This window comes from Trueperaceae bacterium (assembly GCA_036381035.1).
GTDB lineage: Bacteria > Deinococcota > Deinococci > Deinococcales > Trueperaceae > DASRWD01.
In genome coordinates this window covers 1-47,517 of sequence record DASVDQ010000005.1, presented here as the reverse complement: position 1 = coordinate 47,517, position 47,517 = coordinate 1, and the positions used below count along the sequence as shown (strand labels likewise).

Annotated in this window: 39 protein-coding genes, 1 tRNA gene and 2 rRNA genes; 27 read left to right on the top strand and 15 right to left on the bottom strand. The window is 71.3% G+C overall.

Going from position 1 to position 47,517, the window contains the following annotated elements; all coding sequences use genetic code 11:
* The 5 genes from VF202_00685 to VF202_00665 form a co-directional block, all read left to right on the top strand.
* Nucleotides 1-652 (top strand): MFS transporter (locus VF202_00685; protein ID HEX7038608.1); only part of this gene is annotated, 652 nt, incomplete at its 5' end.
* Nucleotides 653-790: 138 nt separating this feature from the next.
* Nucleotides 791-2,236: a lyase family protein gene (locus VF202_00680; GenBank protein HEX7038607.1), complete on the top strand. Its 1,446-nt coding sequence runs from the start codon at nucleotides 791-793 to the stop codon at nucleotides 2,234-2,236.
* 2 nt (nucleotides 2,237-2,238) lie between these two features.
* Nucleotides 2,239-3,483: an extracellular solute-binding protein gene (locus VF202_00675; protein HEX7038606.1), complete on the top strand. Its 1,245-nt coding sequence runs from the start codon at nucleotides 2,239-2,241 to the stop codon at nucleotides 3,481-3,483.
* Between the two features lie 102 nt (nucleotides 3,484-3,585).
* Nucleotides 3,586-4,551 carry a sugar ABC transporter permease gene (locus tag VF202_00670; protein HEX7038605.1) on the top strand — a complete coding sequence of 322 codons (966 nt, stop codon included), beginning with the start codon at nucleotides 3,586-3,588 and terminating at the stop codon, nucleotides 4,549-4,551.
* Nucleotides 4,551-5,429, top strand: coding sequence for a carbohydrate ABC transporter permease (locus VF202_00665; protein HEX7038604.1), 879 nt, complete (start codon nucleotides 4,551-4,553; stop codon nucleotides 5,427-5,429). The genes VF202_00670 and VF202_00665 overlap by 1 nt, the downstream gene beginning before the upstream one ends.
* Here VF202_00665 and VF202_00660 read toward each other — a convergent pair.
* Nucleotides 5,410-6,051: a 5-formyltetrahydrofolate cyclo-ligase gene (locus VF202_00660; GenBank protein HEX7038603.1), complete on the bottom strand. Its 642-nt coding sequence runs from the start codon at nucleotides 6,049-6,051 to the stop codon at nucleotides 5,410-5,412. The genes VF202_00665 and VF202_00660 overlap by 20 nt on opposite strands.
* 51 nt (nucleotides 6,052-6,102) lie before the next feature.
* Between VF202_00660 and VF202_00655 the strand changes: the two genes are divergently transcribed.
* Nucleotides 6,103-6,558, top strand: coding sequence for an OsmC family protein (locus tag VF202_00655; protein HEX7038602.1), 456 nt, complete (start codon nucleotides 6,103-6,105; stop codon nucleotides 6,556-6,558).
* 108 nt (nucleotides 6,559-6,666) lie between these two features.
* On the opposite strand, the gene VF202_00650 is transcribed toward VF202_00655, so the two are convergent.
* Both VF202_00650 and VF202_00645 read right to left on the bottom strand, forming a co-directional pair.
* Nucleotides 6,667-6,918 carry a hypothetical protein gene (locus VF202_00650; protein ID HEX7038601.1) on the bottom strand — a complete coding sequence of 84 codons (252 nt, stop codon included), beginning with the start codon at nucleotides 6,916-6,918 and terminating at the stop codon, nucleotides 6,667-6,669.
* Entirely contained in the window at nucleotides 6,919-7,317 is a 399-nt protein-coding gene (locus tag VF202_00645) for a methylglyoxal synthase (GenBank protein HEX7038600.1), read from the bottom strand. It lies immediately after the preceding gene.
* Nucleotides 7,318-7,390: 73 nt separating this feature from the next.
* Between VF202_00645 and VF202_00640 the strand changes: the two genes are divergently transcribed.
* The 5 genes from VF202_00640 (at nucleotide 7,391) to VF202_00620 (ending at nucleotide 14,758) form a co-directional block, all read left to right on the top strand.
* Nucleotides 7,391-8,944, top strand: coding sequence for a potassium/proton antiporter (locus VF202_00640; GenBank protein ID HEX7038599.1), 1,554 nt, complete (start codon nucleotides 7,391-7,393; stop codon nucleotides 8,942-8,944).
* 251 nt (nucleotides 8,945-9,195) lie between these two features.
* Nucleotides 9,196-12,697 (top strand): 23S ribosomal RNA (locus VF202_00635).
* A gap of 72 nt (nucleotides 12,698-12,769) precedes the next feature.
* Nucleotides 12,770-12,886 (top strand): 5S ribosomal RNA (gene rrf / locus VF202_00630).
* Nucleotides 12,887-12,941: 55 nt separating this feature from the next.
* A tRNA-Gly gene (locus VF202_00625) sits at nucleotides 12,942-13,017 on the top strand.
* Between the two features lie 340 nt (nucleotides 13,018-13,357).
* Nucleotides 13,358-14,758, top strand: a complete 1,401-nt coding sequence (locus tag VF202_00620) for a hypothetical protein (protein ID HEX7038598.1) — start codon at nucleotides 13,358-13,360, stop codon at nucleotides 14,756-14,758.
* 56 nt (nucleotides 14,759-14,814) lie between these two features.
* On the opposite strand, the gene VF202_00615 is transcribed toward VF202_00620, so the two are convergent.
* Nucleotides 14,815-15,042 (bottom strand): hypothetical protein, encoded by a 228-nt coding sequence (locus VF202_00615; GenBank protein ID HEX7038597.1) that lies wholly within the window; start codon nucleotides 15,040-15,042, stop codon nucleotides 14,815-14,817.
* A gap of 305 nt (nucleotides 15,043-15,347) precedes the next feature.
* On the opposite strand from VF202_00615, the gene VF202_00610 reads away from it, so the two are divergent.
* The 8 genes from VF202_00610 to VF202_00575 all read left to right on the top strand — a co-directional run bounded on the left by VF202_00610 (nucleotide 15,348) and on the right by VF202_00575 (nucleotide 26,119).
* Nucleotides 15,348-18,641, top strand: a complete 3,294-nt coding sequence (locus VF202_00610) for an AAA family ATPase (GenBank protein HEX7038596.1) — start codon at nucleotides 15,348-15,350, stop codon at nucleotides 18,639-18,641.
* Entirely contained in the window at nucleotides 18,638-20,302 is a 1,665-nt protein-coding gene (locus VF202_00605) for an FAD-dependent oxidoreductase (protein ID HEX7038595.1), read from the top strand. The genes VF202_00610 and VF202_00605 overlap by 4 nt, the downstream gene beginning before the upstream one ends.
* The gene (locus tag VF202_00600; protein ID HEX7038594.1) at nucleotides 20,299-21,834 is read left to right on the top strand and encodes an ATP-binding protein; all 1,536 of its coding nucleotides are present in this window, start codon (nucleotides 20,299-20,301) and stop codon (nucleotides 21,832-21,834) included. The genes VF202_00605 and VF202_00600 overlap by 4 nt, the downstream gene beginning before the upstream one ends.
* An 8-nt stretch (nucleotides 21,835-21,842) precedes the next feature.
* Entirely contained in the window at nucleotides 21,843-22,907 is a 1,065-nt protein-coding gene (locus tag VF202_00595) for an ABC transporter substrate-binding protein (GenBank protein HEX7038593.1), read from the top strand.
* Nucleotides 22,908-22,910: 3 nt separating this feature from the next.
* On the top strand, nucleotides 22,911-23,789 hold the full coding sequence (locus VF202_00590; protein HEX7038592.1) for an ABC transporter permease subunit: 879 nt from the start codon (nucleotides 22,911-22,913) through the stop codon (nucleotides 23,787-23,789).
* Between the two features lie 170 nt (nucleotides 23,790-23,959).
* Nucleotides 23,960-24,898, top strand: coding sequence for a protein-methionine-sulfoxide reductase catalytic subunit MsrP (msrP, locus tag VF202_00585; GenBank protein HEX7038591.1), 939 nt, complete (start codon nucleotides 23,960-23,962; stop codon nucleotides 24,896-24,898).
* Nucleotides 24,898-25,548: a protein-methionine-sulfoxide reductase heme-binding subunit MsrQ gene (locus VF202_00580; GenBank protein ID HEX7038590.1), complete on the top strand. Its 651-nt coding sequence runs from the start codon at nucleotides 24,898-24,900 to the stop codon at nucleotides 25,546-25,548. Before msrP ends, VF202_00580 begins: the two co-directional genes overlap by 1 nt.
* Before the next feature lie 10 nt (nucleotides 25,549-25,558).
* Nucleotides 25,559-26,119 (top strand): NUDIX domain-containing protein, encoded by a 561-nt coding sequence (locus VF202_00575; protein HEX7038589.1) that lies wholly within the window; start codon nucleotides 25,559-25,561, stop codon nucleotides 26,117-26,119.
* Nucleotides 26,120-26,130: 11 nt separating this feature from the next.
* On the opposite strand, the gene VF202_00570 is transcribed toward VF202_00575, so the two are convergent.
* Entirely contained in the window at nucleotides 26,131-27,966 is a 1,836-nt protein-coding gene (locus VF202_00570; GenBank protein HEX7038588.1) for a lytic transglycosylase domain-containing protein, read from the bottom strand.
* A gap of 233 nt (nucleotides 27,967-28,199) precedes the next feature.
* On the opposite strand from VF202_00570, the gene VF202_00565 reads away from it, so the two are divergent.
* The 3 genes from VF202_00565 to VF202_00555 are packed head-to-tail and all read left to right on the top strand — an operon-like array spanning nucleotide 28,200 to nucleotide 31,616.
* Nucleotides 28,200-28,673 carry a GreA/GreB family elongation factor gene (locus tag VF202_00565; GenBank protein HEX7038587.1) on the top strand — a complete coding sequence of 158 codons (474 nt, stop codon included), beginning with the start codon at nucleotides 28,200-28,202 and terminating at the stop codon, nucleotides 28,671-28,673.
* Nucleotides 28,674-28,707: 34 nt separating this feature from the next.
* A complete protein-coding gene (gene lysS / locus VF202_00560; GenBank protein HEX7038586.1) occupies nucleotides 28,708-30,198 on the top strand; it encodes a lysine--tRNA ligase in 1,491 nt (496 codons plus the stop codon).
* Nucleotides 30,195-31,616 carry a glycoside hydrolase family 13 protein gene (locus tag VF202_00555; GenBank protein ID HEX7038585.1) on the top strand — a complete coding sequence of 474 codons (1,422 nt, stop codon included), beginning with the start codon at nucleotides 30,195-30,197 and terminating at the stop codon, nucleotides 31,614-31,616. The genes lysS and VF202_00555 overlap by 4 nt, the downstream gene beginning before the upstream one ends.
* Before the next feature lie 64 nt (nucleotides 31,617-31,680).
* On the opposite strand, the gene VF202_00550 is transcribed toward VF202_00555, so the two are convergent.
* The 6 genes from VF202_00550 to VF202_00525 form a co-directional block, all read right to left on the bottom strand.
* Nucleotides 31,681-32,958 carry a trehalase family glycosidase gene (locus VF202_00550; protein HEX7038584.1) on the bottom strand — a complete coding sequence of 426 codons (1,278 nt, stop codon included), beginning with the start codon at nucleotides 32,956-32,958 and terminating at the stop codon, nucleotides 31,681-31,683.
* Nucleotides 32,955-33,995 (bottom strand): ABC transporter ATP-binding protein, encoded by a 1,041-nt coding sequence (locus tag VF202_00545; GenBank protein ID HEX7038583.1) that lies wholly within the window; start codon nucleotides 33,993-33,995, stop codon nucleotides 32,955-32,957. Before VF202_00545 ends, VF202_00550 begins: the two co-directional genes overlap by 4 nt.
* Before the next feature lie 7 nt (nucleotides 33,996-34,002).
* Complete coding sequence (locus VF202_00540) at nucleotides 34,003-34,872, bottom strand: carbohydrate ABC transporter permease (protein ID HEX7038582.1); 870 nt, start codon at nucleotides 34,870-34,872, stop codon at nucleotides 34,003-34,005.
* A complete protein-coding gene (locus VF202_00535; protein ID HEX7038581.1) occupies nucleotides 34,869-35,714 on the bottom strand; it encodes a sugar ABC transporter permease in 846 nt (281 codons plus the stop codon). Before VF202_00535 ends, VF202_00540 begins: the two co-directional genes overlap by 4 nt.
* 91 nt (nucleotides 35,715-35,805) lie before the next feature.
* Nucleotides 35,806-37,074 carry an ABC transporter substrate-binding protein gene (locus tag VF202_00530; protein HEX7038580.1) on the bottom strand — a complete coding sequence of 423 codons (1,269 nt, stop codon included), beginning with the start codon at nucleotides 37,072-37,074 and terminating at the stop codon, nucleotides 35,806-35,808.
* 19 nt (nucleotides 37,075-37,093) lie between these two features.
* Entirely contained in the window at nucleotides 37,094-38,143 is a 1,050-nt protein-coding gene (locus VF202_00525) for a LacI family DNA-binding transcriptional regulator (GenBank protein HEX7038579.1), read from the bottom strand.
* 221 nt (nucleotides 38,144-38,364) lie between these two features.
* Here VF202_00525 and VF202_00520 point away from each other — a divergent pair, with 221 nt between their 5' ends.
* The 4 genes from VF202_00520 to VF202_00505 are packed head-to-tail and all read left to right on the top strand — an operon-like array spanning nucleotide 38,365 to nucleotide 42,291.
* Nucleotides 38,365-38,538, top strand: a complete 174-nt coding sequence (locus VF202_00520; GenBank protein HEX7038578.1) for a hypothetical protein — start codon at nucleotides 38,365-38,367, stop codon at nucleotides 38,536-38,538.
* A 20-nt stretch (nucleotides 38,539-38,558) separates the two neighbouring features.
* Nucleotides 38,559-39,602: a zinc-binding dehydrogenase gene (locus tag VF202_00515; protein ID HEX7038577.1), complete on the top strand. Its 1,044-nt coding sequence runs from the start codon at nucleotides 38,559-38,561 to the stop codon at nucleotides 39,600-39,602.
* Nucleotides 39,599-40,579, top strand: a complete 981-nt coding sequence (locus tag VF202_00510; protein HEX7038576.1) for a Gfo/Idh/MocA family oxidoreductase — start codon at nucleotides 39,599-39,601, stop codon at nucleotides 40,577-40,579. Before VF202_00515 ends, VF202_00510 begins: the two co-directional genes overlap by 4 nt.
* The gene (locus tag VF202_00505) at nucleotides 40,576-42,291 is read left to right on the top strand and encodes a glycoside hydrolase family 36 protein (protein HEX7038575.1); all 1,716 of its coding nucleotides are present in this window, start codon (nucleotides 40,576-40,578) and stop codon (nucleotides 42,289-42,291) included. The genes VF202_00510 and VF202_00505 overlap by 4 nt, the downstream gene beginning before the upstream one ends.
* Nucleotides 42,292-42,308: 17 nt before the next feature.
* Here VF202_00505 and VF202_00500 read toward each other — a convergent pair whose 3' ends face one another.
* Nucleotides 42,309-43,376 carry a glucose-1-phosphate thymidylyltransferase gene (locus VF202_00500; GenBank protein HEX7038574.1) on the bottom strand — a complete coding sequence of 356 codons (1,068 nt, stop codon included), beginning with the start codon at nucleotides 43,374-43,376 and terminating at the stop codon, nucleotides 42,309-42,311.
* Between the two features lie 153 nt (nucleotides 43,377-43,529).
* Here VF202_00500 and VF202_00495 point away from each other — a divergent pair, with 153 nt between their 5' ends.
* A complete protein-coding gene (locus VF202_00495; GenBank protein ID HEX7038573.1) occupies nucleotides 43,530-43,880 on the top strand; it encodes a hypothetical protein in 351 nt (116 codons plus the stop codon).
* Between the two features lie 135 nt (nucleotides 43,881-44,015).
* Here VF202_00495 and VF202_00490 read toward each other — a convergent pair whose 3' ends face one another.
* The 3 genes from VF202_00490 to VF202_00480 form a co-directional block, all read right to left on the bottom strand.
* Nucleotides 44,016-44,513 (bottom strand): hypothetical protein, encoded by a 498-nt coding sequence (locus VF202_00490; protein ID HEX7038572.1) that lies wholly within the window; start codon nucleotides 44,511-44,513, stop codon nucleotides 44,016-44,018.
* A gap of 689 nt (nucleotides 44,514-45,202) precedes the next feature.
* A complete protein-coding gene (aguB, locus tag VF202_00485) occupies nucleotides 45,203-46,075 on the bottom strand; it encodes an N-carbamoylputrescine amidase (GenBank protein ID HEX7038571.1) in 873 nt (290 codons plus the stop codon).
* A complete protein-coding gene (locus tag VF202_00480) occupies nucleotides 46,072-47,211 on the bottom strand; it encodes an agmatine deiminase family protein (protein ID HEX7038570.1) in 1,140 nt (379 codons plus the stop codon). Before VF202_00480 ends, aguB begins: the two co-directional genes overlap by 4 nt.
* Between the last annotated feature and the right edge of the window lie 306 nt (nucleotides 47,212-47,517).

Genomic DNA, 47,517 nt, shown 5'->3' with positions numbered 1-47,517 from the left:
CTTCCGGCGCTTCCTCCGCTTCGCGGTCTACTGGCAGTTCGTCGTCATGCTCTCGAACCCCTTCACGACGGCCTACTTCCTGGAGAGCCTGGAGATGTCGTTCACGCAGGTCGCCGTCTACACGTCGCTGACCGCCGCCGCCTCGCTGTTCACGAGCAGCCGCTGGGGACGCATCGCCGACAGGGTGGGCAACAAGGCGATGCTCGGCATCGGCACCTTCCTCCACGGCGCCCTGCTGCCGACGAACTGGATCCTGGCGGGCATCCACGGGGACCTGACCTACGTGTGGATCGCCGCCCTCTCCGACGCCGTCGCGTTCGGCGCGGTCGGGCTCGCCCTGTTCAACCTGGCCCTGGTCACGGCGCCCAAGGTGGGGCGCGTCTCGTTCATCGCCTCCTACTCGGTGATCACCGGCCTGGCCGGGTTCGCCGGCGGGTCGCTCTCCGGTCCCCTGCTCGGCGTGTTCCAGTCGCTCGACTACGCGGTGGCGGGCTGGAACGGCTTCCACACGCTCTTCGCCGTGTCGGGGATCGGCCGGATGTTCGCCTGGGTGCTGCTGCGCGGCGTGAGCGAGCCCAACGCCTGGCGCACGCGCGACGTCCTGCGCCGCGCCGGCACCGTGTGGAAGGGCAGCGCCCTGCCCTGGCGCTAGCGTTGAGGCCGCGTTAGCCTCGCAGCTACCCGGCGACGACAGGCGCGGACCCCCGCCGGGTATCGTGCCCTCGCACCGGACGTCGTCCGGCCGCCGCCCGCGCGCGCCAGGGCGCGGCCACCGAGGGGACCTAGCTGCATGACGTGGCATCCGGCTTACCGCGGGCAGGTTCTCGCCCTCGACTACCGGTTCGCGGGCGAGCACCTGCTGCACCACTTCATCGACGCGATGACGGCCCACCTCGACGCCGTCCTGGCGCTGCCGGCGCACGCCGCGCCGGCGGTGCGGGAGCGGGGCGCCGCGCTGCGGGCGGGGCTGGTCGCGCTGCACGAGGAGCCGGTGCCGGTGCAGGCCGATGACGTCCCCGACCTCTACTTCGCGCTGCAGCGCGTGCTCGAGGCCCGCTACGGCGACGCCGTCGGCCTCATCCGGCTGGGGCTGAGCCGCAACGACCTCGACATGACCGTCTACAAGATGCACGGGCGCGAGCTGCTGCTCGACGTCGGCCTGCGGCTCGCGGAGGTCAGGCGGCTGCTGCTCGACAGGGCGCGCTCGCACCTCGACACGGTCCTCATCGCCCAGACCCACCACCGGCCCGGCCAGCCCACCACGGTCGCGCACTACCTCTCGGCCGTCGAGGACATGCTGGCGCGCGACTCCGAGCGCGCCCTGCAGGCGTACGCGCGCATGAACCGCTGCCCCCTGGGCGCGGCGGCGCTGGCGGGCACGTCGCACCCCATCGACAGGGCGTCGACGGCCGCCGCGCTCGGCTTCGACGGGCCCGTCACCAACACCTACGACGCCGTCGCCTCCTCGGACTGGGAGGTCGACCTCGCGATGGTCGCGACCTCGCTGGCGCTCGACCTCGGCCGCTTCGTCAACGACCTCCTGTCGTGGGCGGCCGCCGACCACTACCGGCTCGCCGACGACCTCGTGCAGGGCTCGTCGATCATGCCCCAGAAGCGCAACCCCGTGGCGCTCGAGCACGCCCGCACGCGCCTCTCGCGCGCGCTGGGCTCTGCCGGCATGGTCACCTACTCGAGCCACAACATCCCCTTCACCGACCTCAACGACTTCGGCCCGGACATCCAGGGCGGGCTCGTGACCCTGCACCGCCAGCTCGGCGGGGCGCTGGAGCTCGTCGCGGCCTGCCTCTCCGGCGGCGACTTCGATCGCGGACGGCTCGCGCAGGCGGCCGCCGCCACCGACACGACCGCCACGGAGCTCGCCGACGTGCTCGCTCGCGACGCCGGCCTCGGCTTCCCGGCCGCGCACCGCGTGGTCGCGGACCTGGTCGGGCGCCTGGCCGCCGAGGGGCGTCCGCTCTCCGCCGCCACGCCGGACGACCTCGTCGCGGTCGGGGGACCGCGGCTCGAGTCCGCGGCGCTGGCGCAGGCCGTCGACCCGGCCGCGTTCGTGGCCCGGCGCGCCGGCGTGGGCATGCCGGCGCCGGCGGCGATGTCAGGAAGGCTCGTTCGGGCCGAGGAGCGCTTGGGTGGCGACCTCCGAGCCCTGCGGGAACGCAAGGACGCGCTGGCGGCCGCCAGGGCGCGGTTGCGTGAGATCGGAAAGGAGCAGGTCTAGAGATGAAGAGGATCCTACTGGCGCTGGTAGCGCTGCTCCTCGCCGCCGCGGCGAGCGCGCAGACCACGATCACCTACTGGCAGTACGACTTCGCCGTCCGGGTCGAGGCCATGAACCGCCTCATCGAGATGTTCGAGGCCGAGAACCCCGACATCCACGTGGTCCAAGAGACGTTCCCCTACGACGGCTACCAGCAGCAGGTCGCGGCCTCGCTGCCGGCCGGCCAGGGCGCCGACGTCGTGCAGCTCTTCTACGGCTGGCTGCCCACCTGGCAGCGCGCCGGCTACGTCGTCCCGCTGCCCGAGGAGTACTTCGACTACGCCGCGCTCGACGAGGAGTTCGCCCCGCTCGTCCAGGCCGCCAAGGTCGACGGCGTCTGGTACGGCCTGCCGACCGCCGTGCGCAGCCTCGCGCTGTTCTACAACCTCGACAAGCTGCAGGCCGCCGGCTTCGACGGACCGCCCGAGACCTGGGACGAGTTCATCGAGATGGCCAAGGCCCTCACCGTGCGGCAGGGCTCCCGCTTCGTGGAGGTCGGCTACGGCTTCGCTCCGGGCGGCCAGGACCACCACCTCGTGCGCGAGGTCCTCGTGCGCCAGTTCGGCGGGCAGCCGTACTCGGACGACAACACCGAGGTCACCTACGACAGCGAGGCCGGCGTCCAGGCCCTCGCGTTCTACACGAGCTGGGTGACCGAGCACGAGTTCGCCGTGCCGGAGTTCGTGCCGGGCAACAACGGCTACCGCGACGGCTTCCGCCAGCTCCAGAACATCGCGATGATCATCGACGGCAGCTTCGCGATCGGCGACGTGCAGAAGGTCGATTTCAACTGGGGCGTCGCCGAGCTGCCGACGTTCGACAACGGCGTCAGGTCGAACTTCGCCTCGTTCTTCATGAACGGCATCACGCCGAACGCCGCCGACGACCCGGCCAAGCTCGAGGCCGCCTCCCGCTTCCTCCAGTTCGTCACCAGCGAGGAGGCCATGAGGATCTGGCTCGAGGTGACCGGCGAGCTGCCGGCGCGCCGCAGCCTGATCTCGGACCCCGAGCTCGCCGCCGACCCCGTCTACGGGCCGTTCGTGCGCGCGCTCGACTACGCGCACGCCACGATCTTCTACGACGAGACCGGCCAGCGCGACACCCTGGTCGACGCGATCAACGCGGTCGTGCTGGAGGGCGTCGACCCCGCCACCGCGATCCAGGAGGCCGCCGCCGCCGAGCAGGCGCTCATCGACTCGCTGAGGTAGCGCGCCCCCGCCTCGGTCGCTCATCCGCAGGCCCCGCGCCCACCGGTGCGGGGCCTGCCGTTCCCCGGAGGCCGGCGGCCGTTCTAGGCTGCGTCCAAGCTCATGGCCCTCGAACGCGAACGACCACGCCGCCGGCTGCGGCTCAGCACCAGGGAGGCCCTCTGGGCCTACGCCTTCCTGCTCGTCCCGCTGGCGTTCTTCCTCTACCTGCGCCTGTGGCCGGCGCTGCAGTCGTTCCGCCTGTCGTTCTTCACCTGGCACGTCGACCCGGACCAGCGAACGTTCGTCGGCCTGCGCTACTACCAGCAGATGGCCGCCGAGATCGCGGCGCGCGGCGACCTCTACAAGGCGCTCCGCAACATGCTGAGGTACTCGCTGATCATCGTGCCGGGCCAGGTGGCCCTCGGCCTCTTCTTCGCCGTCCTGCTCGACTCGGTGAAGCGCTTCCGGTCCGTGTTCCGCGCCGTCTACTTCGCCCCGTACGTCACGCCCGCTGCGGCCGTCGCCTGGGTCTGGGGCTGGATGTACTCGGTGAACTTCGGGGTCATCAACAACCTGCTCTACGGCTGGAGCGAGTTCGTCACGCGCATCGGCCTGCCGTTCCTCGCCATCGACCCGCAGCCGTTCCTCACGAGCCCGCAGCAGGCGCTGCCAGCCGTGGCGGCCGTGGTGATCTGGCAGCAGCTCGGCTTCCAGGTCGTGATCTTCCTCGCCGGCCTGCAGGGCGTGCCCCGCGAGGTGCACGAGGCCGCGGCCATCGACGGCGCCAACGCCTGGCAGCGGTTCTGGCACGTCACGTTCCCGCTCCTGAACCCCGTGCTTGTCTTCTCGCTGATCATCTCGACGATCGTGACGCTGCAGCTCTTCGACCAGGTCGTGAACATCAACTTCACCGACCAGGGCGGGCCGCTCGGCAGCACCCTGACGATCGCCCTGTACATGTACCAGCAGGCGTTCCAGAAGTTCCAGATCGGCTACGCGGCGGCCGTCACCGTGCTTCTCTTCGTCATCATCATGGTCGTCACGCTCCTCCAGCTCCGCATCACCCAGCGGCGGGTGGAGTACTGATGGCCGTCGTCGACGCCGCCAGGACGGCCCCGACCGTCGCCGGCGTGTCCGCGGCGCGGCGCCGGCGCCCGAGCGTCGGGCGCGTTGTCGCCTACGTACTGCTCACGCTGGGCGGCGTCGTCATGGCGTTCCCGTTCGTCTGGATGCTGCTGTCTTCGTTCAAGCCCCTGCAGGAGATCTTCCGCTTCGACTTCCTGCCGCGCACCTGGACGCTCGCGAACTACGCCGAGGTGCTGCTGGACACGCAGTTCCCGCGCTGGTTCCTCAACAGCCTCATCGTCGCGGCGATCTCGACGACGTCGGTCCTGTTCTTCTGCTCGCTCGTGGGCTACACGCTCACGCGCCTGCGCTTCCCCGGACGCAACGCGATCTTCCTGCTGATCCTCTCGACGCTGATGATCCCCACCGAGATGCTGGTGATCCCCTGGTACGTGATGTCCACGCAGTTCGGCTGGGTGAACACCTACTGGGGCATCGCCTTCCCCGGGCTGATCCCGGCGTTCGGCGTCTTCCTCATGCGCCAGTTCTTCTCGACGCTGCCGCGCGACCTCTTCGACGCCGGCCGGGTGGACGGCGTCAGCGAGTTCGGCCTGTTCTGGCGCATCGGCCTGCCGCTGGTGGGCCCGGGCCTCGCGGCCCTCGGCATCTTCAACTTCGTCGGCAACTGGAACGCGTTCCTGTGGCCGCTCATCATCGCGAAGTCGCCGAGCATGAGGACGATCCCCGTGGGCGTGGCGTTCTTCTCGGGCGAGGCGGGCACGGCCTGGAACCTGATCATGGCCTCTTCGGCGCTGGCGGTGATCCCCGTCCTCGTCGTGTTCTTCGTCTTCCAGCGCCAGATCATCGAGGGCGTCGTGCTCACCGGGGTGAAGGGGTGAGGGGCCGCCCGCCGGCCGCGCCTCCGGCCACCGACCGCAGACCGGACTCCGTGACGAGGTGCGTGACCCTGGCGTCGTGCTCCTCGGCCGGCAGCGCCGGCACCACCAGCGCCTCCGGCGCGACGCCCACGGCGGCCGCGTCGGGACGCAAACGCGGCAGCAGGCGGTCGTAGTAGCCCCGGCCGTAGCCGAGGCGTTGGCCGCGCTCGTCGAAGGCCAGGCCGGGGACGAGCACCACGTCGAGGTCCTCTGGCGGCACCTCGGGCGCCGCGGCGGGCGGCTCCGGCTGGCCGAAGCGGTGGCGCTCGGGCACGTCGTCCTCCTTGAGCTCGTGGAGGGTCATGACCCCGTCGGGCCCGACGCGGGGCGCGGCGACGAGCTTGCCGCCCGCCCACGCCGCGGCGATCACGTCGGCGAGGTCGACCTCGGCGCCGAAGGACAGGTAGACGCCCAGGCAGCGCGCGTCCCGGAACCGCTCCCAGGCGAGCAGGTGCCGGGAGACGGCGGCGTCGACGAGGCCGCCCGAGGCGCCGCGCACGGCGGCCCGCGCCTCCCTGGCCCAGTCTCGCCAGGCGCCCTTGTCCCATCCGGCCCGCCAGTCGGGCACCATCGCGCTTCCCAAGTGGTTCTCCCGGGCGAGTCTACGGTCGGAGGGCGAGGGTAGGCTGGCCGCATGGCCAAGACGCTGACCACCACCCTCTACGGCCTCGGAGGGCTGCGCTTCATGGGCGAGACGCCCGACGGCCAGCGGGTGATGATCGACAACGAGAAGGTCGCGCGCACCGGCATGAGCCCCATGCAGCTCGTCCTCAACGCCGTGGGCGCCTGCGCGGCGATGGACGTGAGCCACATGCTCGCGAAGCGGCGGCTGCAGGTGCGGAGCTACACGGTGGAGCTGGTCGGCGAACGCGTCGACGACGTGCCCTCGCCGTTCACGAAGATCAGGGCTCGCCACGTGCTCGACGCCCCCGGGCTGACCCGCGAGCAGGCCGAGCGGCTCGTCGACCTGGCGACGAACAAGTACTGCTCGGTGGGCGCGAGCCTGAAGGCCGAGCTGGAGTTCGAGGTCGTCCTGCTGCACGACGAGAAGGCCGCCGCGCCGGCGGCCAGCCCCGAGCCGGCCGGCTGAGCCCCGCCCTCACGCGCGCTCGGGGACGCGCTGCGACCCGAGCTTACGGGCGCGGCGCCCTGAGCGACGCCGGAACTGCCTGCCGAGCCGCCTGCCCCGGGCGTCCCCTCAGGCCTGCAGGGGGCCGGGCGCGCCGCGGGGGTTGGGCCCGTCGGCGCCGCTCTGGGCCGCGGCGAAGCCGGTCTGCAGGCCCATGAGGTAGCCGAGCTTCAGCATGAACAGCAGGGTCTCGGTGTCGCCCTTCCGCGCGAGCTCGTCGACGTACTCGTGCGTGCCATCGGGGAGCGCCACGGCGTCGATGTGCTCCTGGTAGCGCCCCTTCATCTCGCGGAGGAACGCCTCGATCATCTGCTTGCTCACCTACTTCGCCTCCTCCAGGCGCTCCTCGAGCAGCGCCACGACGGCCTGGGCGGTGCCGAGGTTCGTCGCCAACGGCACCTGGTGGACGTCGCAGATGCGCAGGAGCGCCGAGACGTCCGGTTCGTGCGGCTGGGCGGTGAGGGGGTCGCGGAAGAAGATCACGGCCTCCACCTCGCCCTGGGCGACGCGCGCGCCCACCTGGAGGTCGCCGCCGTCCGGTCCCGACAGGAGCCGCTCGACCTCGAGCGGCGTCTTCTCGTTGAGCACCTTGCCCGTCGTGCCGGTCGCGATCAGCCTGTAGCGCGACAAGACCTCGGCGTGGTCGCGGGCGAACATGGCGAGGTCGAGCTTCATGCGGTCGTGGGCGATGAGCGCGACGGTCCTGCCGCCTGACTCCATGGGCTAAAGCGTAACGGTTCGCGGGCCCCGAGCGGCGTCGGGGCGCTGCCGGGGCCGCTGCTAGAATCGCGTTGTGGACGTAGGCATCGCGGTCTTCTGCCTGCTGGCGATAGCGGCCATCGCCAGCACCCGCTTCTCGGCGAGGTTCGGGGTGCCTGCCCTCGTCCTGTTCGTGGCCCTGGGCGTCTTCGCCGGCAGCAGCGGACCGCTGGGCATCGACTTCTCCGACTACGCGCTCGCCTACGACATCGGCCTCATCGCGCTGGCCGTGATCCTCTTCTCCGGCGGGATCGAGACGAAGCTGCGGCTGTTCCAGGTCGCGATCGTGCCCTCTGGCATGCTCGCCACGGTGGGCACGCTCATCAACATGGCCGTCATCGGCCTCGCGGCCTCGTGGCTGACGCAGCTCGACCTGCGGACCAGCCTGCTGCTCGGCGCCGTGCTGGCCTCCACCGACGCCGCCGCGATCTTCTCGTCGATAAGGGGGCGCGGCCTGCCCTCGCGCCTGCGCGGGATCGTCGAGACCGAGTCGGGCACCAACGACCCGCTGGCGCTGCTCATGACCCTGGCCTTCGCCCAGACGATCACGACGGGTGAGTTCGACGTGCCAGGGCTCGTCGTCAGGGTCGTCACCCAGCTGGCCATGGGCGCGGTGGCCGGCATCGTGCTGGCGCGCCTGCTGGTGTGGCTGATCAACCACCTGCGGCTCGAGGCCTACGGGCTCTACCCGATACTCGCGCTCTCCGGCGGCCTGCTCATCTACGCCCTCACCAACATCGTGGGCGGCAACGGCTTCCTCGCCGCCTACTGCGCCGGCCTCGTCGTGGGCAACGCCAGGCTGGCCCACAGGCACTCGATCGCCACCTTCACCGAGGCTCTGGCCTGGGGCAGCCAGATCCTCATGTTCATGGTGCTGGGCCTGCTCGTCTTCCCGGAGCGGCTGCTGCCGGCCCTCGGGGTCTCGCTGGCCGTGACGGCCGTCGTGCTCTTCGCCGCGCGGCCGCTGGCGGTGTTCGGCACGCTGGGCCTGCTGCGCGGCCTGTCGCTGGGGCGCTACACGTTCTCCGTCGCCGAGCGCACGATGCTCTCCTGGGCGGGCCTCAAGGGGGCGGTGCCCATCATCCTGGCGATCATCCCGCTGCGCTTCGGCGTGCCCGGCGCCGAGTTCATCTTCAACGTCGTCTTCGTCGTCGTGATCGTCGGCACGGTGATCCAGGGCTTCACCCTCGGCCCGCTCGCGCAGCGCCTGGGCCTGGCCGTCGAGGAGCCGCCGCGCAGCCCGCTGCGCCTCGAGCTCGGGGGCGACGCGCCCATCGGGGCGACGGTCACGGACGTGTTCATAGCTGAGGACAGCCGGGCCGTCGGCGCCCGCATCGCGGACCTCGAGCTGCCCGGCGACGTCGTGATCGCGGCCGTCCTGCGCGAGGGCCAGCTCGTGACGCCGCGCGGGAGCACCGTCTTCCGGGCGGGGGACCACGTGTACCTGATCTCCGACCACCCCGACGCCCCCACGCCCCCGGCCTTCCTGCCCCGGCGCCTGGCGACCAGGGAGACGCCCGAGGACGAGGCCGCCGAGGTGGGCGTCGCGCCCGCCCAGGAGGGCGGAGCGTCCGTATCCCAGGCTTGACACGGCCAAGCGCGAAGGTGTACTCTTTTCTTTGCCGCTCAAAAAGCGGCGAGATCTTTGACAGGCGAATAGAAGGCAAGAGCATCAGCGCTCGATCGCGAGTTCGTCCCGTCTGGGACGGCACGATCGAGGACGCGATGGGGTAAGGCATTACCCAACCGAGTCGAAGAGCGAGCGGCCTGCGGGCCGCGAGCCAGGAAGACTCGCGTCGCGTGTCTGCTCTACATTCAACCCATCCAACCAAAGAAGTGGGTCAAGTTACTAAGGGCACACGGTGGATGCCTTGGCAGCCGAACCGATGAAGGACGTGGCTACCTGCGATAAGCCTCGGGGAGCTGGAAGCAAGCTTTGATCCGGGGATCTCCGAATGGGGAAACCCAGTGGGGCGAACCCCCACTACCCACAGCTGAATACATAGGCTGTGAGGAGGGAACCCAGGGAACTGAAACATCTAAGTACCTGGAGGAAAAGAAAGAAAACTCGATTCCCCCAGTAGCGGCGAGCGAAAAGGGAACAGCCCAAACCGGTCCCTACGGGGACCGGGGTTGTAGGACCGGCAACGTGGACTCGAGCGTCTAGTCGAAGCGCACTGGAAAGGCGCGCCAGAGACGGTGACAGCCCGGTAGACGAAAGGCGCGGAAGCCTAGCCGGCACCTGAGTAGCGCGAGTCACGTGGAACCTCGCGTGAATCCACGGGGACCACCCCGTAAGGCTAAATATTCCGGCTGACCGATAGTGAACCAGTACCGTGAGGGAAAGGTGAAAAGCACCCCGTGAGGGGAGTGAAATAGTACCTGAAACCGTGTGCTTACAAGCAGTCACAGCCCTATGCCCGTCTTCGGACGGGAACGGGTGGTGGCGTGCCTCTTGAAGCATGATCCTGCGACTTACTGGCAGTGCCGAGTTTAAGCCGTTAGGCGGAGGCGCAGCGAAAGCGAGTCTGAACAGGGCGTTCAGGCGCTGTCAGTAGACCCGAAACCGGATGAGCTTGCCATGGCCAGGCTGAAGCTTCCGTAAAAGGGAGTGGAGGGCCGAACCCGTTGAGGTTGAAAACTCTTGGGATGAGCTGTGGTAAGGAGTGAAAAGCTAACCGAATCCGGAGATAGCTGGTTCTCCCCGAAATAGCTTTAGGGCTAGCCTCGGGGGTTTACCAGCGGCTGTAAAGCACTGATTGGGCTAGGGGGCTCACCAGCTTACCAAACCCTGTCAAACTCTGAAGGCTGCTGGTCCATACCCCGGGAGTCAGTCTACGGGAGCTAACTTTCGTGGACGAGAGGGAAACAACCCAGAGCGCCAGTTAAGGTCCCCAAGTTGTAGCTAAGTGGTTAAGGATGTGGAGACGCTAAGACAGCTAGGAGGTTGGCTTAGAAGCAGCCATCCCTTTAAAGAGTGCGTAACAGCTCACTAGTCGAGTGTCTCTGCGCCGAAGATGATCGGGGCTAAGCTACACACCGAAACTGCGTCAGCGCAGCTTGGCTGCGCTGGGTAGGGGAGCGTTCCGTATGCCGTCGAAGCGGTACCGCAAGGAGCCGTCGAGGTATCGGAAGTGCGAATGCAGGAATGAGTAACGATAAGAAGGGTGAGAATCCCTTCCGCCGAAAGCCCAAGGTTTCCTGAGCAAGGGTCGTCCTCTCAGGGTTAGGCGGGACCTAAGGCGAGGCCGAAAGGCGTAGTCGATGGACAGCAGGTCAATATTCCTGCCCCGCCGTCGTGGAGTGATGGGGTGACGCATTAGGATAGGCCATCCGGAGCTACGGCTATGCCCGGCGGCGTGCGAAGCCTGGAGGGACAGGAAAACCCGCCCTCCGCGTAGGTGACGTACGTCGGGAAGGCCCTACGGGGCTGATAACTGGTCGAATCCATGGTGCCAAGAAAAACCTCTAAACGTCGAAGCGACGGCGCCCGTACCAAAACCGACACAGGTGGGCGAGTGTAAGAGCACTAAGGCGCGCGAGAGAACCCTGGTTAAGGAACTCTGCAAATTGGCCCCGTAACTTCGGGAGAAGGGGTCCCGCGTGTAGGGTTGATCATCCGATCTGCCCGAGGCGGGCACAGTAAACCGGCTCTAGCGACTGTTTACCACAACCACAGCACTCTGCTAACCCGCATAGGGGATGTATAGGGTGTGACACCTGCCCGGTGCTGGAAGGTCAACGGGAGGCGTGCAAGCGCCGAACTGAAGCCCCAGTGAACGGCGGCCGTAACTATAAGTTGACCGTTGTAGTTACGCAAAAAAACTCAGCCATATGCTGGAAACTCCGAGTATCCTCCACTACTCGTCTGGCTTCGCCAGGCAGTGAAAATGTGTGAGGTGCGGACAATCAGCAGGAAAGGCTCCTATGCGCAAGCGTAGGAGAATCCCCAGAGACCACACGCTGAGCTCGCACGAAGCAACCGAAAGCCGCCGCTTCGAAGCGAGATGATATGGTCCGATCTCCATGGCGACATGGAGGGCCGAGAGGCCAGCCGGCAGTAGCCGGCCAACATAGAGAACGGTCCTAAGGTAGGAATAGCTGCCCTCCTCGTCAGCAATGGCGAGGGTTGCATTCGGCTATATGCTGGAAACCCTGAGTATCCACCGGTACTCGCCCGAAAGGGCAGTGAAAATCCGCGTGGTGCAGGCAATCAGCAGGGAAGTCCGCTGCTCGCCAGAGCATGACCCCTCAGAGACCACACGCCGAACATCCACAAAGCTGGATGAAGATATGGTCCCATCTGCATGGCGACATGCAGGGACGGAGGACAAGGCCTCAGTCCACCCAGGAAGTCTGGGCAAGATCGATAAGCGAAATTCCTTGTCAGGTAAGTTCTGACCTGCACGAATGGTGTAACGACTGGAGCGCTGTCTCAACCAGGGACTCGGTGAAATTGAACTGGCCGTATAGATGCGGCCTACCCGCAGCAGGACGAAAAGACCCCGTGGAGCTTTACTACAGCTTGATGCTGACGTTTGGACTGGTCTGTGTAGGATAGGTGGGAGACTGTGAAGCCGGGCCGCTAGGCTCGGTGGAGTCACCGGTGAAATACCACCCTGACTGGTTCGACCGTCTAACCTGCGCCCGTCATCCGGGTGGGGGACAGCGTTAGGTGGGTAGTTTGACTGGGGCGGTCGCCTCCCAAAGAGTAACGGAGGCGCGCAAAGGTTCCCTCAGCACGGTCGGAAATCGTGCGTAGAGCGCAAGAGTATAAGGGAGCTTGACTGCGAGACGTACATGTCGAGCAGGGACGAAAGTCGGCTCTAGTGAACCGGTGGTACCTCGTGGAAGGGCCATCGATCAACGGATAAAAGTTACCCCGGGGATAACAGGCTGATACCGCCCGAGCGTTCACAGCGGCGGCGGTGTTTGGCACCTCGATGTCGGCTCGTCATATCCTGGGGCTGAAGAAGGTCCCAAGGGTCCGGCTGTTCGCCGGTTAAAATGGCACGCGAGCTGGGTTCAGAACGTCGTGAGACAGTTCGGTCTCTATCCGCTGTGGGCGTAGGAAAGCTGAGGAGAGCTGCTCCTAGTACGAGAGGACCGGAGTGGACGCACCTCTAGTTTCTTAGTTGTCGACCAACGGCACATGCTAAGTAGCTACGTGCGGAACGGATAAGCGCTGAAAGCATCTAAGCGCGAAGCCGACTCCAAGATGAGCTTTCCCATCCCCTCGTGGGAGTAAGACCCCCGGAAGACCACCGGGTTGATAGGCTGGGAGTGTAAGCGCGGTGACGCGTTCAGCTGACCAGTACTAATCGGTCGAGGACTTGACCACTTCTCGGACTCATCCCGAGAGCAGACGCTGCTGCTGACTGCCTTCTATTCCCGCCTGTCACAATCTTTCCCTCTTCGTGCTCGTAGCGGCGTGGACCCACCCGATCCCATTCCGAACTCGGAAGTTAAGCACGCCAGCGCCGATGGTAGTTGGGGGGCGACCCCCTGCGAGAGTAGGTCAGTGCGAGGAGGTTTATCTTTATCAGGCGCGGCCTGGGCCCCAGGCCCTGCCGCGCCTGCTGCTAGCGGGAGTAGCTCAGCTGGTAGAGCACTACCTTGCCAAGGTAGATGTCGCGAGTTCGAGTCTCGTCTCCCGCTCCACTTCCGGGGCCCCGCCGAGCGCGGGGCCCCGCGTCGTATGGGTCCCGACCATGCCGGCGGGGACCCGCGGGGGCGCGTGTGCTCGCCTCGGCCCGCTGCGGCGTCGCGGCCAGCCGGCCGCGGCTCGTGCCTCGCGACGGAGCCCTCGGTTCATGGACCCGCCCGGCCGAACGTACGGCGGTACTACTCTCTGCCCATGCATGCTCGGGCCCGGGGGCGTCCGTCTCCGGCGCTGTGGGCGTCGCCGCGTCGGCCGCGGCGGCGGTGGGCGCCGCGTACCGGGGCGCGAAGCGGCGCGCCGCGGACAGCGGCGCCGCTGAGCACGACGCTGCTGAGCGCCGTGCTGGTGTCCGCCGCGCCGCTGCTGGCCCTGGCCGCGCCGCTGCTCGGCGGCTGGGCCGCGGCGGGGGCGCCAGGTGGTCCCGCGGGCGGCGCGCCGGCGCCCGCCGGACGCGACACGTCGGGGCTGATCGCCTTCGTGAACGACGAGGGCCAGGTCGCCGTCGTGGACCCCGCCACCCTCGAGGTCACGGCCTACGGCGCGGGCCCCAGGCAGGCGATCTTCCCGGCCTGGTCGAGCGACGGCACGAAGGTCGCGGCGGTCGTGGCCGCGCTGGGCGGTTCGTGGGTCGAGGTCGTCGACGTCAGCCGCGGCGGCGACCCCGTGGTCGTGCTCTCGGCGCCGGACCGCAACCCGATCTACCTCAACTGGTCGCCAGACGACAGGTACCTGGCCGTGCTCTCGAGCACGCCCGGCGAGGACCTGGCCCTGGACATCGTCGACGTGGCGCGGGCGCTCGCGGGCGACCGCGAGGCGGCGCGGACCGCGCTGGAGCAGGGGCAGCCGTTCTACTGGGTGTGGTCCCCGACCGGGCGCTCGGTGCTGGTGCACCGCGACGTGCTGCGGGAGAGCGCGCTGGTGGGGATGAGCCCCATCGACTCGTTCGCCGTGGCGTCGCCGCTGCCGGCGCCGGGCGCCTTCCAGTCGCCCGCCATCTCCGACTCGGGGCGGTACGTCGCGTACGCCAGGCACGATCTCGGCGGCGACCGCGTCGTCGTCCTCGCCAACCCGGAGCGCGGGCCCGCCGGCGCCCCCGTCGCCGAGCTGGCCCACGAGGGGCTGGTGGCGTTCGCGTGGCGGCCGGGGCACGACCACCTGAGCGTCCAGGGGGCCACGACCCCCGGCTACTTCGCCGGGCCGGTGGTGCTGATCGAGGTGCCGGACGGCGAGGCGCGCGTCCTCAGCTCCGACGTGGTGGTCGGCTCGTTCTGGTCGCCCGACGGACGCTGGCTGGCGACGCTGAGCCTCGAGGAGGACGGCGGTGGCGGCCGGGTCGCCGACGCGCCGGCCGGCTCGGTCCCCGGCGCGCCGCCGGGCCTGACGTCCGCCGCGCCGAGCGGCGGGCTCGCCACCGCGTACGCGAGCGAGGCCGCCGCCGCCCCGGGCGGCCTCGCCCACGTCCAGGCGCGGGTGCCGCTGCTGACCGTGAAGTTCGTCGACGCTGAAGCCGGCGACGTGGTCAACGCGGGTGAGTTCCTGCTGTCGCGGGCGTTCCTGACCCAGTACCTGCCGTTCTTCGACCAGTACTCGCGCTCCCACAGCCTGTGGTCGCCGGACTCGAGCGCGCTGGTGCTGCCCGTCGTCGGGCCGGAGGGCCGCGTCGAGCTCGTCGCCGTACGCGTCGACGGCGGCTCCTCCGAGGTCGTCGCGGGCGACATGCCGGCGTGGAACCTGCGCTAGCCGGCGGCTCGTCAGCGCCGGCCGTGGCGCCGGGCGCCGCCTGCGGGCCCGGTCGGCTACACCCTCCGCGTAGACGCCCCCACCCCCACCAGCACGAGGCCGGCGACCACGGCCACCCCCGCCGCGATGTCGGGGATCGGCACCGAGCGCTGCTGCTCGGCCTCCACCTCGACAGGTCCGACGTCGAGCACCGTCCGCTCCTCCGTGAAGGTGATGCGGGGGACGACGAAGCCGGCTATGCCGAGTATCACCAGGATCACGCCAATGGTCACGAGGCTGCGCATGCGAGGACCTCCGGTGGCGGCGCAGCGGCGCGGGCGCCCGCGGCCCTCGCCCGGCTCCCCCGCGTCACGCTCGTCGCGTCGGCGCAGGGTAGGGCCGGGCCCGATGGCCTGAGTGAGGGACCGATGTGCGCGGGTCAGGGCGCTTCCGGGAGCGCGGATTGTAAGCTGCAGCCCATTGACGGTGGGGCAGCGGACCTACTCTCAGTTGCTCGACTAACGCTGCGGGGCACCCTGCCTCGGTGGGGGCGGCGCGATCCGGCGGACCGCGCCGGGGCAGAGGCGGGCCCAGGGACGGGAGGCCGGCCATGAACTGTCCAGTCTGCGGGCATGCGAACGCCGAGGGCTCGCGCTTCTGCTCGAACTGCGGCACGCGCCTCCAGGAGGTCCCGGCGGCCGAGGGCGAGCGGAAGCTCGTGAGCGTCCTGTTCGCCGACGTCGCCGGGTCGACCGAGCTGACCCAGCGACTCGGGGCAGAGGGTTGGGCCGAGGTGATGAACGGGGCGTTCTCGGTGATGAACGAGGCCGTCGCCTACTACGGCGGCACCGTCGGCCGGCTCATGGGCGACGGCATCCTCGCCTTCTTCGGCGTCCCCAGCGCGCACGAGGACGACCCCGAGCGCGCGGTCCTGGCGGCGCTGCGGATCCGCGACGCGGCCGCAGAGTACGGCGAGAGCGTGCTCGGCCGCCTGGGCGGCGGGGACGCCGCCGACGCGCGCCCCTTCGCCGTCAGGGTCGGCGTGAGCACGGGCCAGTCGGTGCTCACGACGGTCGGCGACGACGTCAGGGCCGAGTTCACGGCGATGGGCGAGACGGCGAACCTGGCGGCGCGCCTCCAGGCGATGGCGGAGCCGGGCACCGTCCTCATCGCGCACGACACCTTCGAGCTCGTGCGGCACGCGTTCGAGACCGTGCCGCTGGGGGCCCGCCCCGTCAAGGGCCTGCGCGACCCCGTGAAGGTCTACGAGGTCGTCGACCCCATCCCCGGCGGCGCGCGCCGCCGGGGCATCGAGGGCCTCGTGGCGCCGATCGTCGGCCGCGACAGGGAGCTGGGCGAGCTGAGGGACCGCGTGTCGCGCCTGGCCCGGGGCGAGGGGAGCTTCGTCACCGTGGTCGGCGAGGCCGGGCTGGGCAAGTCCCGGCTGGTGGCGGAGCTGCGCGCTCGCGCGCACCGCGACCTGCGGCGCGGCGGGGGCGACCTCGCCTGGTACGAGGGCCGCGCGCTCTCCTACGCGCAGGCCGTGCCGTACTTCCCGCTGCGGGGCGCGATCCTCGCGACCCTGGGCGCGTCGCAGTCCGATCCGCCCGACGTGGTGCGGGAGCGCCTGTCCGCCGTGGCGGGCGCCGGCGACTGGGACGGGCGCAGGCACGAGCCCTACCTGCAGCTCCTGATGGCCGTGGAGGACGACCAGGCGGCGGCGGCCACCGCCGGCCTCGACGGCGGCGTGCTCGAGAGCCGCATCACCGGGGCCGTGGCCGCCCTGCTCGGGCGCCTGGCCTCGCGCCCCACGGTGCTGGTCTTCGAGGACCTGCACTGGGCCGACCCCGCCACGGTCGAGGCCCTGACCGAGCTCGCCGGCCTGACCCGCGAGCTGCCCCTGCTGACGATCGCCCTGATGCGCCCGGACCGGGGCGCCCCCAGCCGCTCCCTGCCCGGCGCCGTGGCCGAGCAGCTGGGCGAGCGCGCGCTGCGCCTCGACCTCGCCCCGCTCGACGGACGGCACTCGCGCGACCTCCTCGTGCAGCTGCTGGGCGGCGGCGAGCTGCCCGCCCCGCTCGAGAGGGTCCTGGAGCGCTCCGACGGCAACCCGTTCTACCTCGAGGAGGTCCTGAGGTCGCTCATCGACTCCGGCCACCTCGTCAAGCAGGCCGAGCGCTGGGTCGTCACCGGCGACCTCTCGGAGGTCGACATACCCGAGACGCTCTTCGGCGTGCTCAGCGCCCGCATCGACCGCCTGCCGGAGCAGACGCGGCGCGTGGCCCAGACCGCGGCGGTGATAGGCCGCAGCTTCGAGCGGCGCGTCCTCGGCACGGTCCTGATGCAGGACTCGATCCCCTGGCGCGTGGGGGACGTGAGCCCCCACCTCATGACGCTCACCGACGAGGAGCTGGTGCGCGAGCTCCAGCCCGACGAGGAGTACGCCTTCAAGCACGTCCTCACGCAGGAGGCCGCCTACGACAGGCTCCTGACCAAGCGGCGCATCGAGCTCCACCGCCTCGTCGCCAAGGTGCTGGAGCGGCTCCACGAGGGACGCATCGACGAGGTGGCGGCCGCGCTGGCCAGCCACTACGAGCGCGCCGAGGAGTGGGTCGCGTTCGCCGAGCACGCCGGACGCGCCGCCGACCGCGCGAGGCGGCTCAACGCCCTCGACCAGGCCGTCGACCTCAACCAGCGCGCCCTCGCCGCCCTCGAGCGCGTGGCGCCGCAGGCCAGGGACGAGGCCTGGCGCAGGGCGTTGGCCAAGACCCTGATCGCGCTCACCGACACCGAGCTGCTGCTCCGGCGGCACGAGGACCCCGAGCTGCGCTGGGGCATGGCCGAGCGCTCGCGCCGCGCCGTGGAGCTGGCCAGGGAGCTGGGCGAGGAGAGGATGCTCGTCAAGGCCCTGGTGCTGCACGCGAACGTGTTCATCCTCTCGGGCCACCCCACGCAGGGCTTCGACGTGCTCACCGAGGCGCAGGACCTGGCCGCACGGCTCGGCGACGACCACCTCTTCCTCCTGCCGTTCTGGGCCTCCACCGAGCTGCTCGTCGGCGACGACCCCGAGACCGCCGCGCGGCGGTTCGGGGAGGTAGCGGAGCTTGCCCGTGCCGTGGGCGACAAGGCCGTGATGTCGCACGCGCTGGGCTCGCAGGCCCTCGCCCTCGCCCGGCTGGGGCGCTTCGACGAGGCCTACGCGATCCTCCCCAAGGCGCTGGCGGCGGCGTACGCCTCCGGCTCCACGATCAAGGAGGCCGACGTCGCGATGCTCGTGGGCAACGCCCTGAGGGAGATGGGGGACCTGGAGACCGCGATGAGGTTCATCGTCTACGGACGCGACAAGGCCCTCGGCATCCAAGGGCGCGAGTGCGCGGCCAACGGCCTGTGGCTCTCCGGCCTCGGCGAGATGACGCGCCGCCAGCTACAGGTGGCGCTCGAGGACTTCGACAGGGCGCTGAAGGTCGCCGTCGGCACCGCGTGGGAGCCGCACCTCTACGGCGTCGAGGCCTCGCGCGCCGCCTGCCGCTTCCAGGCCGGCGACGTGGGCGCCGTGCCCGACCTCGAGTCGCAGGTCGAGCGCGCCGAGTCGATGCGCGACGCCTTCGGACGCTGGACCGCTGCCCACATGCTGGCCGAGGCGCTGGCCGAGCTCGGGCGCCACGAGGAGGCGCTCCCCCACCTCGAGGGAGCTCTCGCCTGGTACCGGGACCGCGGCATGCGCCCGTACGCGGCCCGCGCGCTGCGCGACCTCGCGCGCGTGAAGCGGGCGCTGGGCCGCGACGCCGAGGCCGCCAGGGCCGAGGACGAGGCGGCGAGCGTGGAGGCCGAGATCCCGTCGGGCCCGTTCGACCTCTCGGTACTCGGCGAGCCGGGGAGGCTGCCGGAGGCGGTAGCCGGGTGAGCGCAGCGGGCTCCGCGTCCAAGCCCCTCATCGTGGCCGTCGACGACGACCCGGCCGTGCTGGCGGCCGTGTCGCGCGACCTGCGCCGCCACTACGGCGAGTCGTACCGCGTCGTGCGCGCCGACTCCGGCCAGCGGGCCCTCGAGCTCGTGCAGGAGGCCAAGCTGCGGGGCGACGCGGTCGCGCTCTTCCTCGTCGACCAGCGCATGCCGCGCATGAGCGGGCTCGAGTTCCTGTCCCAGGCCCGCGAGCTCTACCCCGACGCGCGGCGCGTGCTGCTCACCGCCTACGCCGACACCGAGGCCTCGATAAGGGCGATCAACGAGACGAAGCTGCACTACTACCTGATGAAGCCCTGGGACCCACCCGAGGAGCGCCTCTACCCGGTCCTCGACGACCTGCTCGACGACTGGCGGGCTCGGTGGCAGCCCGCGTTCAGCGGCGTGACGGTCGTGGGACACGCCTTCGCGCCCTCGACGCACGCCCTCAAGGACTTCCTCACGCGCAACCTCGTGCCCTACCGCTGGCTCGACGTCGAGCTCTCGGCCGAGGCCGAGCCGCTCCTCAAGGCCGCGGGGGCGGGACCCGCCGACCTGCCCGTCGTCGTCCTCCCGGACGGCGCGGCGCTGCTGGCGCCGGGGCTGGCCGAGGTGGCGTCGCGCGTCGGGCTCAAGCAGCGCCCCGAGCTGAGGAGCTACGACCTCGTGATCGTGGGCGCGGGCCCGGCCGGCCTGGCGGCGGCCGTCTACGGGGCGTCAGAGGGCCTGTCGACCCTGCTCGTCGAGGCCGAGGCGCCGGGCGGTCAGGCGGGGCTCTCGTCGGCCATCGAGAACTACCTCGGCTTCCCCTCCGGCCTCTCCGGCGCCGACCTGGCGCGGCGGGCCGTCACCCAGGCCCGGCGCTTCGGGGCCGAGATCCTCAACCCCGTACGCGCCACGGGCCTGCGGTTCGAGGACCCGTACCGCATCGTCACGCTCTCCGACGGCGGCGAGGTGGGCGCCAGGGCCGTGCTGGTCGCGACGGGCGTCGCCTACCGGCGCCTCGACGCGCCCGGCGCCGACGAGCTCGCTGGCGCCGGCGTCTACTACGGTGCCGCCGTCACCGAGGCGATGTCCGTGAACGGCCGCCGCGCGTTCGTCGTGGGGGCCGGCAACTCGGCCGGCCAGGCGGCGATGTACCTCTCGCGCTTCGCGGAGGAGGTGGTGATGATCGTGCGCGGCAGCGGGCTCGGCGCCAGCATGTCCAGCTACCTGATCGCGCAGCTCCAGGCCAACGAGCGCGTGACCGTGCGGTGCCGCACCGTGGTGGCGCGCCTCGACGGTCAGGGGCGCCTGGAGCGCGTCGTGCTGAGGGACCTCGATTCGGGGCGCGAGGCCGACGAGGAGGCGGCGGCCGTGTTCGTGTTCATCGGCGCCACGCCGCACACCGAGTGGCTGCCCGCCGAGGTAGCCCGCGACCCGCAGGGCTACGTGCTCGCCGGCGAGGACCTGGGGACCTCGGGCGGGCCGGGCGGGCGCGAGCGCGGCTGGCTCGAGACGAGCGTGCCCGGCGTGTTCGTCGCCGGCGACGTCAGGTACCGGTCCGTGAAGCGCATCGCGTCGGCCGTGGGCGAGGGTGCGATGGCCGTGCAGGCGGTCCACCGCTACCTCGCGGGGCCATGAGCACGCAGCGCGGCGGCGCGGCGCGTGGCGGGGGCGGCGACGCCGCCTCGGAGGACGCCGTGGGCCCAGGTGCCCGGTCGAAGCACCCGATGGGCAGCGACGAGGCCACGCGCCGCGACTACCTGAGGCGCGTGCCGCTGTTCGCCGCCCTCGACGACGACCACCTCGGCGACCTGCTGGCGAGGGCCGACGAGATCGAGGTCCCCGCCGGCCACGTCCTGTTCCGCGAGGGCGACGAGGGCGACAACCTCTACGTGGTGCTCACGGGCGAGCTCGTGATCTCGAAGCGCGTCAGGGAGGTCGACGACCCGATCGCCTACCGCGGTCCGGGCGAGGTCGTGGGCGAGATGGCGTTGGTGAACGGCAGGCCGCGCACCGCGACCGTCAGGGCCGACGTCGACTCGCGCCTGCTGCGCCTCGGCCAGAAGGCCTTCAGGGACCTGCTCGGCAGCTCGCCGGAGGCCGCCGCGGCGATCGTCGGCTGCATGGCCACCCGCATCGAGGAGGACCAGGCGAACCGCGCGCGCGAGGAGCGGCTCGTGGCCCTCGGCACGATGGCGGCCGGCCTCGCCCACGAGCTGAACAACCCGGCGTCGGCGCTGGCGCGGGCCACCGCCTCGCTGGCCGCCGCCCACGAGGCGCGCGACGCGGCGGCCGTGGACCTGTTCGCGCGCGACCTGGGCCCCGGCGAGCGCGAGGCCGTGCTCCGCCTCGGCGCGCTGGCGAAGGAGCGCGCCGCGAGCGCGCCGCACGGGCCGGGCCACCTGCCCGACCCCGCCGACGAGGACGAGCTCAGCGACCACCTGGAGGCGCTGGGGCTCGAGGCGCCGTGGGAGGCCGCGCCCGCCTTGCTGCAGGCCGGCTGGACGCTTCCCGCCCTCGACGAGGTGCTGGCCGAGTTCGCGCCGCCCGACCGCGCCGCGGCCGCGCGCTGGCTCGCCGCCGACGCCGTCGCGCGCGGCCTCCTGGCCGAGATCGACCTGGCCGCCAAGGCCATCGTCGAGCAGGTGCGGGCCGTGAAGGTCTCGAGCCACATGGACAGGGCCGCCTTCGACGTCATCGACGTGCACGAGGGCCTGGAGAGCGCCCTCGTGATGGTCAAGCGCAAGCTGGGCCCCGGCGTGACGGTCGTGCGCGACTACGGCGCGGACCTGCCGCGCATCGAGGCGTACCCCGGCGAGTTGAACCAGGTGTGGACGAACCTCATCGACAACGCCCTCGACGCCATGGGGGGCGCGGGCACGCTGACCCTGCGCACGCGGTCGGGCGAGGGCCAGGTCACCGTGGAGGTCGGGGACACCGGACCGGGGATCCCGCCCGACGTGATGCCGCGCCTGTTCCAGCCCTACTTCACGACCAAGGGCGTCGGCGAGGGCACAGGACTCGGACTGCCGCTCGCGCGCAAGACCGTCGAGCAGAGGCACGGCGGGCGCATCACCGTGAGGTCGCGGCCGGGCGCTACCGTGTTCAGGGTCACGTTGCCCACCGTCCACCGTCGGCACGAGCCGGAGAGGAGCGCGGAGGGCGCCTAGGGAGGTCCATGCCGAGGCTCCAGCGACTCCTCTTCCCCCTTCTCGCCGCCTGCCTGCTCGCCGCCGCCTCGGGGCCGGCGGACGCCCAGGAGCGGGCGCCCGACTGCGGCGGCCTGGGCCGCCCCATCGTCTTCGGCGACCTCGACTGGGAGAGCGCCCAGGTGGCGAACTGGGTCGCCAGGCTCGTGCTCGAGGCCGGGTTCGGCTGCGAGACCGACGCGATCCCCGGGACCGTCGTGCCCATCTACCAGGGCGCCGTGCGCGGCGACGTCGACGTGATCATGGAGGTGTGGACCGACAACGTCCCCGCCCTGTGGACCGAGGCCGTGGCCGCCGGGGTCGTCGAGGAGGTGGGCATAGCCTTCGAGGACGCGGTGCAGGGCTGGTTCGTGCCCCGCTACCTCGTCGAGGGCGACCCGGACAGGGGCATCGAGGCCGCGGCGCCGGGGCTGCGCAGCGTCTTCGACCTCGAGGAGTACAAGGAGCTCTTCCGCGACCCGGAGGAGCCGGACAAGGGCCGCTTCTACAACTGCGTGATCGGCTGGCAGTGCGAGCTCGTGAACACGGTGAAGCTGCACGCCTACGGCCTCGACGACTCGTTCACGAACTTCCGCTCCGGCACCGGCGTGGCGCTGGCCGCCGAGCTCGAGGGCGCCTACCGGCGCGGCGAACCGTGGGTCGGCTACTACTGGGGCCCCACCTGGGTGCTGGGCGAGCTCGACCTCTACATGCTCGAGGAGCCCCCTTACGACCCCGAGTGCTGGGCCGAGTTCACCGCCCTCGTCGACGCGCCGCAGCGCGCGACGCGGGCCTGCGCCTACCCCGCGTCGCGGGCCGTCGTGGCGCTCGGCTCGCGCTTCAAGGACGAGGCGCCGGAGGGCGTGAGGAGGTTCCTCACCGCCTACCACGGCAGCAGCGCCATGCTCTCGCGCGCCCTCGCCCACATGCACGCCACGGGCGCCGAGCCGCAGGAGGCGGCCAGGCGCTTCCTCGCCACGGAGCCCGAGGTCTGGAGGTCCTGGCTCGACCCGGAGGCCGCCGCGAGGGTCGAGGCGGCGTTCGGCTCGGACTGAGCCGTGGCTAGCCTGGGGCCGTCGTTCCCCAGCGGTTGGCGCGTGCCGCTGCGGGACTGGGCGAACGCCGTCGTGGACCGCCTCGTCACCGACTACTCGGCGACGTTCGCAGGCGTCTCCGACGCCCTGCTCTACCTGCTCGGCGCCCTCGAGCGCGGGCTCCTCGCGCTGCCGTGGTGGCTCGTCACGCTCCTCCTCTCGCTCCTCGTCTGGAACGCGACGCGCCGAGCCCTCGCCGGCGCGCTCGTCGCGGCGAGCCTCGTGCTGGTCGGGTCGTTCGGCCTGTGGCCAGAGACCGTCACGACGCTGGCGCTGATGGCGCTGGCCACGGCGCTGTGCGTCCTCGTGGGCGTGCCGCTCGGCGTGCTCATGAGCCGCAGCGCCCGCTTCAAGGCCGTGCTGCGTCCGGTCCTGGACCTCATGCAGACGCTGCCCAGCTTCGTCTACCTCGTGCCCGTCGTCATGTTCTTCGGCCTCGGCAACGTCTCGGCGCTGTTCGCGACGTTCGTCTACGCCGTGCCGCCCGTGATCCGCCTCACCGACCTCGGGCTGAGGTCGGTCGACAGGTCCCTCGTCGAGGCGGCCGAGACCGCCGGCGCCAGCGAGGCCCAGGTGCTGCGCTACGTGCGCCTGCCGCTGGCCCTGCCCACGGTGGCGGCCGGCGTGAACCAGACGATCATGCTGGCGCTGTCGATGGTCGTGCTGACCTCGATGATCGGGGCGCGCGGCCTCGGCCAGGTGGTGCTGCGCGGGCTGCAGCGCGGCGACGTCGGCCTCGGGCTGGAGGCCGGTCTGGCGATCGTGCTGCTCGCCGTCGTCATGGACCGCGTCACGTCCGGCTACGCCAGGCGCTGGGACGACGGCGCCGAGGAGCGGGGCTAGGTCGGGGCGCGGGCTCGGGGCGGGCCGGACCGCCGTCGCGGGGGGAAGGGGAACACTCGAGCGGGACCGCGGCGCCGCGGGCGCGACAGGGCCCTGCGTCACCGCTCACCGGACGGCGGGCGCCCTCCCGCACTACACTGCTCACTACTCTCGCCCCGAGGAGGTCGGTCGTGTCGGTGCTGAACCGCCTGCTGCAGGTGCCCGAAGAAGAGATCACGCCGGAGGAGCTCTACGTGAGCCGCCGGACGTTCATGAGGGCCGCCGCGGCGCTCGCGGTCGGCACCGCGGCGAGCGCCGCGCTGGGGCAGGGGGCGGGCGACGCCGTCGACGAGCTGATGGGCCTCGGCGACACCGACGAGAGGATCACGGACTACGAGGCCATCACGACCTACAACAACTTCTACGAGTTCGGCTACGACAAGTCGGACCCGTCGCGCCTCAGCGGCGACTTCGTCACCGAGCCGTGGTCCATCACCGTCGAGGGCCTGGCCGAGAACACCGGCACGTTCCCCCTCGAGGAGATCGTCTCGCAGTTCGAGATCGAGAGGCGCGTCTACCGCTTCCGCTGCGTCGAGGGCTGGTCGATGGTGATCCCCTACAACGGCTTCATGCTGCGCGACCTCATCGAGCTGCTGGTCCCGAAGCCGGAGGCCAGGTTCGTGTCGTTCGAGGCCGTCTACAGGCCCGAGCAGATGCCCGGGCAGCGGCGGAACCTCCTGCCGTGGCCCTACGTGGAGGGCCTGCGGCTCGACGAGGCGATGAACCCGCTCACCCTCCTCGCGACCGGCATCTACGACAAGCCGCTGAAGAACGCGAACGGGGCGCCGATACGCCTGGTCGTGCCCTGGAAGTACGGCTTCAAGAGCATCAAGTCGATCGTGAAGATCGGCTTCGTCGCCGAGCAGCCGCCGAACACGTGGAACGTCTACGCCCCCCACGAGTACGGCTTCTACGCGAACGTCAACCCCGACGTCGACCACCCGCGCTGGAGCCAGGCCACCGAGCGCCGCATCGGCGAGTTCCGCCGGCGCCCCACCCTGATGTTCAACGGCTACGGCGAGCTGGTGGCCGACATGTACGAGGGCATGGACCTGGTGCGCAACTTCTGATGCCTGCCGTCGCCGCCGCCCCGCGGGCCGGCGCGCAGGACAAGGCCAGGCGGAAGCGCTGGCAGCGGGCCAGTCACCTGGCGCTGTGGGCGCTCACGCTGACGCCGGCGGCGGTCACGCTGGTCGACGCCCTCACCTGGAACCTCGGGGTCGACCCCATCGAGACGCTCACGCACCGCACGGGCTGGTGGGCGATCCTGCACCTCGTCCTCTCCCTGGCCGTGACGCCGCTGCGGCGCCTCACCGGCTGGCACTGGCTGATCAGGTACCGACGGCAGCTCGGCCTGGGCGCGTTCGTCTACGCCTCGCTGCACCTGGGCGTCTACGCCTTCCTCGACCTCGGCCTCGACTTCTCGATCCTCGCCGAGGACGTGCTCGAGCGCCCGTTCATGACCATCGGCTTCGCGGCTTGGCTGATCCTCCTGGCGCTGGCCATCACCTCCACGAGGGGCTGGATCGTGCGCCTGGGCCGTCGCTGGGCGCTGCTCCACCGGCTCGTCTACGTCGCCGCCGGCCTCGTCTCGCTCCACTTCGTGTGGGGCCGCAAGACCGTCCAGCCCGAGCCGCTCCTGTTCGCGGGCGCGTTCGCGGTGCTGCTGGGCGCGCGCGCCGTCTACGTCCTGCGGCGCCGGCGCGCGCGGGCGTCGTAACCTCGCGGGCATGGCCGAAGGTCTCGAGGTAAGGCTGTCTGGTGCGCCGGACGGACGCGGGCTGCGGGTCGGCGCGGTGCCAGACGAGGCCGCGCTGCGCGAGTTCTCGGCCTCCGCGGCACGGGACGGCAGGCGCCTCGTCGTGGGCGCGATCGTCACCGACGGCGCCGGACGCGTCTTCGTGCAGCGCCGCACGCGGAGCCGCGAGCTGTTCCCCGGCGCCTGGGACATGGTGGGCGGCCACGCCGAGCCGGGCGAGGACGCGCTGGGCGCCCTGCGCCGCGAGGTGCGCGAGGAGACGGGCTGGGAGCTCGCCGCGCTGGGCCCCGTCGTCGAGCTCATCGACTGGGAGGCGGGCGGCGTGCTCCGCCGCGAGGTCGACGTGCTCGTGACCGTGGCGGGCGACCTGGCCGGGCCGGCGCTCGAGGAGGGCAAGCACGACGACTGGCGCTGGCTGGGCCGCGGGGAGACCGCCCTGCTGGGCGAGGGACGCGCGCCGCAGGACGTGTGGCTGCGAGAGGTCGTCGAGCGCGCGTTCGACCTCATCGCGGAGACCGGGTTCGGTAGCTAGGCGCCGGGGGCTCAGTCGGTGTCGGCGACGGCGCCGGTGGCGAGGGCCGGGTAGAGCGTGCGGTAGACGGCGAGGTTCTCGTAGACGCGCTGCAGGTACTCGCGGGTCTCGCCGCGGTCGATCTCGCGGTAGAACTCCGCCTTGTCGCCGGCCACGTAGTCGGCGGTGAAGACCCGGCGCACGTAGCCCTGTCCGCCGTTGTACGACGCGATGGCCAGCTCCACGTCGCCGTCCCAGTAGTCGAGCAGCCACCCCAGGTAGGTGGCGCCGTAACGGATGTTCGCCTCCACGTCGAACGGGTCTCCCGGCGCCTCCTCGCGCAGCTCGGCGATCCAGCCCCAGGTCGAGGGGATCACCTGCATCAGGCCCTGCGCGTTCGCGACGGACACGGCGACCTCGCTGAACGCCGACTCCTGACGCATCACGGCCCAGATCAGCGCCGGCTCGACGCCGGACTCCGCGGCGGCGGCGAGCACGGTCTCCGGCCAGGCCGGCGGGTAGGCCAGGCGCCAGACCCGCAGGTCGCCGACGCCGGCCGCCAGCAGCTCGCGCGCCGCCCGCGCGCTCTGGCGGTACTCGTCCAGGCCCTGCAGCGCCTCGGCCAGGTCGAGGACGGCGGCCACGTCGCCGGCCGCCTCGGCCTCCCGCAGCGCGAAGAGGAGCTCGCCGACAGCCGCCTCGCGGTCGTGCACGGCCATCAGGGCGAAGGCCAGGTCGAGGGCCTCCGCGGCGGCGCTGGGCTCGCCCGCCAGGGCCATGTCGCCGCCGACCGGCACCGCGTCCGCGGCCGGGTCGGGCACCGCGGGCGGGTCGCCGAGCACGAGCGCGAAGAACGAGCCGTAGGGCAGGAGGTCGCGCGCGCGGGAGCGGGCCTGCGCGTCGCCCAGGCGCTCGGCGAGCACGTAGGCGCGGAAGGCCGCGTCGTCGGCGTAGGAGCTGGAGCCGGCGGCCAGCCCGAGGTAGATGGGCAGGGCCTCGGCGTAGCGGTCGCGGGCCTCGAGGATGCCCGTGGCCAGCCACATGGCGTCGGCGCGGCCGCTGGCGACGAGCAGCTCGACGGCGCGGGCGACGTCGCCGGCGCGGTTGGCCAGGAGCCCCAGGCCGTAGAGGTCGCCGCGGGCCTGGAAGGCGGCGCGCGCCTCGTCGTCGCGTCCCAGGTAGAAGAGACACCAGGCCTCGCCAGAGCGGGCGGCGTCCTCGCCCGGCTCCTCGGCCAGCCAGCGTCGGTAGGCCTCCAGCGCCTCCTCGTAGCGCCCCAGGGCCCGCAGCGACGGCGCCTCTATCGACGGCGCCGACAGACCGGCGAGCGTCTCCAGCGCCCTGGTGTGCATGCCGGCGCGCTGGAACGCCGCCGCCAGACGGTAGCGGTCGGGAGCGGTGCGCTCCGCGCCCTCGATCGCCCTGCCCATGGGCAGGGCGGCGGCGTAGGCGGCGAACGCGGCCGCGCCGTCGCCGGCCTCCTCCCACAGCTCGCCGAGCTCGAGGTGCAGCGCGCGCTCCTCGGCGCGCCGCAGGGGGTCCTGGACCCTCAGCTCGAGCGCGCGCTCCAGCGCCGTGGCCCGGACCGCCGCCGGCGCCTCCTCGGCGCGCGCGAGCTCCAGGGCGGCCAGGTACGAGCTGAACGCGTCCCCGTCGAAGGCGAGCTCCTGGAGCCTGGTGAGGTCGCGGTCCGCGCTGGCCTCGCGCAGCGCCAGGTAGGGCGCGAGGCGCGGGTCCTCGAGCGGGTTGAGGACGGTGGGGACGAGCATGGGGTCGCCGGGGCGCGCGTCGCCCTGGCCGTACAGCGCGGCGGCCGCGGCCAGCGCGCAGGTGACGAGGGTGAGGAGGGCCGCGGCGCGGAACGTCATCGAGGCGAGTGTAGATCGGCGCGCGGGCTGCCTGGTGAGCAAGAATGCCCATCCAGCCGCGCGGTTCTCCGGTCGGCAGGACGGCCGGCGGTGCCCGGCTCGTCGCATGGCTGCGCCGACGCGAGGGCGCCTTGAGGTATCATCTGGCTCACAGTTGGGGTAACGCACGGCTTGTCCCCCCAGGGGGGCAAGCCGCTTCCTAACGGGGCCGAGAAGAACTCCGGAGGTGCCACATGGCGATGAGAGTGCGCGTCACTCAAGAGGGATACGAGCGCCTGCAGGCGCTGCTGAAGCAGGAGCGGGAGCGGCTGGAGGAGGCCACGCGCATCCTCCAGGAGCTGACCGGCTCGTCGGACGACTACGACGACTCCGGCCTGGAGGACGCCAAGACCGAGAAGGCCAGGATCGAGCAGCGCATAGACGACCTCGAGGACCAGCTAGGCCGGGCCGTGATCATCGAGGACCAGGCGTCCGACGTAGTCGACCTTGGCTCGGTCGTGAAGCTGGCCGAGGCTGGCAAGAAGCAGGAGGAGTTCTCCGTCCAGCTCGTCTCGCCCGTGGAGGCCGGCGTGCTCGACGGCGACATACCGAAGGTCTCCGACGAGTCGCCGCTGGGCAAGGCGCTCAAGGGCCGCGGCGTCGGCGACGAGTTCGAGGTCGTGATCGGCGAGAAGGTCGCTCGCTACGTGGTCAAGGAGATCGCGTGAGCCACACCGCGCCAGGCGGCTAAGCTGGCGCGTCATGGACGACCCGACGGACCAACGCGACCAGCGCCTGCGCAACCTGCGGGCGCTGGTCGAGCGCGGCATCGAGCCGTACGCCTACTCGTTCCACCGCACGCACACGGCCGCCGAGCTGCGCGCCGCGCACCCGTCGCTGCAGCCGGGCGAGCGCGTCGACGGCCCCGAGGTGACCGTCGCCGGGCGCGTGATGCTCATGCGGATGCTCGGCAAGCTGACGTTCGCGACCCTGCAGGACCAGAGCGGCCGCGTGCAGGTCTCCTTCGAGAAGGCGAAGCTCGAGCAGTACAACGCGCTCAAGAAGCTCGACCTCGGCGACTGGCTCGAGGTCACGGGCCGGGTCTACGCCACGAAGACGGGCGAGCTCACCGTCGACGCCGGCTCCTTCAGGCTGTTGGCCAAGGCCCTCAGGCCCCTGCCGAGCAAGCACCACGGGCTCCAGGACAAGGAGGCGCGCTACCGGCAGCGCTACCTCGACACGATCATGAACCCGGAGTCGCGGCGGGCGTTCGAGCTGCGCGCGCACGCGATCTCGTACATCAGGCGCTACCTCGACGAGAGGGGCTTCATCGAGGTCGAGACGCCGGTGCTGCAGGCCCAGCCGGGCGGCGCCGAGGCGCGCCCGTTCGTGACCCACCACAACGCGCTGGGCCACGACTTCTACCTGCGCATCTCGCTGGAGCTCTACCTCAAGCGGCTGATCGTGGGCGGCTTCGAGGCCGTCTACGAGATCGGCAGGAACTTCCGCAACGAGGGCATCAGCTTCAAGCACAACCCCGAGTACACGATGCTCGAGCTCTACTGGGCAGGACGCGACTACCTGGACATCCTGGAGCTCGTCGAGGACCTCTACTCGAGCCTCGTGCGCGACCTCACGGGCAGCACGAAGCTCGTCTACCAGGGCAAGGAGCTCGACTTCACGCCGCCCTGGCCGCGCGTCGACTACACGGGCGAGCTCGCCAGGCGCGCCGGCATCGACTTCGACGTCCTCGACGAGGAGCGCCTGCGCGCCTGGGTGCGCGAGCGCTTCCCCGAGCCGGGCGCCGGCGGCGAGCCGCCGCTGGGCGAGCGTCCGCTGAGCCAGGTCTACGCCAAGCTCTACGACCACTACGTCGAGCCGCACCTCGTGGGGCCGGCGTTCGTCATGGACCACCCCGAGGTGATAAGCCCGCTGGCGAAGCGCCACCGCTCGCGTCCCGGCCTCGTGGAGCGGTTCGAGCCCGTCGCCGTGGGCATGGAGCTGGGCAACGCGTTCAGCGAGCTCAACGACCCGCTCGACCAGCGACGCCGCTTCGAGCTCCAGGAGCAGCTGCGGGCGGCCGGCGACGAGGAGGCGCAGCGCCTCGACGAGGAGTTCCTGGCGGCGCTCGAGTACGGCATGCCGCCCACGGGCGGCCTCGGCCTCGGCATCGACAGGCTGGCGATGCTGCTCTCCGACCAGCCCAGCATCAGGGACGTGATCCTCTTCCCGCTGCTGCGCCCGCTGTCGTGACCCCCACCGTCCCCGACTGGGTCAAGGACGCGGTCTTCTACCAGGTCTTCCCCGACCGCTTCGCCAGGTCGGAGCGGTCGCCCAAGCCCGCCAACGTCCAGCCCTGGGGCGCGCCCACCGACCTGCACGGCTACCAGGGCGGCGACCTCCTGGGCGTCGCCGAGCGCCTGGGCCACCTGGAGGCGCTGGGCGTGAACGCGATCTACCTCAACCCCGTCTTCAGCGCGACGGCGTACCACCGCTACCACACGCACGACTACCACCGCGTGGACCCGCTCCTCGGCGGCGACGCGGCGCTGGCCGCGCTGCTGAGCGCGGCCCACGAGCGCGGCATGCGCGTGATCCTCGACGGCGTGTTCAACCACGCCAGCCGCGGCTTCCTGCCGTTCAGCGACGTGCTGGAGAACGGCCCCAAGAGCCCCTACGTCGACTGGTTCCACGTGAGGCGCTTCCCGCTCAACGCCTACGGCGGCGGCGAGCTCGGCTACGAGGCCTGGTGGGGCCTGCCGGCGCTGCCGAAGCTGAACGTCGCGAACCCTATGGTCCGCGAGTTCATCTTCGACGTCGGCGAGCGGTGGCTGAGGTTCGGCGCCGACGGCTGGCGGCTCGACGTGCCGTCGGAGATCGACGACGACGAGTTCTGGCGGGAGTTCAGGCGGCGCTGCACGGCCGCCAAGCCGGACGCCTACATCGTGGGCGAGGTCTGGGACCTGGCCGAGCGCTGGCTGCAGGGCGACATGTTCCACGGCGTCATGAACTACCCGTTCGCCCGCGCCGTCTACGGCCTCGTGGGCCGCGACCTCGACCGGGCCGAGGCGGCGAAGAGCGGCCTGGGGAGGATCGAGCCGCTCGAGCCCTCCGCCTTCGCCGCGCGCATGGAGGAGCTCCTGAAGGTCTACCCGGGCGAGACGGCCTTCGGGCAGCTCAACCTGCTCGGCTCGCACGACACGCCGCGCCTGGCCACCCTGTTGTGCGGCGACGAGGCGGCGGTGAGGCAGGCGCTGCTCCTGCTGTTCGCCGCGCCGGGCGCCCCCTGCGTCTACTACGGCGACGAGATCGGCCTGCGCGGCGGGCACGACCCGCACAACCGCGCGGCGATGCCCTGGGACGACCGAGGGGCCTGGGACGAGGGGCTGCTGGCCTTCGTGGGCGCGCTCGGCCGCCTGCGGCGCGAGCTGCACCCCCTGAGGCGCGGCGGCGCCAGGGTCTTCGCGCAGAGCGGCGCCGTGGTCGTGAGGCGCGAGTCGGAGGCGGGCGTGGTCTGCGCCGCCGTCAACGCTACCGACCACGACGTCGAGCTGACCGGCGACGCGCTGCCTGCCGACCGCTGCGTCGACAGGCTCGACCCCGGTCGCGGGGTGTCCGCCGCGGCGTTCGTGCTGCGCCGCCGCGGGCTCGCGCTGCTGACGCCGGCGTGAGCCTTGAGGCGCGCCGGCGCTCTCGGTCGGCGCCGGGGGCGCGCCGCCGATGGCCCGCGGCGCCTCAGCCCTCGCGCGCGTCCAGCAGCTCCAGGGCCATGGCCGCGGTCCAGGAGAACTCGCCGCCGCCGCAGGCGGTCGCGGTGACGGGGTCGTAGTACTCGGCGAAGCCGGAGGCGGCGACGAGCTCGAGGCTCGAGTCGAGGACCTTCCCGGCCAGCTCGCCCTGGCCCGCTCGCGCCAGCCCGTCGGCGAGCAGGTAGTTCACGACGAGCCAGACGGGCCCGCGCCAGTAGCGCTGGGGCTCGAAGCGCGGGTCGGCCGGGTCGTGCGAGGGCACCAGGTACCTCACGTCCCGCGCCCAGCGCTCGATGGTGGCGGCGATCCGCGCGGCCCGGCCCTCGGGGACCGCGGCGAAGACGGCGAGGAGCCCGCCCACCGACGCGCTGCCCACGAGCTCGCCGCTCGCGCGGTCGCGGCACAGGTACTGGCCGTGCGCCTCGCTCCACAGGCCCTCGAGCGCAGCCAGCCCCGCCGCGGCGCGCGCCCTGTTGGCGGCGGCCACCTCGTGCTCGCCCAGGTCGTCGGCCAGGTCGGCGAGGTCGGCGCACGACCTGATCAGTACCGCGTTGAAGCCGGGGTCGACCACGCGGAACGGCGACGCGTCGTGCAGCGTCGCGGCGTCCCAGCCGAGCCCGCGGAAGCGCTCGACGAGCCACAGGTAGCGGTCGTACTGCGCCTTCGTGGGCCGGTGCGCCGGGTCGGCGTGCTGGGTGTCGCGGCGGGTGTAGGGGGTCACGCCCTCGGTCGGCACCCTCGAGAGCGGCTCGTCCCAGTCGACCGAGTTGTCCCGCCCCGACTCCCAGGGGTGGATGATCGCGACCAGGCCCTCCCCGCGAGGGTCCCTGTGCCGGTGGAACCACTCGTGCCAGGCGTCGACCTTGGGCAGCAGCGCCCGGGCCTTGGCCGCGGCCAGCTCGCGGTCGGCGGCCCGGTCGTAGAGCCGCCTCATCACGAAGCCGGCGACGGGCGGCTGCGTGATGCCCGAGGTCGGCGTGGGCCTGCCGGTGCCCCAGACCTCGGGTCCGGGGAAGTACCCGTCGGAAGGCTCGTGGAAGACGATGTGGGGGACCATGCCGTCCTCCCACTGGTGCGCGAAGAGCGTCTCGATCTCGCGCCAGGCGCGCTCCTCGTCTGCGTGGCTCAGCCCGAGGGCGGTCAAGCAGGAGTCCCAGTTCCACTGGAACGGGTAGAGCCCGGCGGTCGGCACGGTGTAGCCGCCGCGGTCGTTGGCGCGCAGCACGTCCCTGGCCTGCGCGACCATGGTCGCGCGGTCCGTCATCGCACGGCTTCGCCGGTCTCGGGATCGAACCAGCGCACGCGTCCCTCTCTCGGCACCAGGCTGAGCTCGTCGCCCGGCGCCACCGACAGGTCGGACTCGAGGACGGCGCGGAAGAGCCTGCCCGCCACGTCGGCCGTCACCAGCGTGTGCGGGCCGAGCGGCTCGACCACGCGCACGACGGCCTTGAGCCCGCCCGGCGCTACCTCCACGTCCTCGGGACGGATCGCGAACTCGAGGCGGTCGCCGGACGCGGGACCCGGCAGCTTGAGCCCCGCCACGTCCCACTCGCCGGGAGCCGTCCTGGTGGCGGCGATGAAGTTCATCGGCGGGTTGCCGATGAAGCTGCCGACGAAGCGGGCCGCCGGGTCGCGGTAGACCTCCACGGGCGTCGAGGCCTGGACGATCCTGCCCTCGTGCATGACGGCGATGCGGTCGGCCAGCGACATCGCCTCCACCTGGTCGTGGGTGACGTAGATCGTGGTGGTCCGGCTGGCCTCCAGCACGCCCTTGAGCTCGGCGCGCATCTCGAGGCGCAGGAGCGCGTCGAGGTTCGAGAGCGGCTCGTCCATCAGGATCACGTCGGGCTCCATGGCCAGCGCCCGCGCGACCGCGACGCGCTGCCGCTGGCCGCCCGAGAGCTGGCCGGAGTAGCGCTCGAGGAGCTGCTCGATGTGCATCAGCTCGGCGGTGCGGTTGACGCGCTCCTCGATCGTCCTGCGGGGGAGCTTCTGCATGCGCAGCCCGAAGGCGATGTTCTCGAACACCGTGAGGTGCGGGAAGACCGCGTAGTTCTGGAAGACCATGGCGATGCCGCGCTGGCGCGGGGGCAGCCTGTCCACGCGGCGCCCGCCGATCCAGACCTCGCCGGCGCTGGGCGTCTCGAGGCCGGCGATGATGCGCAGCAGGGTCGTCTTGCCGCAGCCCGAGGGGCCCAGCAGCACCATGAACTCCCGGTCCGCGATGCTCAGGTCGATCGAGTGGAGCGCCCGGAAGCTGCCGAAGCTCTTGGCGACGTCCTTGATGACGATCTCGGCCATGGCTGCCCTAGCGGTTCGCGATGCCCCACATCGCGAACAGGTACCTCCGCACGGCGAAGATGAACACGAGCGCGGGGATCACCAGGGCCGCGCCCCCGGCGAACTTGAGGTGGAGCGGGGAGACGTTGAGGCTCTGGACGAGGAAGGCGGGCAGCGTTCGGTTCTGGATGGTCAGCACGGCGGCGGCGAACACCTCGTTCCAGGAGACGATGAAGGCGAAGACCGCCGAGGCGGCGATGCCGGGCAGCACCAGCGGGAGCACCACCTTGTGGAACGCCTGCCAGCGGGTGCAGCCGAGGGTCCAGGCGGCCTCCTCCAGCTCGAGCGGTATGCCGGAGAACAGCGAGTAGGTGATCAGTGCGGCGAACGGGATGGCCAGGACCGTGTGCACGATCGCCAGGCCCAGCGCGGTGTCGTCGAGCCCCGTCCGGATGAAGAACACGGCCAGCGGCAGCGCCAGCAGCGGCAGCGGGAAGGCCCTGGTCATCACGACGAGAAGCCGGAAGAACCCCTTGCCGGGGAACTCGAAGCGGGAGAGCGCGTAGCCGGCGGGGGCGCCCAGGCCCAGCGACAGCAGCATGGTCAGCGCGGCCACCAGGACCGAGTTCCACAGGGCCCTGGCCACGCCGGCGAAGGTGGCGAAGAACCGCACCGACCCGAGGTCGAAGGAGGGGACGAAGGTCTTGGGGAAGGCGGTGACCTCCTGGGGCGACGAGAGCGCGTTGACCATCATCAGGTAGATGGGCACCAGCACCCAGGCCGAGAGCACGACGACCGCGCTGACGAACAGGAAGCGCCCGGCCGTGCCCACGGCGGGGACGGCGCGCGGGGCGTCGTGGGGAGCGGCGACGGCGGCGTCCGCTCCGCCGGCCCTCACGGCGTCGCTCCCTTCGGCACGCGCAGGGCGCGCTGGTAGAAGAGGGTCGCCGCGACCGAGACGGCGAGGATGACGAGCGCGTAGGAGGCGGCGACGTTGCGGTCGCGCAGGGCGAACTGCCACTGGTACGTCTCGCCCATGAGCACCGGCAGCGTGGTCCCGCCCAACGCGACGACGACGCCGAAGACCTCGAACGCGTTCAGCGTGCGGAGGATGAGGGCCGACTGCAGGCTCGGCCGCAGGAGCGGCAGCGTGATCCTCGTGAACCGCTGCCAGGCGTTCGCGCCGAACACCTGTCCGGCCTCGTCGTACTCCTTGGGGATGAGGCCCATGCCGGCGACGAGGATCACCATGACGATCGCCGTGGCGCGCCACACCTCGGCCAGTACCACGGCGAGGAAGATCACCCCGACGCTCTGGTAGCCGAGGAAGAGCACGGGGCGCTCGATCACCCCGAGCCGGAACAGGAGCGAGTTGAGGAAGCCAGACTGCTCGAAGATCGCCAGCCAGATGATGCCGGCCGCCAGGTCGGAGAGGCCCAACGGGATCGAGAAGACGTAGAGCACGGTGTCGCGGCCGGCCTTGAGCCTGGTGACGATCGACGCCATCCCGAGCGCCAGGACCACCTGTATGGGCACGGCGATGGCTGCCAGCAGGAGCGTCCAGCGCAGCGCTGGACCGAACTTCCAGTGGCCGGCCATCGTCTGGAGGTGCCGCAGCGTGAACCCCTCTGGCCCCGACACGGCCAGCACCCCGATCTGCACGGCGGGGTACACGAAGAACACCAGCAGGAACAGCGTCGCCGGCAGTATCAGCAGGTAGGGGAGCGCCCTGGAGCGCATCGTTCGGCTTCGGCTCCTATCGGGACTGCGGGGGACGGGGCGCAGCGGCTGCCGGCGCCCCGTACGAGCGCCGGCAGCCGCGTCCACGTGCTCAGTCGACGGGGCAGGCCCCTTCCGACGGCTCGTCGGGCAGCCAGCACGGCGCGTTGGCCTGGACCATCAGGTCGCGCAGCACGGCCGCCTGCTCGTCGAGGACGGTGCGGGTCGGCTGGCCCGCCAGCACGATGCGCTCGAAGGTGTCGATGTACACCTGGTTGAACTGGCCGCCCAGCTCGCCGAGGCCCACCGGCAGCAGCGCCGGCAGCGCGTCGGGGGCCGTGGTCATGGCCGTGATCGCCGGACCGAGGGCGCGCGCAGCCGGGGGCAGGTCGTCGGGCAGCTCGGCGTCGATGGTGGGGTAGAAGTTCGTGGCCAGCAGCGTCGCCACCTGCGTCTCGGGCTGCATCATGTACTCGACCAGCGCCAGGGAGGCGTCGAGGTCGGGGGTGGTGACGGGGACGGCGATGCCCGCCAGCACCGGCATGAACCCGCGTCCTATCGGTCCGGCGGGGGCCGGGAAGGCGACGAAGTCGTCGGGCCGCTGGTTGAAGGCGTCGGCCAGGCGGGCGATGTGGTCGAACGCGATCCACACGTCGCCCGTGAGCAGGGGCTCCTGCATGAACCCGTAGTTCGTGGAGGCGGGGTTCGTGTGCTGCCACAGCTCCTTGAAGAGCTCCCAGGCCTCCTCGGCCTCGGGCGAGCGGAACTTCGTGACCGTGGACCCGGTGAACGAGGGCAGCAGGAAGCCCTGGAAGAACCTGTGCCTGAGCCCCTGCGGGCCGGCCGGGAACCCGAACTTCGGCGTGCCGGTCGCCTCGTGCACGTTGGCCGCCCACTCGACGAGCTGCTCGTAGGTCAGCGCGTTCAGGTCGGCGCCCTCGGGCAGGTACTCGAGGGCCTGGCGGTTCGCCGCCATCACGTAGTTCGCCTGCATCCACGGCAGGTACTTCTGCTCGTCGGTGCCCAGGCGACCGAGCTCCATGAACGCCTCGCTCACCTGGATGCCGCTGAGGTCGACGGCCGAGAGGTCCACCCAGCTGTCGGCGTAGAGGGCGAGGTCGCCGTGCAGCGCCCCGACCACGCCGATCTCGCCGCGGCCGGCCTGCAGCTCGGCCTCGAGGCGGGTGTAGAACGGACCCGTGTCCTGAGCCTGGAAGTCCACGCCGCCGGGGAAGCCGGCCAGCACCTGCTCGCGCATGGCCTGGGCCTCCTCGACTGGCGACGCCTGGGTCGACCAGAACAGCACCTGAGCGGTCGCGGCCGGCGCCATCATGAGCAGCGCGAACGCTGCGCCTGCTAGAAACCGGAACGTCGTCTTCATCGGATCGTCCTCCCTTTCCTCACTGCGCTTGCGGGCTGCGCGGGGCCGGTCCGTGGCTGCCCCTGAGCACCGGTTCGGGTCGTACGAGCCGTTGCAGCGGCGGGTCGTCGCGGTTCTCGATGACGGAGATCAGCATCTCGCCGATCTCCTTGGCGGAGCGGCGGGTGCAGGCGTCGAAAGTGGTGAGGCCGGGAGGGGCGTAGGCCGCCGCGGGCACGTTGTCGAAGCCGACCACCGACAGGTCGCGAGGGACCTCGAGGCCGAAGTGCGCCGCCCGTTCCAGGACGAGCAGCGCCAGCTCGTCGAACAGGCCGATCACCGCCGTCGGGCGCCGCGGACCGGCGAGCAGCTCGTCGATCTTCGCGACGATGGCGCCGCGGTCGAAGCGCGGGGCCGCGACGACGGCGAGCTCGACCGTGTCGTCGCCGCGCCGCGCCATCGCCTGGCGCAGACCCCTCTCCCTGAGGTGCCTGAAGGTCATGCGGTCGGTGATGCTCACGAGCCCGAAGCGGCGGTGGCCGAGCTCGTAGAGCATGTCGAAGGCCTCGCCGAACGCCGTGCCGCTGTCGGTGTCGAGCCAGCTCACGGGCGCCTCCTCGTCGAGCAGGCGCCCGTGCATGACGAACGGGACGCCGCGCTCCCGCAGGTACCTGACCCGCTCGTCTTCCTCGCCGATGCGGGCCACCACGACGCCGTCCGCGCGCCCCGACTCGATGACGTGCCTGAGGACGGTCAGCTCGGACCTGCCTTCCTGCACGGTGGCCAGGAGCAGGTCGACGCCGTGCTCCACGAGGCCCTCGCCCAGGCCCGTCAGGAACTCGCCCAGGTAGGAGTCGACGAAGCTGGGTCCGCGGACCGGCAGCACGAAGGCGGCGAAGCCGCTGCGGCCCGACACCAGCTGGCGGGCGGCGACGTTCGGCACGTACCCGTAGCGTCTGGCTGCCTCCACCACGCGCGCCCGCGTCCTCTCGGCGACCGTCGGGTTCCCCGCCAGGGCGCGCGAGACGGTGGCGACCGAGACGCCGAGATGCTCCGCCAGTACCTTGAGCGTGCTGCTGCGCTGGACCATGGCTCCTCGAGAGGCGGCGCGTGGGCCGAAGGGGGCTAGGGCCGACGAGAGGCCTGTCGGGATGCGAAGCGACGGCGGCGGTCGCGGCCCGCTTCGCAAACGTTTGCAATCCGAACTGCGGTCGCGGTTACGCTAGCAGCGGCCGCTGCCGAAGTCAACGCCCACGCGCCGCCCGCGTGACCCCGCCAGCGCGGCGCCGAGGCGTCCACAGGAGGCTCGCCTTGCCGCTCGACCCGGAGGTCCGCTCCCACCTCGCAGCGCGGGAGGCCCACTGCGTGCCGGGAGGCATCCACGGCGGCTTCACCGACGGCGAGGACTGGTCGTCCGGCGAGAGACTGTGGGACCCGACGCTCGACTGGCTGGCGGCCAGGCTCGGCGCCGGACCGAGCGCGTGACGGGGAGGTAGGCGGTCACCATGCCTTCGAGCAGCGCCCTGGTCTTGACGGCGCCGCGCACGCTGGCGTTCGAGGAGCTCCCCTGGCCGCCTCTGGGGCCAGACGAGGTGCGCGTCCGCACGCTCTACTCCGGCGTGAGCGCCGGCACGGAGCTCACGCAGTACCGCGGGACGAACCCCTTCATGCACCGCCGCTTCGACGAGGCCACGCGCCTGTTCCTCGACGCCGCCGCCCCCAGCTGGGAGTGGCCGGTCCGCGACCTCGGCTACGGGGAGGTCGGCGAGATCGTCGAGGTAGGAGCCGCCGTGAGCGACCTGCGCGTCGGCCAGCGGCTGTTCGGCGCGTGGCACCACAAGACGCACCACGTCGCCGACACCGCCTACGCGCGCCAGCGCTTGCTGCCCGACGGCGTCGACCCGCGCGTCGGCGTCTTCGCGCACATCGGGGCGGTCGCGCTCAACGGCGTGCACGACGCGCAGGTCCGCATCGGCGACACCGTCGCGGTCTTCGGTCTGGGCGTGCCCGGGCAGATCGTGGCGCAGGCGGCGCGCGCGTCCGGGGCGCGGGTGGTCGCGGTGGACCCCGACCCGGCGCGCCGCGAGACGTGCCTGCGCCTGGGAGCGCACCTCGCGCTGGGCCCCGAGGGCGCGGCCGAGGAGGTCAAGCGGCTGACGGACGGCCGAGGCGCCGACGCGTGCATCGAGGTGTCGGGCGCGCCGTCGGCGCTCGCCGAGGCGATCCGCGCCGCCGCCTACAACGCCCGGGTCGTGGCGCTGGGCTTCTTCCAGGGCGAGGTCACGGGCCTCAGGCTTGGCGAGGAGTTCCACCACAACCGCATCCAGCTGATCAGCTCGCAGATCTCCGGCGTCGCGCCCGAGGCCGGCGCGCGGTGGTCTAGGGCCCGCCTGTGGCGCACGGTCATCGACCTGCAGCTCGCCGGCGCCCTCGACCTCCTGCCCCTCATCACGCACAGCGCGCCGTTCTCGCGGGCGCCGGAGCTGTTCGCCCGGCTCGACGCGGGCGAGCCAGGGATGCTGCAGGCCGTGCTGGAGTTCCCCGCATGAGCCGGCTGCGCGTCGCCCTCCTGGGCTGCGGCGGCGTCGCGCGGCGGCACGCCGACGCCGTCGCCGCGCTGCCGCACGACCTCGAGCTGGTCGCTTGCTGCGGCCGCGACGCGCGGAGGACGGCGGCGTTCGCCGGCCGGCACGGCGCGTCCGCGTACACCGATGTCGACGAGATGCTGCGGGTCGAGCGCCCGGACCTCGTGATCGTCACGCTGCCGCCCTTCGCTCGCGGGGACCTGGTCCAGCGTGTCGCGCGCGCGGGCGTCCACCTCCTCGTCGAGAAGCCGCTGGCTCTGGACGTGCGGTCGGCCGAGCTGATGGCCGAAGCCGCGAGGGCGGCGGGCGTCGTGGCGGCGGTGGGCTTCATGTACCGCTTCGGCGACGCCGTGCGGGCCTGGGACGAGGCCGACGCCGGCCGCGTCGGCCTGTTCGTCGGTTCCTACCACTGCAACTCGCTGCACGCGAGCTGGTGGCGCGAGGAGGCCAAGTCGGGGGGCCAGGTCGTCGAGCAGGCGATCCACCTGATCGACCTCGTCCGCCACCTGATGGGCGACCCGGACAGCGTCTACGCCAGACGCTCGAACCTCGCGCACCGCTCCACGCCCGGTTACGACATCGAGGACGTCAGCGCCGCGATCTTCGGCTGGGACGACGGGCGGATCGCGACGCTCAACGCCTCGAACATCGCGGTGCCCGGCGTGTGGGACAAGCGGTGGGAGGTGTACGCCGAGCGCATGACCGGCCGCTTCACCGGCTGGAACGAGGCCGTGCTGTCGAGGACCGACGGCGAAGGGGAGGTCCTGGAGATCGCGGGGACCACCGATCCCTTCGTCGCGCAGCTCGCCGACCTGCACCGGGCGATCGCGGCAGGGAGCCGACCGCGCGTCCCTCTGGAGGAGGGCGTCGCCGCCCTGAGGCTGGCGCTCGCGGCGCGCCGGTCCGCCGACGAGCGCCGGGAGGTCCGGCTCGGGCCATGACCGGGTTCGAGATGGGCGCGATCGCCCTCGCCGACGTCGCGCCGCTCCGCGACGGCGCCGTGCCGGCACACCGGGTCGTCGCGCGCCGGGGAGACCGGGTCGAGTGGGCGCTGCAGGCAGGCGGCACGCTGGTCCTGACCGTCGGCGACGAGGAGGGCGTCACCCGCCTCGACCTGTCGGCCTCGGGCCTGGCCGAGGCGCCGCTGTCGCTCGGCCTGCGCTTCGGCAGGGTCACGAGCGTGGGCCGCTACCTGCGCAACGGCTACCACAGCTGGGACGGCAGCGAGTTCGTGGAGCCGGGCGAGACCACGCGCCGCGCCGCGGCAGGTTCGCCTCCGACGGCGGGCTACGCGATGACCGCCCTCGTGCCGACCGACGCGTCGGGAGCGTTGGTCGTAGGCTTCGAGCGCCACGACAGGTTCCAGAGCCGCTTCCGCTTCGGCGGCGACGAGGCGGCTCTGACGATCGACGCCGAGAGCCTGCTCGACCGCAGCGGCGCGCTCGCGATGGAGACGCTGCTGCTCTTCTGGGACGACGGCGTGGAGCGCGCCCTGGTCCGCTGGTCCGAGCGCGTCGCGGCGGCGTCACCGCTGCCTCCGCGCGTCCCGGCGCGGCGCATCACCGGCTGGTGCTCCTGGTACAACCTCTACGCCGCCATCGACGAGGAGAACATCCGCGAGCACCTGGCGGCCGCGGCGGCCTTCCGCGACCGGCACGGCATCGACCTCGACGTCTTCCTCATCGATGACGGCTTCACGCCGGAGATGGGCGACTGGCTCGACGTGAAGCCGCAGTTCCCCCGCGGCATGAAGCCGCTGCTTGGCGAGATCGCCGCGGCGGGCTTCACGCCGGGACTGTGGATCGCGCCGTTCATGGTCGGGAACCGCAGCCGGCTCTTCGCCGAGCATCCCGACTGGGTGCTGCGCGAGCGCGCCACCGGCGCGCCTCTCGTGCAGGCGACCTTCTACGGGGAGTTCCGCTGGCACAAGCGGAGCGAGGAGTACTACGTCCTCGACATCACGCACCCCGGCGCGGAGGCGTGGCTACGGCACGTGCTCAGGACCTGGACGCGCGACTGGGGAGCCCGCTACCTCAAGACCGACTTCATGTACTTCGGCGCCGAGCACGGCCCGGACAGGGCCGCCTGGCACCGGCCCGGCATGTCGCGCATCGCGGTGTGGCGCAGGATGGGCGCCATCATCCGCGAGGAGATCGGCGACGCCCTGTGGCTGGGCTGCGGTTGTCCGCTGTGGGCGTCGGTCGGGCTGGTCGACGCGGTGAGGATCGGGCGCGACGCCGGCGTCAGCTGGTCGGGCGAGCGGCCCGCCCAGAGCCTGTTGCGCGACCAGGTCACTCGCGGCCATGCCGCCGGTCGGCTGTGGCAGGCCGACCCGGACTGCATCCTGCTCCGGGACCGCTACCACCACCTGACGGACGCGCAGGTGGAGGGCCTCGCGCTGTTCGCGGGGCTGTCGGGCGGGGTCCTGATGACCAGCGATCACCTGGGCGACCTCACGAGCGAGCGCGAGGCCCTGTTCGCGGCGCTGGCCCGGCTCGAGGTAGCCGGCTGCAGCTACCCGTCGCTGGGCGGCGACGAGGCGACCATCGTCCAACGCGCGAGGCTCGCCGACGGTCGCACGCTCGAGCTGAGGCTCGACCCGGCGACGGGCGAGAGCCGCTGCACGGACGGCGCGGGGAACCCGTGGCCGTAGGCCCGCCCGGCCGCGCCTCACCCCTCGCGCAGCGCGATGCGGCTCTCGTCGCCGACGATGAGGCGGTGGGAGCTGGGCCTGCCGTCGTGACCGGAGAGGATCACGTCCTCGCCGATGAGGCTCGCCTGGATGCGCGTGCCGACGCGCTCGATGAGCGTGCGCGCGCCCACGACCGTGTACTCGAGCTCGGCGTCGCGGACGACGACGTCGTCGCCCAGCGTCGTGAACGGGCCGACGTAGGCGCGCTCGAGCCGGACGTTCCGGCCCACGAGCGCGGGGCCGAAGATCGTCGAGCCGCGCACGACGGCGCCGGCCTCGACGACGACCTCGCCCACCAGCTCGCTGTCCTCGACCCTGCCCGCCACGTGCCGGCGCAGGCGCCCGAGCACCAGGCGGTTGGCGTCGAGGATGTCCTCGGCCTTGCCCGTGTCCTTCCACCAGCCGGGGACGACGACGGGCGCCACGGTCCGACCCGCCTCGATCATCCGCTGGATCGCGTCGGTGATCTGGTACTCGCCCTTCGCGCCGGGCTCGAGGCCCTCGATGGCCTCGTGGACTGTGGCGTCGAAGACGTAGACGCCGGCGACGGCGAGGTTGCTGGGCGGGTCGGCCGGCTTCTCGATCAGGCGCTCGATGCGTCCGTCCCTCACGACGGCCACGCCGAGCTGGCGCGGGTCCGGGACCTCGACGAGGGCCAGCACGCCGTTCACGCCGCCGTCCGGGTCGAAGCGGCTCACGAAGTCGCGCACGCCGTGCTCGAAGAGGTTGTCGGAGAGGTACATGACGAACGGCTCGTCGCCGAGGAACCCCTGCGACACCTTCACGGCGTGGGCGAGGCCCTGGGGCTGGTCCTGCATGATGTACTCGAACCTGGCCCCCGGGTAGCCCTCGAGGGTGTCCCTTATCGGCGTGACGGTCGACGGCCCGACCACGACCCCGATGTGGTCGACGCCGGCCTCCACGAGGTTCTCCACCGCGTAGTGGATGAGCGGCTTGTTGGCGACCGCGATCGTCGGCTTCGGCCGCAGGCTGGTGAGCGGCCGCAGCCGCGTCCCGAGACCGGCCGCGAGGATCAGTCCCTTCATCGCCCTACCTCTCGGCGCCCCGCGCCGCCCCGTCGCCCGCGGGGGCGGCGGACCTCGGCGCTCCGCTGGGTGGGACGATAACCCGGCCGTCCTGCAGCGGCCTGAGAGCCACTCACGCGCCGGGCGACGCGGGGCCGCTGTTAGCATGGCCGGATGGACAGCTCGGAGATCGTGCTGCGGGTGGTCAGGTCGGGGGACGTCGTCGAGGCCATCACCTGGCGCGCCGACGAGGCCCCTGAGCCCGGCGAGCAGGAGGCGAAGGCGTTCGTCCTGGCGCTGTGGGACGCCAAGCACAAGAGCGCGCTGCGCATCGACCTGTGGACCCGCGACATGACCGTCGACGACATGAACGACTTCTTCTTCCAGACGCTCATGACGATGGCCGACACCTACGCCAACGCCACGACCTTCGGGCCGCTCGCCGGCGAGATCAAGGTGTTCGCCCAGGAGTTCGCCGAGAAGGCCGCGCGGGCGGCGCGACGGAGCCTTGGGGAGTCCCGATGATGGTGGCGGCGCTCCCGTCGTTGGGAGAGCAACGGGCATGCAGTGTGAAAGGAGCATTGACCCGCGACCAAATTGACACTATACTGCTTCCTACGGGGCCCCGGCTTAGTCCGGGGTCTTCGCCATTAATGTCTGTCACGAGCGTCTTGAATGCGCGAGTTCTTGAGCTTCTTGAGTCAGAACGCTGATGCCGACCACGTCCTGGGTATTTGCTTGAGCAGCTCTCCGGTAGAACTCTTCGACCGGCACCAGGTACCTGTCGGTGAACTCCTTGTCGAAGCGGAGGGCGTGCGCCCGGGCCAGCGAGTAGTGAATCGTCAGCGCAATCTGCGCCAGATTGGGGAAGCGCCGCACCGTGAGCTGGGCAATGTTCGCTCGGGTCACAGTCTGGCCATACAGGTCACCGGCTATGGCGATAAGGTCCTTGTCGGGCGACATCAGGCCGGCATTTGCTGTCTCAATCCTTCTACCGGTGTACGCGACTAGGTCGGCAGCTTGGAGGATTGGCTCCATGTCGCCATCCGGCACTCGCGCTACCGAGTCTATGTAACGCAGACCGCACACCTCCTTCAGTGTTCTCACCACTTCCAGCTCGTCTACACCGTGCGAATCGTTGAAGGAGTCAACGAGCACGTCAGCTGTGCTACGTCGGCACGCGCACATGAGTTCATTGATTTGAGGAAGAGCAATGACGTAGAGCTGTAGAAGTGGGCTTGTAATCAGCCTGTGAAAGTTGTTGTACAAACTCTTGCCACGTACGCGGTGCTGGGCTAGGAACCTGCGCTCGCGAGTGAAGTGCTCATTCGTAAGGAACCTGATTTGATTCTGCGCCGCCCCTTTGCGAGCGCGAGTTCCGTAGAACCAACCCCCGTCCCTGGCCTCGGTGAAGCGATCAATGATTGCCCAAGCTTCCTTTACCCATTCGACAATCACACTATGGTCAACGCCTAGGAACGGGTTGGGTGCCTTCCTATACCTGTGTGGCCTGCTCCTACCCCACATGAGCCTCATATGAACGGGCGGATTTCTCACGCCCAAGGTACGGCCCATCTCTTCACGCAGAGCTTGCCAATCCATTCGGAAGCTGCTGGCCTTCGACTGTCTCACGTAGAACGCGCCGAGCGCCGTAAGGGGATGGTCGCCCGGGATAAACTGCCCCTGCCAATCGCACAGTGGTTCAATACCGCCCGAATCATCGAACGCGACGGCAAAATCCCCCACGCGCCCATGATGGCATCCTCAAGTGGCCAAGGCGATCATGTCCAGGTCTCGCCGTCGGACATTCCCAGTTCGGATCTTCAGGGGCAATGGCAGACTGGGTCCTAGTCGCGCCCGTCGAGGGTGAGCAGCGGACTGTAGAGGTCGGGCCGGCGGTCGCGGAAGAAGCCGAAGCCGGCGCGGAAGCGCTGGGCACCGGGCAGGTCGAGGTCGGCGTAGATGACGGTCTCCGACGACCTGTCGGCCTCGGCCAGGTACTCGCCCTGGTAGTCGCAGACGAACGAGCTGCCGTAGAACTCGGCGTCGCCCTCGTGTCCCACGCGGTTCGCCGCCGCGACGTAGACCGAGTTCGCCACGGCGTGGCCGACCATGACGCGGCGCCACATGTCGCGCGTGTCGAGGCCGCCGGTCTCCTCCGGCTCCGAGCCGATGGCGGTGGGGTAGAGCAGCACGTCGGCGCCCTTCAGCGCCATCGCGCGGGCGCACTCTGGGAACCACTGGTCCCAGCAGATGCCCACGCCGATCGTGCCCAACCGCGTGCGCCAGGCCTTGAAGCCGGTGTCGCCGGGGTTGAAGTAGAACTTCTCCTCGTAGCCGGGTCCGTCGGGGATGTGGCTCTTCCTGTAGACGCCCAGCACCTCGCCGGAGGCGTCGACCATGGCGACGCTGTTGAAGTACGCCTGCCCGGCCTTCTCGAAGAACGACACGGGCAGCACGACGCCGAGCTCGCCGGCGAGGCGCGCGAAGCGCTCGATGAACGGGTGCTCGTCGACGGGGTGCGCCAGCGCGAACAGCTCGTCGCGCTCGAGCTGCGGGAAGTAGAGGTTCTCGAACAGCTCCTGCAGCAGCACGAGCCCGGCGCCGTTCGCCGCGGCCTCGCGCACGAACGCCTCGGCCTTGGCCAGGTTCTCCTCGAGGACGTCAGAGCAGCTCATCTGCACGACGCCGATGCGGAAGGTGCCGGAGCGCTCGGTCATGCGTCGCCTCCCTCCGCGGCGGGCGCCACCCCGGTCCCCGCGCGCTCGGCGGTCGCGGCCTCGCCCTCCGCCCGACCGGGCGGCGCGACCGCGCCGGCCGGCTGCTGCTGGGTGACGCAGTGGAACGCGCCGCCCCCCGTGATCAGCTCGGAGGCCGGCAGCGGGATGACGTCGCGTCCGGGGAAGAGCGGGCGCAGCGTCGCCAGGGCCCGCTCGTCGTTGGGGTCGCCGTAGACGGGCACGACGACGAAGCCGTTGCCCACGTACCAGTTCGCGTACGTCAGGGGTAGCCGCGCGTCGCCCAGGTACGCGCTGCGCTCGGGGAGCTGGAGCTCGACGATGCGGTAGGGGCGTCCCTCTGGCGTGCGCAGCGCGCGCAGCACCTCGAGGTTCTCCCGCATCGCGGCGTGGTTCGGGTCGCCCTCGTCCTCCTCCACGCTGGCCACGATCGTCTCGTCGTCCACGAACCGCACGATCGTGTCGACGTGCCCGTCGGTGTGGTCGCCCTCGAGCCCGCCGTGCAGCCACACGACCCGCGTGGCGCCGAGCCAGCGCGCCAGCAGCGCCTCGATGTCCGCCTCCGACAGCCCGGGGTTGCGGGTGGGCGTGAGCAGGCAGGAGCGGGTCGTGATGCACACCCCGCGACCGTTCAGCTCGAGGGAGCCACCCTCCATGACGGCGTCCACGGCGTAGCGGCGCATGCCCAGCCTCCGCGCCACGGCCTCGGGCGCGCGGTCGTCGTCGTCCCAGGGGGCGTACTTGCCGCCCCAGGCGTTGAAGCGCCAGTCGGTGAGGGCCACGCGCCCGTCGGCCTCGCGCACGAACAGGGGTCCGTTGTCGCGGAACCAGACGTCGTTGAGGGGCACGCGGTGGAGCTCGACCCGGGAGAGGTCGGCGCCGGCGGCGGCCAGCCTGGCGCGGGCGTCCGTCTCCGCCTCGTCGTCACGGACGTTCAGCACGACCGGCTCGTAGCGGGAGACCGTGGCCACGAGGCGGGCGAACTCGCGGCGCACGCCCTCGAGGTGGCCCTCCCACAGGTCGTCGTCGCAGGGCCAGCTCGTCCAGGTGGCCGCGTGGGGCTCCCACTCGGCGGGCATGCGCAGCTTCGGCGTCGTGGCGGGCGAGGTCGCGGGCATCGGATGCCGATGCTAGCAAGCCGTGCGAGCGAGCCCGGTCCCGCCGCTGCCCAAGTCCTGTCCAGGCATCGCGCGGTTCCCTGACCCGCGGCCGGGGGCTCCACGCGCGACCCGCGCCCCTCGGCCTCCATCCCTCACGGGGAGCACGCAGCGCGCCACCCGCAGGGGCTACCCTCTGGGGCGTGAGCAGGCTCTCCCTCGACCCAGGCTTCTCCATCGCGGACGCCGACGAGATCTACGGCATCAGGTCGTGGTCGACAGGCTACTTCGGCATCGACGACGCGGGCCGCGTGACGGTGTCTGACC

Bases quoted from the DNA above. Each gene is read 5' to 3' on its own strand.
- VF202_00610 (HEX7038596.1), top strand. From the start codon at position 15,348: ATGAACTGTCCAGTCTGCGGGCATGCGAACGCCGAGGGCTCGCGCTTC.
- VF202_00595 (HEX7038593.1), top strand. From the start codon at position 21,843: ATGCCGAGGCTCCAGCGACTCCTCTTCCCCCTTCTCGCCGCCTGCCTG.
- aguB (HEX7038571.1), bottom strand. From the start codon at position 46,075: ATGACCGAGCGCTCCGGCACCTTCCGCATCGGCGTCGTGCAGATGAGC.
- VF202_00680 (HEX7038607.1), top strand. From the start codon at position 791: ATGACGTGGCATCCGGCTTACCGCGGGCAGGTTCTCGCCCTCGACTAC.
- VF202_00480 (HEX7038570.1), bottom strand. From the start codon at position 47,211: ATGCCCGCGACCTCGCCCGCCACGACGCCGAAGCTGCGCATGCCCGCC.
- VF202_00535 (HEX7038581.1), bottom strand. From the start codon at position 35,714: ATGCGCTCCAGGGCGCTCCCCTACCTGCTGATACTGCCGGCGACGCTG.
- VF202_00665 (HEX7038604.1), top strand. From the start codon at position 4,551: ATGGCCGTCGTCGACGCCGCCAGGACGGCCCCGACCGTCGCCGGCGTG.
- VF202_00645 (HEX7038600.1), bottom strand. From the start codon at position 7,317: ATGGAGTCAGGCGGCAGGACCGTCGCGCTCATCGCCCACGACCGCATG.
- VF202_00575 (HEX7038589.1), top strand. From the start codon at position 25,559: ATGGCCGAAGGTCTCGAGGTAAGGCTGTCTGGTGCGCCGGACGGACGC.
- VF202_00580 (HEX7038590.1), top strand. From the start codon at position 24,898: ATGCCTGCCGTCGCCGCCGCCCCGCGGGCCGGCGCGCAGGACAAGGCC.
- VF202_00570 (HEX7038588.1), bottom strand. From the start codon at position 27,966: ATGACGTTCCGCGCCGCGGCCCTCCTCACCCTCGTCACCTGCGCGCTG.
- VF202_00495 (HEX7038573.1), top strand. From the start codon at position 43,530: ATGGACAGCTCGGAGATCGTGCTGCGGGTGGTCAGGTCGGGGGACGTC.
- VF202_00525 (HEX7038579.1), bottom strand. From the start codon at position 38,143: ATGGTCCAGCGCAGCAGCACGCTCAAGGTACTGGCGGAGCATCTCGGC.
- VF202_00655 (HEX7038602.1), top strand. From the start codon at position 6,103: ATGGCCAAGACGCTGACCACCACCCTCTACGGCCTCGGAGGGCTGCGC.
- VF202_00510 (HEX7038576.1), top strand. From the start codon at position 39,599: ATGAGCCGGCTGCGCGTCGCCCTCCTGGGCTGCGGCGGCGTCGCGCGG.
- VF202_00600 (HEX7038594.1), top strand. From the start codon at position 20,299: ATGAGCACGCAGCGCGGCGGCGCGGCGCGTGGCGGGGGCGGCGACGCC.
- VF202_00545 (HEX7038583.1), bottom strand. From the start codon at position 33,995: ATGGCCGAGATCGTCATCAAGGACGTCGCCAAGAGCTTCGGCAGCTTC.
- VF202_00500 (HEX7038574.1), bottom strand. From the start codon at position 43,376: ATGAAGGGACTGATCCTCGCGGCCGGTCTCGGGACGCGGCTGCGGCCG.
- VF202_00505 (HEX7038575.1), top strand. From the start codon at position 40,576: ATGACCGGGTTCGAGATGGGCGCGATCGCCCTCGCCGACGTCGCGCCG.
- VF202_00530 (HEX7038580.1), bottom strand. From the start codon at position 37,074: ATGAAGACGACGTTCCGGTTTCTAGCAGGCGCAGCGTTCGCGCTGCTC.
- VF202_00515 (HEX7038577.1), top strand. From the start codon at position 38,559: ATGCCTTCGAGCAGCGCCCTGGTCTTGACGGCGCCGCGCACGCTGGCG.
- VF202_00670 (HEX7038605.1), top strand. From the start codon at position 3,586: ATGGCCCTCGAACGCGAACGACCACGCCGCCGGCTGCGGCTCAGCACC.
- VF202_00615 (HEX7038597.1), bottom strand. From the start codon at position 15,042: ATGCGCAGCCTCGTGACCATTGGCGTGATCCTGGTGATACTCGGCATA.
- VF202_00675 (HEX7038606.1), top strand. From the start codon at position 2,239: ATGAAGAGGATCCTACTGGCGCTGGTAGCGCTGCTCCTCGCCGCCGCG.
- VF202_00565 (HEX7038587.1), top strand. From the start codon at position 28,200: ATGGCGATGAGAGTGCGCGTCACTCAAGAGGGATACGAGCGCCTGCAG.
- lysS (HEX7038586.1), top strand. From the start codon at position 28,708: ATGGACGACCCGACGGACCAACGCGACCAGCGCCTGCGCAACCTGCGG.
- VF202_00550 (HEX7038584.1), bottom strand. From the start codon at position 32,958: ATGACGGACCGCGCGACCATGGTCGCGCAGGCCAGGGACGTGCTGCGC.